The organism is Streptomyces sp. CB02261 (genome assembly GCF_001905665.1).
GTDB lineage: Bacteria > Actinomycetota > Actinomycetes > Streptomycetales > Streptomycetaceae > Streptomyces.
Window position 1 is genome coordinate 337,019 of sequence record NZ_LIVX01000004.1, and the last position, 57,671, is coordinate 394,689.

The 57,671-nt window shown below is 72.8% G+C and carries 40 protein-coding genes, 1 tRNA gene and 1 pseudogene; 21 read left to right on the forward strand and 21 right to left on the reverse strand.

Features of this window, described 5'->3' with window-relative positions; translation table 11 throughout:
• Together AMK29_RS14970 and AMK29_RS37635 are read left to right on the forward strand one after the other, a co-directional pair.
• The coding region (locus tag AMK29_RS14970; RefSeq protein ID WP_241845365.1) for a RecQ family ATP-dependent DNA helicase at nucleotides 1–1,596 on the forward strand (1,596 nt) is incomplete at its 5' end.
• A gap of 105 nt (nucleotides 1,597–1,701) precedes the next feature.
• Nucleotides 1,702–2,073 carry a ClpX C4-type zinc finger protein gene (locus AMK29_RS37635; RefSeq protein WP_073812869.1) on the forward strand — a complete coding sequence of 124 codons (372 nt, stop codon included), beginning with the start codon at nucleotides 1,702–1,704 and terminating at the stop codon, nucleotides 2,071–2,073.
• A gap of 18 nt (nucleotides 2,074–2,091) precedes the next feature.
• Here AMK29_RS37635 and fdhD read toward each other — a convergent pair whose 3' ends face one another.
• Nucleotides 2,092–2,928 carry a formate dehydrogenase accessory sulfurtransferase FdhD gene (gene fdhD / locus AMK29_RS14980; protein WP_073812872.1) on the reverse strand — a complete coding sequence of 279 codons (837 nt, stop codon included), beginning with the start codon at nucleotides 2,926–2,928 and terminating at the stop codon, nucleotides 2,092–2,094.
• 174 nt (nucleotides 2,929–3,102) lie between these two features.
• Here fdhD and AMK29_RS14985 point away from each other — a divergent pair, with 174 nt between their 5' ends.
• Nucleotides 3,103–3,768: a maltokinase N-terminal cap-like domain-containing protein gene (locus tag AMK29_RS14985; protein WP_073812875.1), complete on the forward strand. Its 666-nt coding sequence runs from the start codon at nucleotides 3,103–3,105 to the stop codon at nucleotides 3,766–3,768.
• 15 nt (nucleotides 3,769–3,783) lie between these two features.
• Here AMK29_RS14985 and AMK29_RS14990 read toward each other — a convergent pair whose 3' ends face one another.
• The 3 genes from AMK29_RS14990 to AMK29_RS15000 form a co-directional block, all read right to left on the reverse strand.
• Nucleotides 3,784–4,863, reverse strand: coding sequence for a trypsin-like serine peptidase (locus AMK29_RS14990; RefSeq protein WP_073812877.1), 1,080 nt, complete (start codon nucleotides 4,861–4,863; stop codon nucleotides 3,784–3,786).
• Nucleotides 4,864–4,869: 6 nt separating this feature from the next.
• Nucleotides 4,870–10,443 carry a trypsin-like peptidase domain-containing protein gene (locus AMK29_RS14995; protein WP_073812878.1) on the reverse strand — a complete coding sequence of 1,858 codons (5,574 nt, stop codon included), beginning with the start codon at nucleotides 10,441–10,443 and terminating at the stop codon, nucleotides 4,870–4,872.
• Between the two features lie 146 nt (nucleotides 10,444–10,589).
• Entirely contained in the window at nucleotides 10,590–11,477 is an 888-nt protein-coding gene (locus tag AMK29_RS15000) for a DNA/RNA non-specific endonuclease (RefSeq protein WP_073812879.1), read from the reverse strand.
• A 106-nt stretch (nucleotides 11,478–11,583) separates the two neighbouring features.
• Between AMK29_RS15000 and AMK29_RS15005 the strand changes: the two genes are divergently transcribed.
• Nucleotides 11,584–12,396, forward strand: coding sequence for a caspase family protein (locus AMK29_RS15005; protein ID WP_073812880.1), 813 nt, complete (start codon nucleotides 11,584–11,586; stop codon nucleotides 12,394–12,396).
• 201 nt (nucleotides 12,397–12,597) lie between these two features.
• Nucleotides 12,598–14,022 carry a rifampin monooxygenase gene (rox, locus tag AMK29_RS15010; RefSeq protein ID WP_073812884.1) on the forward strand — a complete coding sequence of 475 codons (1,425 nt, stop codon included), beginning with the start codon at nucleotides 12,598–12,600 and terminating at the stop codon, nucleotides 14,020–14,022.
• Nucleotides 14,023–14,158: 136 nt separating this feature from the next.
• On the opposite strand, the gene AMK29_RS15015 is transcribed toward rox, so the two are convergent.
• From AMK29_RS15015 to AMK29_RS15050, 7 genes are all read right to left on the reverse strand, one after another.
• Nucleotides 14,159–17,047, reverse strand: a complete 2,889-nt coding sequence (locus tag AMK29_RS15015; RefSeq protein WP_073812887.1) for an AAA family ATPase — start codon at nucleotides 17,045–17,047, stop codon at nucleotides 14,159–14,161.
• Nucleotides 17,048–17,271: 224 nt separating this feature from the next.
• Complete coding sequence (locus tag AMK29_RS15020) at nucleotides 17,272–18,972, reverse strand: S8 family serine peptidase (protein WP_073813813.1); 1,701 nt, start codon at nucleotides 18,970–18,972, stop codon at nucleotides 17,272–17,274.
• A 633-nt stretch (nucleotides 18,973–19,605) separates the two neighbouring features.
• Nucleotides 19,606–20,472 carry a GNAT family N-acetyltransferase gene (locus AMK29_RS15030; protein WP_073812890.1) on the reverse strand — a complete coding sequence of 289 codons (867 nt, stop codon included), beginning with the start codon at nucleotides 20,470–20,472 and terminating at the stop codon, nucleotides 19,606–19,608.
• A 237-nt stretch (nucleotides 20,473–20,709) separates the two neighbouring features.
• Nucleotides 20,710–21,609: an NAD(+)/NADH kinase gene (locus tag AMK29_RS15035; RefSeq protein WP_073812893.1), complete on the reverse strand. Its 900-nt coding sequence runs from the start codon at nucleotides 21,607–21,609 to the stop codon at nucleotides 20,710–20,712.
• The gene (locus AMK29_RS15040) at nucleotides 21,606–22,613 is read right to left on the reverse strand and encodes an SPFH domain-containing protein (RefSeq protein ID WP_073812895.1); all 1,008 of its coding nucleotides are present in this window, start codon (nucleotides 22,611–22,613) and stop codon (nucleotides 21,606–21,608) included. The genes AMK29_RS15035 and AMK29_RS15040 overlap by 4 nt, the downstream gene beginning before the upstream one ends.
• 122 nt (nucleotides 22,614–22,735) lie before the next feature.
• Nucleotides 22,736–23,875 carry a DMT family transporter gene (locus tag AMK29_RS15045; RefSeq protein WP_241845367.1) on the reverse strand — a complete coding sequence of 380 codons (1,140 nt, stop codon included), beginning with the start codon at nucleotides 23,873–23,875 and terminating at the stop codon, nucleotides 22,736–22,738.
• Nucleotides 23,872–24,711, reverse strand: coding sequence for a phosphatase PAP2 family protein (locus AMK29_RS15050; protein ID WP_073813815.1), 840 nt, complete (start codon nucleotides 24,709–24,711; stop codon nucleotides 23,872–23,874). The genes AMK29_RS15045 and AMK29_RS15050 overlap by 4 nt, the downstream gene beginning before the upstream one ends.
• A gap of 199 nt (nucleotides 24,712–24,910) precedes the next feature.
• On the opposite strand from AMK29_RS15050, the gene AMK29_RS15055 reads away from it, so the two are divergent.
• Nucleotides 24,911–25,513, forward strand: a complete 603-nt coding sequence (locus AMK29_RS15055) for a TetR/AcrR family transcriptional regulator (RefSeq protein ID WP_073812897.1) — start codon at nucleotides 24,911–24,913, stop codon at nucleotides 25,511–25,513.
• A gap of 73 nt (nucleotides 25,514–25,586) precedes the next feature.
• Nucleotides 25,587–25,961, forward strand: a complete 375-nt coding sequence (locus AMK29_RS15060; protein ID WP_073812900.1) for a DUF488 domain-containing protein — start codon at nucleotides 25,587–25,589, stop codon at nucleotides 25,959–25,961.
• 69 nt (nucleotides 25,962–26,030) lie between these two features.
• Here AMK29_RS15060 and AMK29_RS15065 read toward each other — a convergent pair whose 3' ends face one another.
• Entirely contained in the window at nucleotides 26,031–26,558 is a 528-nt protein-coding gene (locus AMK29_RS15065) for a DUF309 domain-containing protein (RefSeq protein ID WP_073812902.1), read from the reverse strand.
• A 222-nt stretch (nucleotides 26,559–26,780) separates the two neighbouring features.
• Here AMK29_RS15065 and AMK29_RS15070 point away from each other — a divergent pair.
• Together AMK29_RS15070 and AMK29_RS15075 are read left to right on the forward strand one after the other, a co-directional pair.
• Nucleotides 26,781–29,458: pseudogene (locus AMK29_RS15070) on the forward strand (AAA family ATPase).
• 52 nt (nucleotides 29,459–29,510) lie between these two features.
• Nucleotides 29,511–29,584 (forward strand) — tRNA-Pro (locus AMK29_RS15075).
• 258 nt (nucleotides 29,585–29,842) lie between these two features.
• Here AMK29_RS15075 and AMK29_RS15080 read toward each other — a convergent pair.
• Complete coding sequence (locus tag AMK29_RS15080) at nucleotides 29,843–32,431, reverse strand: AMP-binding protein (protein ID WP_073812905.1); 2,589 nt, start codon at nucleotides 32,429–32,431, stop codon at nucleotides 29,843–29,845.
• Between the two features lie 228 nt (nucleotides 32,432–32,659).
• Between AMK29_RS15080 and AMK29_RS15085 the strand changes: the two genes are divergently transcribed.
• Genes AMK29_RS15085 through AMK29_RS15095 form a run of 3 tightly spaced genes read left to right on the forward strand, consistent with a single transcriptional unit; the run spans nucleotide 32,660 to nucleotide 36,331 of the window.
• The gene (locus AMK29_RS15085; RefSeq protein WP_073812908.1) at nucleotides 32,660–33,679 is read left to right on the forward strand and encodes an iron ABC transporter substrate-binding protein; all 1,020 of its coding nucleotides are present in this window, start codon (nucleotides 32,660–32,662) and stop codon (nucleotides 33,677–33,679) included.
• A gap of 1 nt (nucleotide 33,680) precedes the next feature.
• Nucleotides 33,681–35,288 (forward strand): ABC transporter permease, encoded by a 1,608-nt coding sequence (locus tag AMK29_RS15090; RefSeq protein WP_073812910.1) that lies wholly within the window; start codon nucleotides 33,681–33,683, stop codon nucleotides 35,286–35,288.
• Nucleotides 35,285–36,331, forward strand: coding sequence for an ABC transporter ATP-binding protein (locus tag AMK29_RS15095; RefSeq protein ID WP_073812913.1), 1,047 nt, complete (start codon nucleotides 35,285–35,287; stop codon nucleotides 36,329–36,331). The genes AMK29_RS15090 and AMK29_RS15095 overlap by 4 nt, the downstream gene beginning before the upstream one ends.
• 220 nt (nucleotides 36,332–36,551) lie before the next feature.
• Here the strand turns inward: AMK29_RS15095 and AMK29_RS15100 are convergent, their stop codons facing one another.
• Complete coding sequence (locus AMK29_RS15100) at nucleotides 36,552–37,502, reverse strand: glycoside hydrolase family 16 protein (protein WP_073812916.1); 951 nt, start codon at nucleotides 37,500–37,502, stop codon at nucleotides 36,552–36,554.
• A 349-nt stretch (nucleotides 37,503–37,851) separates the two neighbouring features.
• Here AMK29_RS15100 and AMK29_RS15105 point away from each other — a divergent pair, with 349 nt between their 5' ends.
• From AMK29_RS15105 to pntB, 5 genes are all read left to right on the forward strand, one after another.
• A complete protein-coding gene (locus AMK29_RS15105) occupies nucleotides 37,852–38,088 on the forward strand; it encodes a hypothetical protein (RefSeq protein ID WP_143202894.1) in 237 nt (78 codons plus the stop codon).
• 237 nt (nucleotides 38,089–38,325) lie between these two features.
• The gene (locus AMK29_RS15110) at nucleotides 38,326–40,401 is read left to right on the forward strand and encodes a bifunctional polysaccharide deacetylase/glycosyltransferase family 2 protein (RefSeq protein WP_079196927.1); all 2,076 of its coding nucleotides are present in this window, start codon (nucleotides 38,326–38,328) and stop codon (nucleotides 40,399–40,401) included.
• A gap of 2 nt (nucleotides 40,402–40,403) precedes the next feature.
• Nucleotides 40,404–41,669, forward strand: coding sequence for an acyltransferase family protein (locus AMK29_RS15115; protein ID WP_079196893.1), 1,266 nt, complete (start codon nucleotides 40,404–40,406; stop codon nucleotides 41,667–41,669).
• Between the two features lie 235 nt (nucleotides 41,670–41,904).
• Nucleotides 41,905–43,428 carry a Re/Si-specific NAD(P)(+) transhydrogenase subunit alpha gene (locus AMK29_RS15120; RefSeq protein WP_073812925.1) on the forward strand — a complete coding sequence of 508 codons (1,524 nt, stop codon included), beginning with the start codon at nucleotides 41,905–41,907 and terminating at the stop codon, nucleotides 43,426–43,428.
• A 1-nt stretch (nucleotide 43,429) separates the two neighbouring features.
• Nucleotides 43,430–44,848 (forward strand): Re/Si-specific NAD(P)(+) transhydrogenase subunit beta, encoded by a 1,419-nt coding sequence (gene pntB / locus AMK29_RS15125; RefSeq protein ID WP_073812930.1) that lies wholly within the window; start codon nucleotides 43,430–43,432, stop codon nucleotides 44,846–44,848.
• A 318-nt stretch (nucleotides 44,849–45,166) separates the two neighbouring features.
• Here pntB and AMK29_RS15130 read toward each other — a convergent pair whose 3' ends face one another.
• The 3 genes from AMK29_RS15130 to AMK29_RS15140 form a co-directional block, all read right to left on the reverse strand.
• The gene (locus AMK29_RS15130; protein WP_073812932.1) at nucleotides 45,167–45,565 is read right to left on the reverse strand and encodes an SHOCT domain-containing protein; all 399 of its coding nucleotides are present in this window, start codon (nucleotides 45,563–45,565) and stop codon (nucleotides 45,167–45,169) included.
• 136 nt (nucleotides 45,566–45,701) lie between these two features.
• Nucleotides 45,702–46,271: an NUDIX hydrolase gene (locus AMK29_RS15135; protein WP_079196928.1), complete on the reverse strand. Its 570-nt coding sequence runs from the start codon at nucleotides 46,269–46,271 to the stop codon at nucleotides 45,702–45,704.
• Between the two features lie 71 nt (nucleotides 46,272–46,342).
• On the reverse strand, nucleotides 46,343–48,358 hold the full coding sequence (locus tag AMK29_RS15140; protein ID WP_241845370.1) for an ABC transporter ATP-binding protein: 2,016 nt from the start codon (nucleotides 48,356–48,358) through the stop codon (nucleotides 46,343–46,345).
• Nucleotides 48,359–48,953: 595 nt separating this feature from the next.
• Between AMK29_RS15140 and AMK29_RS15145 the strand changes: the two genes are divergently transcribed.
• The 4 genes from AMK29_RS15145 to AMK29_RS15160 all read left to right on the forward strand — a co-directional run bounded on the left by AMK29_RS15145 (nucleotide 48,954) and on the right by AMK29_RS15160 (nucleotide 52,274).
• Entirely contained in the window at nucleotides 48,954–49,472 is a 519-nt protein-coding gene (locus AMK29_RS15145; RefSeq protein WP_073812938.1) for a toxin-antitoxin system HicB family antitoxin, read from the forward strand.
• Nucleotides 49,473–49,569: 97 nt separating this feature from the next.
• Complete coding sequence (locus AMK29_RS15150; RefSeq protein ID WP_073812939.1) at nucleotides 49,570–50,418, forward strand: DUF4097 family beta strand repeat-containing protein; 849 nt, start codon at nucleotides 49,570–49,572, stop codon at nucleotides 50,416–50,418.
• A gap of 60 nt (nucleotides 50,419–50,478) precedes the next feature.
• Complete coding sequence (locus AMK29_RS15155; RefSeq protein WP_073812941.1) at nucleotides 50,479–51,486, forward strand: ATP-binding cassette domain-containing protein; 1,008 nt, start codon at nucleotides 50,479–50,481, stop codon at nucleotides 51,484–51,486.
• Entirely contained in the window at nucleotides 51,483–52,274 is a 792-nt protein-coding gene (locus AMK29_RS15160) for an ABC transporter permease (RefSeq protein WP_073812942.1), read from the forward strand. Before AMK29_RS15155 ends, AMK29_RS15160 begins: the two co-directional genes overlap by 4 nt.
• Nucleotides 52,275–52,298: 24 nt before the next feature.
• Here AMK29_RS15160 and AMK29_RS15165 read toward each other — a convergent pair whose 3' ends face one another.
• From AMK29_RS15165 to AMK29_RS15180, 4 genes are all read right to left on the reverse strand, one after another.
• On the reverse strand, nucleotides 52,299–53,510 hold the full coding sequence (locus AMK29_RS15165) for a helix-turn-helix domain-containing protein (protein WP_073812944.1): 1,212 nt from the start codon (nucleotides 53,508–53,510) through the stop codon (nucleotides 52,299–52,301).
• Between the two features lie 218 nt (nucleotides 53,511–53,728).
• Nucleotides 53,729–54,673, reverse strand: coding sequence for a hypothetical protein (locus tag AMK29_RS15170; protein WP_073812945.1), 945 nt, complete (start codon nucleotides 54,671–54,673; stop codon nucleotides 53,729–53,731).
• Nucleotides 54,674–54,771: 98 nt separating this feature from the next.
• Nucleotides 54,772–56,418, reverse strand: a complete 1,647-nt coding sequence (locus tag AMK29_RS37065; RefSeq protein ID WP_073812947.1) for a DUF6801 domain-containing protein — start codon at nucleotides 56,416–56,418, stop codon at nucleotides 54,772–54,774.
• A 119-nt stretch (nucleotides 56,419–56,537) separates the two neighbouring features.
• Complete coding sequence (locus AMK29_RS15180) at nucleotides 56,538–57,173, reverse strand: hypothetical protein (RefSeq protein ID WP_073812949.1); 636 nt, start codon at nucleotides 57,171–57,173, stop codon at nucleotides 56,538–56,540.
• Nucleotides 57,174–57,671 lie beyond the last annotated feature (498 nt).

Sequence of the window (57,671 nt, forward strand, 5' to 3'; positions counted from 1 at the left end):
ATCGACGAGGCGCACTGTGTCGCCCAGTGGGGCCACGACTTCCGCCCCGACTACCTCGCGCTCTCCATGCTGCACGAGCGCTGGCCCAAGGTGCCGCGCATCGCGCTGACCGCGACGGCCACCGAGGCCACGCACCGGGAGATCGCGACCCGGCTCGGTCTGGAGGACGCCCGGCATTTCGTCGCCGGCTTCGACCGGCCGAACATCCAGTACCGCATCGTCCCCAAGAACAGCCCGCACAAGCAGCTGCTCGACCTGATCCGGACCGAGCACGACGGGGACGCCGGGGTCGTCTACTGCCTCTCGCGCTCCTCGGTGGAGAAGACCGCCGCCCTCCTCGTCGAGCACGGCATCGACGCCGTGCCGTACCACGCCGGCATGGACGCCCGGACGCGCGCGGCGAACCAGTCCCGCTTCCTGCGGGAGGACGGGGTCGTCGTCGTGGCGACGATCGCCTTCGGCATGGGCATCGACAAGCCGGACGTGCGCTTCGTGGCCCACCTCGACCTGCCGAAGTCGGTCGAGGGCTACTACCAGGAGACCGGCCGCGCCGGGCGCGACGGCGAACCGGCCACGGCATGGCTGGCGTACGGCCTCCAGGACGTGGTCCAGCAGCGCAAGCTCATCGACGGCTCCGAGGGCGACGAGCAGCACCGGCGCGCGCTCGCCATGCACCTGGACGCCATGCTCGCGCTCTGCGAGACGGTCGACTGCCGCCGGGTGCGCCTGCTCGCGTACTTCGGACAGTCGGGCGAGCCCTGCGGCAACTGCGACACCTGCCTGACACCCGCCGAGTCCTGGGACGGCACGGTCGCGGCGCAGAAGCTGCTGTCCACCGTGTGGCGCCTCGCCAAGGAGCGGCGCCAGAAGTTCGGCGCCGGCCAGATCATCGACATCCTCCAGGGCAAGAAGACCGCCAAGGTCATCCAGTTCGACCACGACGCGCTCTCGGTGTTCGGCGTCGGCGCCGACCTGGGCACCGCGGAGTGGCGCGGGGTCGTCCGACAGCTCCTCGCGCTGGGGCTCCTGGCGGTGGAGGGCGACTACGGGACGCTCGTGCTCACCGAGGAGAGCGGCGAGGTGCTCGGCGGGCGCCGCACCGTCACGATGCGGAAGGAGAAGGCGCAGGCCGCTCCCTCCCGCAAGGAGTCCGGGGCGCGCTCCGGGAAGGGTGCCCGGGTGCCGGTCGACCTGCCGGCGGCGGCCGTGCCGGTCTTCGAGGCTCTCCGCGCCTGGCGCGCCGCGACGGCGCGCGAGCAGGGTGTACCGGCGTACGTCGTCTTCCACGACGCCACTTTGCGGGAGATCGCGACGCGACTGCCCACCACGGCCGAGGAGCTCGGCACGATCGGCGGCGTCGGCGAGGCCAAGCTCACCAAGTACGCCGAGGGGGTCCTGGCCGCCCTGGCGGAGTGCGACGCCCCGACCGCTCCCGACCCCGCCGCGACCCCGCCCGCCCCGACCGCTCCCGCTCCCGACCCCGCCCCGACCGCTCCCGCCGCCACGCCTGCCGAGTCCGCGGCGCCGCACGACGAGGAGCCGCCCTACGACATGGACGACATGGAGGAGCCGCCGCCCTGGGACGACTGGCGGTAGCCGGGCGGGGCTTGTTCACGCGCCTTGTCAGGTTGCGCCTGACATCCCTACGCTGCGTGTCAGGATCGGCCTGACAAGCAGGCCGTGAGCGGAGGAGGGTTCGTCATGCCCGCCGAGACGAGGGACCGCGACGGCCGGGCGTGCTCGTTCTGCGCCAAGCCCGAGGCGGAGGTGGCCAAGCTGGTCGCCGGCCCCGGAGTGAACATCTGCACCGAGTGCGTGGACCTGGCCGCCTCCATCGTGGCCGAATACCGCCCCGGCCCGGTCGAGCTGCGGATGCCGATGTGGGGCGAGTCGAGCGACGCCGAGATGCTGGAGCGGCTGCCCCGGGTCGCGGCCCTCGCCGATCAGGTCGAGGCCGACCTCCGCATGTGGGTCATGGAGCTGCGGCGACGCGGAGTGACCTGGGCCAGGATCGGCGAGGCGCTCGGCATCACCCGCCAGTCGGCCTGGGGACGGTTCTCCGGGGAGGAATGACGCGGGACGTCACACGCCTCAGGGGGCCTTCGGGACGTCGAGACGTCCGGCGTGGGTGTAGACGTTCATGGAGGCGCCGCGCAGGAAGCCGACGAGGGTGAGACCGGACTCCTCCGCGAGGTCGACGGCCAGGGAGGAAGGGGCCGAGACGGCGGCGAGCACCGGGACGCCGGCCATCACCGCCTTCTGGACGAGCTCGAAGGAGGCGCGGCCGCTGACCATCAGGACGGTGTCGCGGAGAGGGAGCCGACCTTCGCGCAGGGCGTGGCCGACGACCTTGTCGACGGCGTTGTGCCGGCCGACGTCCTCACGGAGGCAGAGGAGTTCGCCGGTGGGCGTGAAGAGCCCGGCGGCGTGCAGGCCCCCGGTGGAGTCGAAGACGCGTTGGGCCGCGCGCAGCGTCTCGGGGAGCGTCGCCAGCACGTCGGTACCGATACGCAGCGGGTCCTCGGAGACGGTCCAGGCGGCGGTGGTGCGCACGGCGTCGAGACTGGCCTTGCCGCACAGGCCGCAGGAGGAGGTCGTGTAGAAGTTGCGTTCCAGCGAGGCATCGGGTGCGGCCACGCCCGGAGCGAGACCGACGTCGACGACGTTGTAGGTGTTGCCTCCGTCGGCCGTGGCCCCCGCGCAGTAGCGGATGCCCGTCACGTCCGCGGCGGTGTGGACGACGCCCTCGCTCACGAGGAATCCGACGGCGAGGTCGAAGTCGTCGCCGGGAGTCCTCATCGTCACCGTCAGGGGGCGTCCGCCGACGCGGATCTCCATCGGCTCCTCGGCGGCCAGGGTGTCCGGGCGGTGCGAGGCCACGCCGTCCCGGATGCGCAGTACGCGCCGCCGCGCGGTCACTCGTCCCATGATTCGCTCCTCCGACACTGTTCAGCCGTACCCCTCGACTCTGCCACGGGCACGGTCCCCGCCGGAGCGCCGGGCTGGGCAAGAGGGCGTCCCCGGCCACGGCCGGCCGGGTGCGCCGATGCGTTCTGTTACGTTGCGGAGGCCCGGACCACGGAGGAGAGAGAGACCCGCACGATGGCCGTCATCCACGCAACCACCCTGCAGCCCAACAAGATCGAACTGCTCACGGAGTGGCTCCCCGCCCAGGAGTGGTACTCCGGCGCGGATGCCAGACCGGTGCAGGCCGGCGGCTTCCGGCTCGACGACCCGGCCGGCGAGGTCGGCATCGAGCTCATGGTGGTGACCGACGGCGAGGGCGACGCGGCCGTCACCTACTTCACCCCCATGACGTACCGGTCCGGACCCGTGGCGGGCGCCGAGCCCGCCCTCATCGGCACCATGGAGCACGGCGTCCTCGGCAGGCGCTGGGTCCACGACGCCACCCACGACCCGGTGTTCGTCGCCCAGCTGTACGCGCTCCTCACCGGCCGGGCCCAGGCCCAGGCCCAGTCCGAGAGCGGCGCCCCCGACCCCACCGTGGCCGTCACACCCGCCCCGGCGGAGGGACCGGCCGACGCCGAACTCGTACGGGTCACCGGAGGCGCGGACCACACCGACGTGGTCGTGCGGGTCCCCGGCGCCTCCGCACCGCTGACCCTCCGGGTGCACCGCGTCCTCCGTGCCGACGCGGCCCCCGCTACGGAGAGCACGGGCCGGGTCACCGCCCAGTGGCAGCTCCCCGACGGCACCACCGCCAGGGGCGAGGTCGCCGCCGTCCTCACCGGACCCGCGCGGACGTGACCGTACGGGCGGCCCTCAGACCCAGTTGACGTCCGCAGCCGCGAGCAGGGGATCGTCCACCAGCTCCCACAGCGGGACGGCGAAGTTCCCCGTCCGGTAGCGGCCGCCGAAGTGGAGGCCGAGGACGCGGTGGTCACCGAGGTCGAAGACCGGGGAGCCGCTGTTGCCGCCGAGCGTCGAGCAGTCGTGCTTCATCACCAGGCCGCCCGGGGTGAAGTCGGTCGCCACGCCCGGCTGCAGCCGCTTCACGTTGTAGACGTCCATGAAGATCCGGCGCATCGACTCCGGTTCGTTGCGCCGGCCGTCCCAGGCCGGGTAGCCGATCACGTACACCGGGCGGCCCGGGACGCTCGCCGGGGCGTCCGCCGCGACCGCGAGCGGGGTCGGCAGGCCGCCGTCCGAGGAGGGCTCGACCCGCAGCAGGGCCATGTCGACGTCCTCGTGGATGCCGATGATCTCCGTGATCTCGTACGGGGCGGAGGCCCCCGGCGGCACGCCGTCGACCGGCAGCTCCTCCGCCGGGTCGACCCGCGCCGACATGCCGAACTCGAAGGCCCAGGGGCCGCCGCCGTCCTGGAGGCGGCTGAACTCCACCGCCACGTGCCGGTTCGTCATCACCGTACGGGGACCGACGAGGAAGCCCGTGCCGACCCAGTCGAGGCGCGGATGCCCGGTCACCTCGACCCGTCCGACCCGGGTCAAGGACTCACGGATGAAGGCACGTTGACCGTCCAGGACCGCCCACTCGTCATGCTGCGGGGCGAAGTCCTGGCGCTGCACCAGGATCGCGGGACGGCCTTCCAGGAGGACGATCGCCTCCACCCCGAACAGCTCGTCCCCGCCGAGCTCGTCCTCCCGGTGCGCCGCCAGCTTCTCCAGACCACTGACCCCTGCCTCCAGGACGCGGGCCCGTTCCTCACGGGCGAAGCGGGAGAACTCGGCCGCCGGAGCCGCGTCGGCGGGAAGTTCGAACGTGGACTCGGCGATCTCCGCCTCCAGGTTCCCGCGCACCCGCGCGGCGACCTCCCGCAGATCGCCGAAGATCTCCTCGGTGGCGGTCGCGACCGGCGACACCCTCCCTGATCCGTTCGGCATGGTCCCTCACCTCGGCCTTCCGTTCGTCGCGTCCGCGGGGCCCGGCCGCCCCGACTGGGCCGCCATGATCTCCTCGTACAACTGCGGCCGGAACTCCCGGAGATGGGCGAGGATGCTGCTCATCTGGGTCCCGACGTTCACGAACCGTGTCCTCGCCCCCTGGAACTCGACGTCGTCGACCTTCCGGGTCCCCCGGTGCAGCCCCACCACCGTCCAGTCGTCGAGGCAGACCGGGGAGCCCGAGGAACCGCCACGGGTGTCGGTGAAGTAGAGGATGTCGTGCTCGTCCGCCCGGTAGACCAGGTTGTTGCGCAGCGCGACCCGCTTCGGCATACCGCCCGGGTGCTGGATGATGTTGACCGGGACGCGCTGCCGCTCCCGGACGAGCAGCGGCCGGGTGGCGACCCGGAGCATCGGGCGCTGCTCCTGGTCGGGGGAGAGCCGCACGATGGCGTAGTCGAGCGTCGCGTCCCACGCGGCGAGCTCACCGGCCGTCGCCTCCGGTGCCGCCGCCGCGTTCTCGACGAAGTCGAAGCGCGAGCGGGACATGAGCGCCTGGAGCCGCAGGTCCTCGTCGCTCACGAGCGGCTGCACACCCGGCTCGTGCGAACGGGCCATCACCACATGGTGGTTGGTGATCAGCAGGCCGGGGGCGATCATCCAGCCCGTACCGCCGTGCGGATACGAGGGCAGGAGCGGGGCGCCCGCCTCGTACGGAGGGATGCGCAGCAGCGCGACGCAGGCGCCGGCCCGGATGCCGCCGTGCAGGAACTCGTAGGGCACGGTGTCGTCCTGGAGGACGATCTCCTCCTTCATCTCCCCGGGCATCATGTCCGCCGGCAGCTCCGCCTCGCCGGTGATCGCCCGCGCGACGGTGTCGAGGGCGCCCTGCAGGACGGCGCGCGGGCCGGGTTCATGGGTGTTCTCGATCGCGTTGTGCAGCCAGATCTCCAGCGGGACGAGGCCGTCGATCAGGCGCTCGACCTGGTTCATCGCGTTCAGGTCGGCGTGGACCTGCTCCCGGGGGTCGTCCAGCGGCTCCAGCGTGGCCGCGAAGTAGCGCGGGACGCCCTTGAGCAGGGCGGTGCGTAGGGCCCTGTCCGCCAGTCCCGCCTCCATGACGGCGTTGCGGAGGCGGACCAGTTCCCGCTGCGGCAGGAACGGCTCGGCGCGGAGCGCGGCCCCGGCGGCGTTCGGGGGCGGCCGCGTCCACAGGCCGGCGCCGCCGTGGCCGGGCCGGGAGGCTCCCCGGGGGTCCGGCTCCCCGCCGTCCGGCGCGAGGCCGCGGGCGGACGCGTCGTGCGCGGCGACGGCCCGCCGTGCCGCACCGCGCGGCAGCGGACCCGAGTCCATGGCCGCGGCGACCCCCAGCAGCAGATCGCCGCTGCCGTCCCGCAGCGTCAGCACCTGCCGGGCGACGCTGTCCAGGGTGCCGCGCCGCCGTGCCTCCCGCAGGTCCCGCTCGATCCGGGCGAGGTCCGGCCGGGCGGCCCCCGCCTCCGGCGGCGTCCGGTACGCCCGGTCGACGGCGGACGGATAGCCGTCGACGGCCGCCGACGGGTAGCCGTTCGCGGACGGGTACCCGTCCCCGTTCGCCGACGGGTAGGACCCGCCGTCCGACGGGTACTCCTCGCCCGCCGCCGACTCCAGGATGCGGGTGAGCGGCTCGCGGAGTGCGGGCTCGGCGGTGAGGGTGGTGTCGATCCAGCGGGCCAGCTCGGTCACCACCGTCTCCTCGTCCGCCGGCAGGCCCACCAGCCTCAGCGTGTTCTCCAGGAGCTGGGGATCCGAGCGGCAGGCCGCGGCCGCGGCCGTACGGGCCAGGGAGGGCTGCCTCGCCAGGTCGGCGTCGGGCATCCCGCGCAGGGTCCGGGCGAGCCGGTCCCGCGCCGGAGCGGCGTCGACGTCCGCCAGCGTCGCGAGCCGGGAGCGGGCGACCAGCACGCCCAGGGACTCGTACCGCAGCCCGAGGCCCGCCGCGATCTCCTCCGCCTCCTGCAGGCTCCGGTCCGCGGCCGTGAGGTCACCCGTGTCCTGCGCCAGCCGGGCGGACAGCTGGAGCAGTTCGAGCTGGGTCTCCGCGCAGCCCGCCTCCGCCGCCCCGTCCACCGCCCGCTCGGCCGTCGCGAGCGCCTCCGCCGTCCGCCCCGAGCGGGCGAGGGTCTCTCCGAGCAGGGCGTGCAGCCTGCTGCACGGCGTCCACGGGCGCCGCTCCGCGAGCCGCTGCGCCGCGGCCTCCACGTACCCCTGGGTGAGGAGGTCCTCGACCTCGCGCGCGGCGATCCGCTCCCAGTCCTCCTGGTCGGCCTCGACCATGATCTGGTCGGGTACGTGGCCGCCGATCCTGCCGAGGAGGAACGCGGCCGAGCGCGGGGCCATCTCCCGGTGGGTCTCGCCGCCGAGGTAGACGGAGACCCCCGGTTCCCAGCGCTCCTCGACCGTGCGGGGGCTCTCGCCGAGCCGGAGCCGGTGGTAGATCTCCTCCGCGCGGTTCCGGGCCCCCTCGCGGACGGCGTAGTACGCGACGGCGCCGCGGTCCACGGCCCGCATCAGATCGGTCCGGGCGCTGTCCGAGAGGCGCAGCATGATGGTCCGCAGATCGCTCCGGTGCCTGATGGCGTCGGGGCCCGCCGACTCCATCAGGTCGACCCGGGAGGTGAGCATCCCGTACAGCCGGCGGGCCTCACCGGTGGTCGTGATCCGGAGTCCCGCCGGACCGGCGAGCACCTCCTGGACCAGGTCGGGGGTGATGAAGCGGAGCGCGAGGCCCGCCTGGACGAGGGCCCGCACGTCGTCCTCCGCGATGTGATTGAGGATGCGGTCGTACAGCGTGCCCTGGATCAGCATCTGGTCGACCTGCCGGTCGAAGTACCGCCGCCGGGAGGGGAGTCCGCGCAGGAGTCCGCCGAGCGCGGGGGAGCCGGTGCCGAGGGCGACCGCCGTCCGGGCCGCCAGTTTGAGGCTCAGCGGATGACCGCCGATCCGGTCCACGAGGTCCTCGGCGAGCGTCTCGTCGACGACCCCGGACGACATGAGGAGGTCCACGGAGGCCTGGTGGTCCAGCTCGGTCAGCTCCATGGAGCGCGGCGTGAGGACACGGGCCGGGTGGTCGATCGGCGCGCGCCCCGAGACGATGAACCGCAGGCGCGAGTAGGCCGCGCGCAGTGCCGTCCAGATCGCCCACATCCGGCCGACGACGGGGGAGCCGCGGTACATGGCCTCCTCGTAGGAGTCGACCACGATGACGAAGGGCGGGGCGGTGCCGTCGGCCCCCGGGCGGACCGCGTCGGCGACGAGGGAGGCGAGCCGGTGGGCGAGTTCCTGTTCGCGGGCGCTGGCGCGGGCGTGGAAGTCGGAGGAGTAGTCGCGGGCGAGTGTGGCCCGGGTGCCGGCGAGGCCGCGGAGTTCGTCGAGTTCGTTGCGTTCGCCGCGCTGGCCGGCGGCCGTCCGCTCGCACTCGTCCGCGAGCTCCTCGAAGGCCTGGCGGCGGTGGGGGTGGTGGACGCCGATCTGCCGGGCCGTCTCCGCGATCACGGTGGCGGGTTCGTGGACGGAGAGCGTGGGGCGCGCGAAGTCGATGTAGGCGAAGGGGAAGCCGGTGGGGGACGCGTCGATCGCGTCGACGAGGAACTTGGCGAGCAGGGTGCTCTTGCCCATGCCGCCGAGGCCGTGGAGGAGCACCGGGGGCTCCGCGGGCTCCTCCGGCAGGGCGAGGTAGGCGTGGAGGGAGTCGAGTTCGGCGGTGCGGCCGTGGAAGGTCCCCCGGATCAGCCGGCGCAGCGGCTGGAGCAGCCGGGCCACCTCCAGCCGGTGCTGGACCTCGTCGACGGAGGGCAGCCCCGTCACGCCCGGCACACGGCTCAGCCAGAGCACGGCCTGGAGCGTGTCGGAGAGCGCCTCGACGTCGTCGTCACCACGGTACGGAGCGGCGGCGTGAGCCGGACCGGGACCGGGACCTGGGCCCGGACCTGGAGCCCGACCCGGACCCGGACCCGGTCCCTGATCCGGACCCGTGCGCGCGGGGGTGGGCGGTGGCGGCCCGGGGTGCGCGGGGGCGGGCGGCGCCCCGGTGCCGGCCAGCAGGGCGAGCGCGGTCCGTTCCGGCCCCGGGCCCTCGGGGCGCAGCCCGATGTTGGCGCGCAGGAGCTCGGACGCCGCCGCGGGGCCCGCGAGCCCCGCGAGGGCCGCGTCACGGATCTCGGGCTTGAGCGTCCAGACGGTGGCCCCGGAGGAGGGCAGGGCCGTGCAGTCGTCGACGAGCTCCAGGACCGCCCGCCCGGTGGACCGCTCCTCACCGGGCAGGCGGAGCAGCGCGGGGTCGAACTCCTGGAGCAGGCAGGCGGCCTCACGGTAGGAGCGGCGCGGGTCGGGCAGGGCGGTGGCGGGAGCGGGGAGGGTCGCGCGCAGGGCGTCACGCAGCAGCCGGCCCGCCTCACCGGGCGGAGGCGAAGGAGGGAGCGTCCGATGGACCCGTACGACGTCCTCGACGGCCGTGCACAGCCGCCGCATGTAACTGTCCCCGCTCGTGGGCGAGTCGACGATGCGCAGCACCTCGGTCACGGCCGTCTCGGTCAGGTCGTGCACGGCTTCTTCCTGCCCGGGGGCGGCCGCGTCGGTGAAGAACTCCCGGAAGAAGTGCCGGACGTCCTCCTCCTCCGCGAGCCGGGTCGTGTCCCGGCACTCGTTCTTGCGGATCTCGTACGGGAGCTGGCGCATCGTCGTGGCGTAGCCGAGGAGCACCAACCGGGGCACGGCCTGGGTCCGGACCGGGGTGTGCTCGTAGATCGCCCGCGCCAGGACACCGATGGCGTCCCACACGTCCCCGTGCGGGTCGAGCCGGTCACAGTCGTCGAGGACCAGCCAGAAGCGGTCCTCGGCGGCGGTCGCACGGGCGACGATGCGGTGGGCGGCGTCCTCGAAGGAGGGCAGTGGATCGTTCAACCGTGTGGGATTCAACGGGAATCCGTCGGCCTCCGGACCCGCGAGGAAGGCCGAGAGCCGCTCCATCAGCCGCGCCGCCGTCGATGTGCGGGTCAGGGTCACCCGTACCGGACGGAAGCCGTGGTGCTGCCCCAGGTGGCGGATCAGCTCGTACGTGTAGGAACGGCCGCTGTCCGGGGGGCCGTCGACGATCAGCACCGTCTGCTCCGGGTCGGCCAGGAAGCCCCGGAGCTTCTCCCGCAGCTCGGACCGGTCGAGGAAGACCGCGGTGCCGTGCTTCAGGAGCAGACTGTCCAACGGGTCCCGGGGGGAGCGCCCCAGCCGTTCGTCGTCGCGCAGCCGGGTGAGCAGGTTCCGGGCCTCCGCGCCCTGTTCGAAACCGTGCGGCTCGTCGATGCCGGCCAGCGCGTCGAGACCGGCCAGGACGGAGAGCAGCCGCCGCTGATGGGCGATGTCCCGGCGGGCGGCGGCGACCAGGAGCAGGGCGTTCCGGTCGGCGTCCGGGGTGAGGGGAAGATCCTCGACGAAGTCGGCCGGGAGGCCCGCGCGCAGCAACCGGCCGCGTGGTTCCGGGGTGTCGAGGAGGTGGACCCGCACCCAGCTGACGACGAGCCCCCACTCGGTCTCGGTGAGCGGCATACCGCACCTGTCCGGTGCTCTTCGCGCGCCGGTCGCTCCGGCGCCGGGAACGTGACGGATCGGCCGTGGCGACCGACCCCTCCCATCGTTTCACCGGCCGGAAGGGGTCGCAATCGCGGCCGGGGAGGCGGGAGGGGCCCGCGCGGTCAGGCGTGCAGGACCATGTCCTCGTACGACTCGAGGCGCCGCCAGCGCTCCTCGGGTGCCCGCGCCGGGGGCATCACGTCCACGTCCGGCAGCGGCCCGAACTCCAGCTCGGTGATCTCCGCGACGTCGGAGACAGGCACCTGGTACGTGCGGAACGGGCCGAGCGGCGGCGGCGCGCCGGCCGTCGCGCCCACGAGCGCCCGCTCCGCGTCCCGGCTCAGGTCGGGGCTCTGGTCGAGGACGTACGCGGCGGCGGCCAGCGCCCCGTCCTGGACGAACGCCGCCACCTTCCAGAAGCGCAGCGGCACCTGGATGCCCCGGTACGGCGGGTCGGAGTCCTGGAGCACCGGGCCCGTGAGGACCGTCAGTTTCCGGTCGAACGAGGCGGCGTGGTCGAGGAGGTGGTTCTCCAGGCCCTGCCAGAGCTGTTTGCCCTGGTTGAAGACGTCCGCCTGGGGTGCGGCGTTGGTGTAGTGGAAGGTGTCCGCGTTGGCGCGGAGCGCCGTGGCCATGGGTCCCCAGACCGGGTCGAGCCGCCGCACCAGGTGGCCGCGGTCGAGGCTGTTGTTCCGGTAGACCGCGTTGCCCGCCTGCTGCTCCTCGGGCAGTCGGGGGTCGAAGAGCCAGACGTCGTCGCGGGCCACGTCCTCCTGGAGCTCGCGTCCCTCGATGCACACCGCCGTCGCCGCTGCCAGGCGGCGGTCGGGCCGGAAGACCACGGTGAAGTGGGTGTACGGCAGGATCACCGTCTCGACCGCCTCCCGGGCCGGGACCGGCAACGGGACGACCGGGCCGAGGAAACCCTCGTCGTAGCCGGTGCGGTCGGTGAGCGGATCACGGAGGGCGCCGTCCTCGCCCGGAGAGGGCGGGAGATCGGATGCGTTCATACGATGTAAGTACCGCGTGGAGAGGGTCGCGCTCGGCGCCGGACCACACGCCACTCGATCAGACGCCTCGGCGGTCTCCCCTCCGCTTCCCGCCAGGAGGCACCCCATGGCCACCGGACTCGCCCTGCACATCGGACTCAACCGCGTCGACCCCGACCGCTACGAAGGCTGGGACGGCGCCCTGGTCGCCTGCGAGAACGACGCCCGCGACATGGCGCGGATCGCCCGCGCCGCCGGATTCGAGAGCACCGTCCTGCTCACCCCCGACTGCACCGTCGCCGGTGTCACGGCCGCGCTCGACCAGGCCGCCGCACGGCTCGGCCCCGGCGACATCCTGCTCTTCAGCTACTCGGGCCACGGTGGACAGGTGGCGGACGACAGCGGCTCCGACGCCGAGCCGGACGCGCTCGACGAGACGCTGGTGCTCTACGACCGTCAGTTCCTCGACGACGAGGTGCAGCGGGCCTTCCGCGCCTTCGCCGACGGCGTACGGATCGTCGCCCTCCTCGACTGCTGCCACAGCGGCAGCGGCATCGAGGTCCCCGGCGGCGGCGCGGCGGCCGAGGGCACACCCCGCTACCTGCCCGAACCCCGGCAGCGGCAGCTCTCCGACCGGGACCGCTCCTTCTACGAGGAGCTCCGGCGCTCGCTGGCGAAGGAGGCGTCGGCCGACGGCGCGGCCCCCGACGCGGTCCTCGTGTCGGCCTGTCAGGACAACCAGGTCGCCTCCGACGGCGACGTCAACGGAGCCTTCACCGCGGCCCTGCTCCGGGTGTGGGACGACGGCGCCTTCACGGGCGGCTACCGGGACTTCCACCGGGCGATCCAGCGCCGGCTGCCGCCGACCCAGAGCCCGAACCTCTATCTGACCGGCACACCGGCGCCCGACTTCCTGAGCCAGCGCCCGTTCACGATCTGAGGGCACGAGGACGGACGACGAGAGCAGAGCACGGAGAAGGGCGAGGAGATCAGGGCAAAAAGAAAGACAAGGAGGGTCGACCGCTCCTTGCCACTCTCAACTTATAGCGCACCGGGGGCCTTGCCGCAAGGCCCCCGTCATCCTGCAGAATCTCCGCTCGTGGCCAGTGACTCTGGCGATTTCGTGGAACGGGGCTTGTCGATGATGGACGTGATCGTGGTCGGCGGCGGACCGACCGGTCTGATGCTGGCGGCGGAACTGCGGCTGCACGACGTGAACGTGGTCGTGCTGGAGAAGCGGGACGAGCCGTCCACCGAGTCTCGTGGACAGGGCCTCCACGCACGCAGCGTGGAGCTGATGGACCAGCGCGGCATGCTCGACCGCTTCCTCGCGGTCAGCGAGAAGTTCCAGGTCGGCGGACTCTTCGGCGGCATCATGAAGCCGTGGCCGGAGAGCCTGGACACGGCGCACCCGTACGGCCTCGCCACTCCGCAGCCGGTGACCGAGCGGCTGCTCGACGAGCGCGCCCGGGAGCTCGGCACCGAGATCCGGCGCGGCAGCGAGGTCGTCGGACTGAGCCAGGACGAGGACGGCGTGACCGTCGAGCTGGCGGACGGCACGGGGCTGCGCGCACGCTACGTCGTCGGGTGCGACGGGGGACGCAGTGCCGTCCGCAAGCTGATCGGCGTCGACTTCCCCGGCGAGCCCGCCACGGTCGAGACGCTCCTCGGCGACATGGAGGTGACCGCGGACCCGGCCACGATCGCCGCCGCCGTGGCGGAGGTGAACAAGACCCAGCTGCGGTTCGGTGTCACCCCCGGTGAGAACGGGGTGTGCCGCATCGTCGTACCCGCCGACGGGGTGGCGGAGGACCGTGCCGCGCCGACCCTCGACGAGTTCAGGCAGCAGCTGCGGGCCTTCGCCGGCACGGACTTCGGCGTGCACTCGCCGCGCTGGCTCTCCCGGTTCGGCGACGCCACCCGGCAGGCCGAGCGCTACCGCGTCGGCCGGGTGTTCCTCGCCGGTGACGCGGCGCACATCCACCCGCCGACCGGCGGGCAGGGCCTGAACCTCGGCATCCAGGACGCGTTCAACCTCGGCTGGAAGCTGGCCGCCGCGGTGGACGGCCGGGCGCCGGAAGGGCTGCTCGACACCTACCAGGCCGAACGGCACCCGGCGGGCGCCCGCGTGGTGGAGAACACCCGCGCGCAGATGATGATGCTCGGCACCGACGCGGGTGCGACGGCGCTCCGGAAGCTGTTCTCCAGGCTGATGGACTTCGAGGAGGTCAACCGCTACGTCACGGGGATGATCGCCGCCGTCGACGTGCGCTACGACCTGGGCGAGGGCCACGAACTGCTCGGCCTGCGCATGCGGGACGTGCGGTTGAAGGAGGGACGTCTCTACGAGCTCATGCACGGCGGCCGGGGACTGCTCCTCGACCGGACCGGCCGGCTCTCGGTGGAGGGCTGGGCGGACCGGGTCGACCACGTCGTCGACGCCGCCGAGGAACTCGACGTCCCGGCGGTGCTGCTGCGGCCCGACGGCCACGTCGCCTGGGTCGGAGAGGACCAGCGGGAGCTGCTCGATCGGCTGACCGAGTGGTTCGGCGCGGCCGAGGACTGAGCGACGGGCAGGCGTTCCGTACGGGACCGGGGCGAAGCCTCATCCATGGATCCCGTACGGGACGGGTCGTGCCGCTGCAGGTCCCGTACGTGCCGCCGGGGCCGGCCTCTTCGGCACCCCGGCCCGTACGGAGCCCTCACCGTCGGAGCGCCGTCGCCAGCTGCGCCCGGGAGCGGACGTCGAGCTTCTGGTAGATCCGGGTGAGGCGCGCCTCGACCGTCTTCACGCTGAGGTACAGCTTCGCCGCCGCCTCCTGGTTGCTGGCACCCTGGCCCACGAGGCGGGCGAGGCGCAGCTCCGCCTCCGTCAGCGTCGAGAGCGCCGCCGGTGCCTCGTCGGCGCCGGAGCCGCCCCCGGTGGTCTCGGCCGCCGAGCCCGCGGGGGTCTCGCTCGCCAGGGCCAGCCACGGGGCCGCCCCCGCCCGTTCGAACACCGAGGCCGCCGCGTGCAGCGCGCTCTGCGCCGCCGACCGGCGGCGTCTGCGGCGCTCCACCCGGGCGAGCGCGATGAGCGCCCGACCCCGCTCCAGCGGCAGGCCGGCCCGCCCGAAGGCCTCGGCCGTGCGGGTGAGCAGCTCCGCCGCCTCGTCCGTCCTGCCCTCAGCCGCGAGCCACAGGGCGTACGCCCGGTCGCAGCCGAGCAGGACCGTGGAGCGCCCGAGCCGGTCGGCCACCGGCCGTACCTCGTCGAGGACCGCGAGGGCCTCGTCACCGGCGTCGTGGGCGAGCAGCGCCTCGGCGAGCTCCTCGTGCCAGCGCAGCATCGACGGGTCCACGGTCGACTGGGCCCGCTCGTCGGCCTGGACGCGCCGCAGGGTCTCCTGGGCCGCGGCGACGTCCCCGTTGATCAGCTGGACGCGGCCGAGCGCGTACCGGCTGCGGGAGAGGAAGACCCGGTCGCCCTCCTCCTCCGAGGCCTGGATGCTGCGCCGGGCGTAGCTCGCCGCCCGGGCGAAGCTGCCGCCGGCCGTCTCGGCCAGCGCGAGGGTGTACCAGGCGGGTCCCGGGGAGAGACCCGCTTCGAGCGTCAGCGCAAGGGCCTGACCTGCGTGCGCGAGGGCCGCCGGACAGGCGCCCCTGCGGGACTCGATCGCGGCGAGCGTGGAGAACAGCTCGATGGCGTCCTCCACCGAGCCGCGCCGCTGCACCAGGGGGAGGAGGGCGTTCAGTTCGTCGCGGGCGTCCGTGAGCCGGTCGTCGAAGAGAGCATGACGGATCGTCAGGATCTGTGCGGCGTTGCGGATCCCGAGCGGGCGCTCGGCCAACTCCAGGGCGCGGGCCTGCGCGAGCACCGCCTCCGCGTCCGGTGACCCCAGGGCCCGCTCCATCCGCGCCTGCACCGTCAGGGCCTGCGCCGCCGTACGCGGGTCGCCCATGGAGGCGGCGAGCGCGGCCGATTCGACGGCGGCCGTACGGGAGCGCTGCGGATCGCCGTCCGCCAGGACGTACTTGACGGCGAGCCGCAGCTGCACGGCGGCCCGCAGGGCGGTGTCCCCCTCGGAGTCCTCCATGGCGTGGACGTACATCTCGTCGAGCCCGGTCAGCCCCTGGCCCGCCGTGTCGAGCACGGCGAGCCGCGCCCTGACCCGGTCGGAGGGTTCGGCGTCCCGGGCCAGCAGATCGGTGGCGGCCCGCATCGCGAGGTCGGCGCGGGCGGCGCGGGCGGCCTCCTCCGCGGCGTCGACGAGCCGCGCGATCCGCCGGGTGCCGTGCCGGCCGGGGGTCGCCTCGGCGGCGAGCAGGGCGAGTTCGGCGGCGAGGGCGCTGTTGCCGCGCCGCCGGGCCAGATCGGCGGCGGCCGCGACCTCGGCGGCGAGGTCCTCGTCCGGGCTGTCGGTGGCGAGCGCCCGGTGGCGTACCGCCTCGACGGGGTCGTCCACCACCTCGGCGAGCGCCGCGTGCCCGGCGCTGCGCTCGGCCCAACAGGCGTCGTGCACCAGGGTGGAGGGCAGCAGACCGGCGGTGAAGGTCACCGAGCCGTCCTCGGCGAGCGACACGAGGCCGGCCCGCTCGGCCGCCGCGAGGTCCGCCTCGGCGTTGGCCCGCCCGGCCCGCCGTACCAGCGTCGACGAGGGGCGCAGCGCCAGGGCGGCGAGCAGCAGTGTCTCGCGTACGGCGAGGGGAGCGGCGCCCAGGAGCTGACGGGCGAGGTCGCGGGCCCGGCCGGAGAGCGTCAGGGCCTCCGCGTGGTGCACGGGCGTCCGCGCGTCGGCCAGCGAGCGGCCCACGGCGAGGGCGAGCCGGGGGTTGCCGCCGCTGGCGCGGTGGATGCGGCCGGCCATCCGGGAGGGGAGCCGGTGGTGGATGAGGAGTTCGGCGATCTCGTCGGCGTGCAGCGGGGGGACGAGCAGCACGTCCGCCTCGGACGGCACCCAGAGGTGGGTGGCGTGCGGATCCTCGGGCCGGTGCGGCTCCTTGGCCTCGCCGTAGGGTTCCGGGGTCTCGACGGCGACGACGCGCAGCGCGGGCGGCGCCAGGTGGAGGGCGAACCGCAGCAGGTCCGCGCTGTCCGCGTCGACGTGCTGCACGCCGTCGACGACGAGGAGGACGGGGCCGCGGCTGGTCAGTGTGCGCAGGATCTGGGCGATGCCGAGCCGGAGCGCGATCGGGTCCCAGCCGCCCGCGTCGAGCGGCGCCTCGCGGCAGAGCATGGCGACGGCGGTGCGCTGGGGGCCAGGCAGTTCGTCGAAGACGCCGCAGGCGGCCTCGGGCCGGTTGATGCCGAGGTCCGGCCAGGCCACCGTGGTCGCCACCGAGGCCACGAGCGCGGCGGCCGAAGCGCCGGGTATCTCGCGGTCGGACGGCAGGGTCGCCAGCCACAGCACGGTCTCGCCGCGCGCCTCGGCGCGACTCGCCTCGGCGAGCGCGAGCTCCGTCTTGCCGACACCGGCGGGTCCGGTGAGCAGCGCACGGCCCCGGGTGTGCAGGGCGCGCTCCAGCCGGTTGAGGAGTTCCTCCCGGCCCACCGGCGTCAGGGGTGCCCCCGCGCCCGCAGGGCGCAGGGCGACGTACGGAGCTGTCGTCACTGTCCACCACCTCCGCCGCTCGGGCCCCGGCCCAAGAGCCCCGTGGGCAGAGAATACGGAGCCATCGGGCGGAGTCCAGGCCTTGTGTCCGGCATACGGACAGTGCGCTCGGCGGAGCGATGCGGCGAAACGCCAGGACGCGCCCGTGGTGTAGACCACGAGCGCGTCGCTGACCAGCAATGATGCTGTTGTGGGGGGTGGTTCAGTGGTGGAGCGGTGGTGCGTTAGAAGGTGAGGCTCCACGAGTTGATGTAGCCGGTGTCACCCGAGGCCACATCGCGGACCTGGAGCTTCCAGGTGCCGTTGGCGACCTCGCTCGACGCGTCGACCGTGTACGTGGTCACGACGTTGTCGGCGCTGTCCGAGGAAGAGGACGCCTTGAGGTTGCGCACCGTGCCGTCGGGGGCGATCAGGTCGATGACCAGGTCCCCGCGCCAGGTGTGCTGGATGTCCACGCCGACCTTGAGGGCGGCGGGGGCGTTGCCGGTGCGGCCGGTGACGGCGATCGAGGACGACACGGTGGTGTTGTCGGAGATCGTGACGTCGGTCCCGTTGGTGAAGACGTTCCCGGTCGGCGGCGTGGTGGTGCCGGTGACCGCGTTCACGGTCTTGGTGGCGTCCGCGATACCGGTGCCGCAGCCGCCGGTGCAGGTGCCGGGCAGCGGGCGGGCGTTGGTCTTGATCGCGGACTCGATCTCGGCCGGGGTGAGGGTGCTCTTGGCCGACTTGAGCAGCGCGGCGAGGCCGGCGATGTGCGGCGCCGCCATCGAGGTGCCCTGGTAGGGCTCGTAGTTCTCGGTCGACTGGGTCGTCGCGCCCGCGTTCAGCGTGGAGTAGATGCCGTTCTGCGGGGTGGTGACGGTGCCGGGCGTGTCGGTGCCGCGGCGGGTCTCGCCGCCGGGCGCCGCCACGTCCACGATGGTGCCGAAGTTCGAGTAGAACGACCGGTTGCCCTCACGGCTGGTCGACGCCACGGTGATGACGTTCGAGCAGTTCGCGGGCGTGAAGCCGGAGGTGTTGGCGTTGCTGTTGCCCGCGGCGACGACGACGGTGGTACCGCGCGAGACGGCGCCGTTGATCGCGGTCTGGTAGACGCTCGGGCAGGTGGAGCTCGCGCCGCCCAGGCTCAGGTTGATGACCTTGGCCGGGTTGGCGTTGGCCGGGACGCCCGGCACGCTGCCGCCGGAGGCCCAGGTGATGGCGTCGGCGATGTCGGCGGACGAGCCGCCGCACTTGCCGAGCACCCGCACGGGCTGGATCTTCGCGTCGTACGCGATGCCCGCGATGCCCTTGGTGTTGTTCGTGACGGCGCCGATGGTGCCGGCCACGTGGGTGCCGTGCCAGGAGGAGTCGGAGGCCTTCGAGCCGACGCCGCACTCGTTGTCGGTGGCGTTCCAGTCGCCCTCGTCCTTCGGGTTCGCGTCGCGGCCGTTGCCGTCGCGGGCGTCCGAGGAGGTCGAGATGAAGTCGTAACCGGCGACGACGTTGGCCGCCAGGTCCGTGTGGGCCGCGTAGCCGGTGTCGATGACGGCGACGGTCACACCGGAGCCGGTCGCCTTGTCCCAGGCCGCGGGAACGTTCATGCCGCCGGTGGGCTCGAAGAGGTCCCACTGCTTGGCGTAGTCGGTGTCGTTCGGCGTGACCGCCATCGCGTAGGCACGGATGTCAGGCTCGACGGAGGCGACGGACGGGTCGGCGCGGAACGCGTCCATGACCTCCGCCAGGTCCTGCTTGGTGGCGCTGTCGCCCAGGTCGACCAGGGCGCCACCGCCCGCGAGGCGACGCTCGAAGGCGAGCTTCTCGCCCGTCTTGGCGGCCTTCTCGGCCGTGTCGCTCTTCGCGGCGGTGTTGGAGCCGGCCTCGGCGGCCTGGCTCTTGTAGGTGACGATGACCTTCTCGACGGGGGCGCTGGGGAGCGCCTGCATCGTCTGCGAAGCCGGCGCGGGCTTCGGGGTGACAGCGCCCGGGGCGGCGGCGAACGCCCCGGAGGTGGTGGCAGCGGCGCCGAGGATGGCGGCGCTCGCGACCACGGATATGACTCTCCGCCTGGAACCGTTCAAGGTGTGGCCCTTTCAAGTACGACGTAACTGCGGAGCAGTGGCGGCGGCGCGGGACACACGGGGCGAAGTGGGGTCGCTGTCCGTCGGTCCCTGGGCTGGGGAGCCCGTGCGCCGCCACCGGCGCGACGGCCCGGGTCAAGGCCGCCCCCGGCGGACACCACCCTCCTCATGCACCTGTCAGGGTGCGTTCGGGGGATGATATCTGCCGGTGCGGAGGACAGTAGGGAACGGGCAGGTGAACCCGATACGGGGAAAACCCTTGTCACCCCTCACCGGGCGGCGGGGGGTCGGTGAGGGGAGGGTCCACGGGGACCGCCTCGGGGCCGCCCGTCTCCTCTGACGTCCCTGTTCTCCGCCACGGAGCCCCGCTCGGCGACCCTCGCGGAGCGAGGGTCCGGGCCCGTCGGCAGCACCGGACCAGGGGAGCCGAGTTCGAGCGTCGGGAGGCCGTGGGCGCGCTCCCGCGTCACCGGGCGGAGGTGCCGGAGGCGGTGTGCCTCAGCCGAGTTCGAGTGTCGTGACACCGTAGACGCGCTCGCGGGCCACCGGTCGCACCGGGCCCGTGTACATCCTCGCCGTCTCGAACGTCGGCTCCAGACCCCGCTCCTCGGCGAGCCGCGCCGCCGCCGGGTTCGACTCCGGCATGTCGACCGCGATCCGGGTCGAACCGAAGGCCCGCGCCTCGGCGGCCAGCCCGTCGAGCAGGGCGGCCGCGTCGGCCGGGGTGTCCGCGAACAGCGGCCCCACGCGCGCCTCGTCCTGCGCGGGACGGACCACCCCGTACCCGGTCACCCGTCCGTCGACGACCCGGACCAGGGCGCGATGACCGGGCGTGGTCAGCCAGGCCGCGAGGAACCGCGGCCGGTCGGCGTGGTGGCAGGTGCTGTCGTACGCGGCGATGGCGGGCGGATCGACCCGCCAGGAGGCCACCACGCCGGGCACCGGGCCGTCGGGCGCCGGGACCTCGCCCACGTAACGTGCCGTGCGGTACGCCGTGGAGAAACCGGAGCGCCGGTAGTTGTCCTGCTGCGCGGGCACCCCGTCGAGTCCGACCGACCGGTCGCCCGCGTGGGCCAGCGCGGCCCGCCAGGTGGCCAGGCCGTGACCGAGACCGCGGAGCTCGGGACGTACGAGATAGAAGCCGAGGAACGCGTACGCGTCGTCATAGGCGACGACGGAAATGGCGGATACCGGCTCCCCGTCGACCCGCCCGAGGAAGAAGCCGCCCGGGTCCTGCGCGAAGAACGCCCGCGCGTCCGAGAGGCCGGGATTCCACCCCTCCGCGGCGGCCCAGGCACGCACGAGCTCCCAGTCCCGCGCCGAGGCGGGCGCGACGGACAGCGAGCCGGAGGGGACGGAGACCATGGACATTCCTTCGACGGCCGGGCGCGGGCAGGTGGCAGTCCGGCCCCACGGACCGCACGAACCCCACGGTCGGAGCGGTCCGAAGGCGCCGCACGGCCGAGGAAGCGGACCGCACAGGCACCACGCACCACAAGGAAAACCGGACAAAGCGCGCCGAGCATAGCGTCACGCGGCAACCGGCCGGCTGACGGCCGATCGATTCCGGCCGCCGAGCCGGGCGGACAATCCCGGCATACCTCAGTGCACGAGTCGCAGCCGCGGCCCCGCCACCGAGAGGCGGACGGTCTGACCCCACGTCAGGTCGAGCGCGTCCGATTCGACGCCGTCGCCGAACGCGACGAGGCGGTCCGACTCGACGGTGAGACGCAGGCCCTGACCCGGGTCGAGAAGCCCCTCCACCCGGCTCGTTCCGGTCGTCGGCGACGGCCAGGCCTCACGGACGAACCAGGCGAGCCGGGCGTCCGCCGGAGCGGGCAGCGCGAGCGTGCTGGAGCGCTGCTCCCACAGGGACCGCAGCCACCCCGTGGCCCCCGTGCCGGTGCCGACCAGCACCCCGGAGGAGGCCTGGGGCTCGGGCGCGACACCGGTCGCGTCCGGGTCGAGCGTGTAGCGCGCCGTCTGGTGGCCGCGGGGGCCGACGTAGATCTCGTTCAGGGCCAGCAGCCGCTGGGCGTCGTCGGTGATGGCCTCGACCATCGTCAGCTCGTCGACCGTCGCTCCGCCGCCCACCGCGTACGGCAGCAGCCGTCGTGCCCGGTCCGCGCGGTGGCGGACCAGGACGCCGGCGTTGCGCCCGGGGTCGGTGTCGATCCCGATGACCGGCTGCCCGTCCAGGTACTTGGCCGCGTTGGCGACCAGGCCGTCCTGTCCGACCACGACGACCACGTCCTCGGGACCGAACAGGAACCGGTCCAGGTCGGCCCGTTCCACCCGGGTCTGCCGCCACGTCAGCGGCACCGCGCCCGCCACCTCGGCCAGCGCCCGGTGGTTGCGCTCGTGCCGCTCACGCACGGCGTCGACCGAACGGCCGCGCGCGGAGAGGAAGAACGCGGCCTGGCCGTGCGTACCGTGCCGGGCCAGCAGTTCCTCGTACTCCGTGGTCCGGTGCACGAGCACCGCGCGCGGCGCGAGGCTCACGACCGTGCCCCGCCCTCGCCCAGCTTGGCGAGCAGCCCCGTGAGGACGTCAGGCGAGAGCGTCAGGTGCTCGATCCGGGGCAGGTTCTCGGCCGCGCGGGTCACGGCGAGCGCGTGCAGCGTGGCGGCGTCCACCTCCGTGTGCGCCCGCAGCCACTCGGACTGCGCTCCGGCGCGCGCCTGCCCGACCTCGCGGGCCGCCTCGGCCTCGGCGCGGGCGAGGCGGACCTTCCGTACGGCCTCGGCCTCGGCGCGCACCGCGTCGGCGGCGGCGTTCTCCTCGGCCTCGCGGCGCGCGTTGGTGCCGCGCTGCTCGACCAGCCGCTCCTCCTGCCGGGCCAGCTCGATCTTGCTGGCGAGCTCGTTCTCCGCGATGGCGCGCTCGCGTTCGACGGCGACGGCGCGGCGCTCGTACGTGGCCCGGTCGGCCTCCTGCTGGATCTGCTCCCGCGCCGGGGTGCGCAGGGCGCGTTCCACCTCGGGTTCGGGGCGGATGGCCACCACCCGGACGGCGACGACCTCGATGCCGGTGGAGGGCAGGCGGGGCTCGGCCGCCAGCCCGGCCGCGACCCGGTCCCGGACCGCCGCCACTCCGTCGACGAGCGCCTCGGCGAGCGAGGTACGGGCGAGGACGTCGAGCGCGTGCTGCTGGGCGGTCTCGGTGAGGAGCGTGGCGATCTGCTCCAGCGGTGCGCCGCGCCACGCGCCGGTGTCGGGGTCGATGGAGAAGTCGAGCCGGGTGGCCGCGGCGGCGGGGTCGCCGATCCGGTACGTGACGGTGGACTGGACGCTGACGTCCTGGAAGTCGGCGGTACGGGCGTGGAAGGCCATCGCCAGTTCGCGGTCGTTGACCGGCACTTCGGAGAGGGCGGCGGTGCGCGGCCGGAACCAGAAGCTGAGCCCCTCGCCGTCGTGCACGAGCCGGCCGCGGCGCTGGTGGCGGATGTGCGCGGTGGGCGCGGAGCGCAGGTGGCGCCAGCCGGCGCGGCGGGTGATGTCTGCCATGAGAGAAGCCCCCTTGTCGTCAAGCTGACGATAGGGGGTCTGGCTGATTGTCGTCAAGATGACGAATTTGGGGCGGTGGCCGTAGGGGAGTGTCCGACCCCCCCTGGCGCGGGTGGCCGCCCTCAGCCCGCGACGGGCGCGGGCAGCGGCTCGGCCTGGGACGGGGGGAGGTCGGGGGTCGTCTGACGGCTGAGGATGCGATCGACGGCGCCGGGGCCGGTGGCGGCCGGGGTGGTGAGGGCTGGGCCGGTGGTGGTCGGGGTGGTGAGGGTCGGACCGCTGACGGCCGGAGCGGACCGGGCGGTGGGGCCTGTCGGGGTGGGCTCGGCGGTGGGGCCTGTCGGGGTGGGCTCGGCGGTGGGGGCTGCCGGGGTCGGCTCGGCCGTGGGGCCGTCCTTCGTCAGCAGGACCACGCCCCGGGCCGCGACCAGGGAGGCGGCGGCCGCGACGAGCCAGCCCCACGCGCCCGCCCGGAACGTCTCGCCGAGCAGGGCCACCCCGATCACGGCGGCGGCCGCCGGGTTGGAGAGGTTGACGACGGCGAGCGGCGCGGCGAGCCCGCCCCGGTAGGCGGCCTGCGAGAGCAGGAGGCCTCCCGTCGCGAAGCCCGAGATGAGCAGCGCGAGCAGCGCGGTCTGCCACCAGGCCGGTGCGCCGCCCGGCAGTTCGCGCGCGAGCGCGGCCGTCAGGGTCTGGGTGAGCGCGGAGGCGACACCGGAGGCGATGCCCGAGGCCGTGGCGTGCCCGAGCCCGTTCCGGCCCCGGCCGCCCGCCCCGCCCTCGTGCCCGTGTGGGCGGCCGGAGGCGAGCGTGGCGACGAGGAGCGCCGTCGTCGCGGCGACCACCAGGGACTCGCGCAGGCTGAGCGCCTCGCCGGGCGCCGCCGGCCCGGTCACGGCGACGAGACCGACGAGGCCGCCCAGGGTCCACAGCGCCCCGCGCCATTCGGTACGGGTCACCCGGCGCCGCGCGTGGTACGCGCCCAGCGGCAGCGCGGCCACGAGCGTCAGCGCTCCGAGCGGCTGGACCAGCGTCAACGGCCCGTAGTGCAGGGCGGCGACGTGGGCCAGGGCTCCGGCGGCGTTGAGTCCCACCGCGGACCACCACTGTCCGTGGGTGAGCAGCGCGCGCAGCGCCCCGCCCCCGTCCCGCACGGGCGAGGAGGCGGCGAGCCGGGACTGGGCGACGGCGGCGAGCGCGTATCCGGCGGCGGAGACGAGCGAGAGGAGCACCGCGATGACGGTGCCGACGGCGGCGTTCATCGAAGGGCTCCGGCCGGGAGGGGGGTCGTCCCGGCCGCGCGGGGCGCGGGTGGGGACGCCGTCCGGTGGCCGGGCGCGCGTACGGCGAGCAGCGCGAGGCCGAGGAGCACGGCGGCGGCGAGCGCGTCGAACCAGTAGTGGTTGGCGGTGCCGACGATGACGAGCAGGGTGACCAGTGGATGGAGCAGCCACAGGACCCGCAGGCGGGACCGCGTGGCGGCGATGAGGCCGATCGCGACCATGAGCGCCCAGCCGAAGTGCAGTGACGGCATCGCCGCGAACTGGTTCGCCATCGAGTCCGTCTCCGGCGTCGCGCCGTACACCGAGGGTCCGTAGATCCGGGCGGTGTCGACGAGTCCGCTGGCCGCGAGCATCCGGGGCGGGGCGAGCGGCATCAGCAGGTGCAGGGCGAGCGCGGCGGCGGTGAGAAGCGCGAGCACGCGGCGCGACCACACGTAGTGGGCGGGGCGGCGCGCGTAGAGCCAGACGAGGAAGGCGAGGGTGGCCGGGAAGTGGACGGCGGCGTAGTACGTGTTCGCCGTCCGGATCAGCGGTTCGCCGTGCAGGAGCAGCTGCTGGATCGCTCCCTCGCCCGGGAGGTGGACCGCGCGCTCGGCGTCCCAGACACGGTCGGCGTTCCGGAAGGCGCGGGTCTCGTGGCCGTTGGCGAGGAGCCGGCCGAGCTTGTACACGAGGAAGAGCGCCGTCACGAGGGCGAGCTCGCGCAGGAGGGGCGGTCTGGCGGACTCGCCCGAGCGCTCGCCGCCGGCCTCGGCCTCGGGCGTGTCCCCGGTGCCCTGTCCGCCGTGCCCCGCGGTGCCGTGGGTAGGCGTCAGCCCCGGCCCCGCAGGACGTGGTCCTCGTATCCCGCCTGTCCCGGCAGCCATCGCGCGGCCCTCTAATCCGTCCAATCGGCAACAAACGGAGTGAGCCTAGATCCGATTTCATCGAGACGCAAGCGTCTCGATACGTTTGCGTCTCGATTGTGCACCCCCTACTCTCGTATGTGCAGAGTCAGGTGTCCGGGAGGGATCGATGTCCACAGAGGCCGCGACCGCCGCAGCCCGCCGCAGCAAGATCACGCCGGAGCGCGAGACGGAGCTGTACGACGCCGTGCTCCGCCTCCTCCGCGAGGGCGGCTACGACTCGGTCACCATGGAGGGCGTCGCGGCCCGCACCAAGTGCGGCAAGGCCACGCTCTACCGTCAGTGGGGCACCAAGCCGCAGCTCGTCACGGCCGCGCTCGCGCGGCGGCGCTGCACCGTGTTCGCCGGCATCGACACCGGCAGCCTGGCGGGGGACCTGCGTGAGGCGGCCCGTATCGCCGCGTCCCACCACGAACGCGACGCCGAACTCATGGAGGCCGTCGCCCAGGCCTTCATCCAGCACCCCGACCTGCGCGCCGCGCTCCGCGAGACCGTCATCGCCCCGGAGGTCGCCGCCATCGACGCGGTGGTGGCGCGCGCGGTCGAGCGGGGCGAGGTCGACGCGGACAACCCCGCGATCGGGTTCGTCGCGCCCTGCTTCCTGGGCATGCTCCGCATCGAGCGCCTCTTCGAGGACCGCTTCAGCGACGCGTCGACCATGCGCGGCTTCGTGGACGCCGTGCTCCTCCCGTCCTTGCGCGCGGAGAGCTGAGACCGGGGGAGGCCGGCCGCCCGGTCGGCCCCGCCGCCAGGACACCACCCGGGCCGTCCGGCACGCTGGGAGCATGTCCGCTCGCAGCCATGACGTCCGCGTCCGCCGGGTCTACGAGGAGCCGGCGCCCGACGACGGCGTCCGGGTGCTCGTCGACCGGCTCTGGCCGCGCGGACTCGCCAAGACCGACGCCCGCATCGACGAGTGGCCCAAGGCCCTCACCCCGTCGACCGAACTCCGCCGCTGGTACCACGGACCGGAGGGCGACTACGAGGAGTTCCGCCGCCGGTACGAGGACGAACTCGCCGCCCCCGAGGCCGCCGCCGCCCTCGACCGACTGCGTGACCTCGCGAACGGGCAGACCGTCACCCTCCTCACGGCGGCCAAGGACCCGGCCACGAGCCACACCTCGGTACTGCGGCGCGCCCTCCACCCGGCGGGGGCGTGACGCCCTGGGGGTGTTCCCCTGGGGAGCGTCCCCCTCAGGGGCGAGTCACCCGGCGCCGGCCCCGCCGGGTCACCCGCCCCCGCACAACCGGGGCGCCTGGGCCGCCGCGTCGGCCACCGGGGTGCCCGCTTCCGCTCGGTCGGCCAGGTTCCGGGCCCAGGCGACGAGCCCGCCGGCGTCGATGCCGTACGCCTCGGCGCCCGACGCGCCTCCCGGCGCGCCTCTGGGCGCGCCGCCCACGAGGCGGTCCGCGCCGCGGCGCAGCAGCCGCGCCCCGCCCGCCGTGTTGCCGCGCGCGGCGTGCGTCAGACCCACGGCGAGCTGCGCGAGGCCCTGCCACAGCTCCCGCTCCGCCTCCGGGCCGGACTTCCAGGCGTCCTCGAACACCTCGTGCGCGTGGAAGGGCATGCCCGCGTCCAGCAGCCGCTGCGCCTCCCGCAGGGTCTCGGCGGGCCCGCGCACGACACCCTCCGGCTGCCGGGGCACGCCCTCCTCCCCGTACGGCAGCGGCCGGCCGAGGCCGTCCCGGGGGCGGGCGCTGCGGGCCCGCCCCTCGTCGTCACGATCCCTACCACGGTCACTCGCTGTCCGCTTCACCCGTCCATTGTCGCCCTTCGGACGATCAGGACCGCTAGGCTCATCGATCCAGTGGGTCACTGGTCCGCGTGGGGTCACGCGGGTCACGTCAAGGCAGTTGCTCGTGTGGGGAGTGAGTCACCGGTGCCGTCGGAATCCGAACAGTCGCCGCCCGTCAGGCCCTTCGAGACCCCCGCAGGTCCCGGTCGTGCGGCGGGCTCCGTCGCCGCGCAGCACGACGGGCTGCTCGAACGCGGTCCCGAGCTCGCCGCCGCCGTCCACGCCGTCGACGAACTCGTCGCCGCGGCCACGGCGGGCGGCCCCGTGCACGGCGGCATCCTCGTCTACCGGGGCGAGCCGGGAATCGGCAAGACCGCGCTGCTCGCCGAGATACGCCGCACCGCCCAGGACCGGTGCACCGTCCTGACCGCCCGCGGCGGTGAGACCCTCACCTCGGTCCCCTTCCACCTCACCCGCCAGCTCCTCCAGCCCGCCCTGGACGGCTTCGGCGCCGAGGAGGTCCGCCAGCTCTTCGGCGGCCACTTCGACCTCCTCGCGCCCGCGCTGGGCCTCGCGCCGCCGCCCCCGCCGTCGGCGGCGCCCGCCGACCCGCAGGGCGTAAGGGACGGACTCGCCAGGCTCCTGGACCGCCTCGCGGAGCGGCTGCGGGACCGGCCGCTGGTGCTGCTCGTGGACGACGCGCAGTGGGCCGACGCCGAGTCCCTCGACTGGCTCGACACCTTCACGAGGATCCGGCGGGACGGCCGGCTGCCCGCCCTCGTCGTCCTCGCCCACCGCCCGCTGCCGACGGAGCCGGGCGGCTCCGGCGTGCCCGCGACCCTGGCGGCGATCGGTGACCGCGCCGTCCTGACCCTGGGCCTGCACGCCCTCACCCTGGCCGCCACCGCCGCACTGGCCCGTGACGTCCTCGGCGGGCACGCGGACGAGCCGTTCTGCCACGAGCTGTGGACCGTGACCTCCGGCAACCCGTACGAGACGGTCGAGCTGCTCGCCAAGGTCCGCGACCGGATGCTCGAACCCACCGCCGGGTCGGCCGCGCTCCTGCGCGACCTCGGCGCCGCCGCGCGTGGTGGCGGCCTCGTCTCCCGCCTGGAAGAGCTCGGCTCCGGTCCCACCCGCCTCGCCTGGGCCATCGCCGTCCTCGACTCGGACAGCACGCCGAAGCTCCTCGCCGAGCTGACGGGCATGCCCCCGAGCGAGGTGGCCGAGCACACCGACCGGCTCCGCCACGCCCGCATCGTGCAGACCAGGTCGGCGGTCACGGCCTCCGCCACGGACCGGCTGGAGTTCTCGCACCCGCTCATCGCGACCGCCGTCTACGGGTCTGTACCGCCCGCCTTCCGGACCGCCCTGCACGGGCGCGCCGCCTGGGCGCTCACCGCGGCGGGCCTCGGCCCCGCCGCCGTCTCGCGGCACCTCCTCGAAGTGCACCCGGACGACGACGAGGACGTCGTCAGCCAGCTGCGGGCCGCCGCCGTCGAGCACCTCGCCGTCGGCGCCCCCGAGGCCGCCCGCCGCTGCCTCGGCCGCGCCCTCGCGGAGCCGCCCCGCGCCGAGACGTACGCCAGGGTCCTCTACGAGCTCGGCTGCGCCTCGCTGCTCACCGCGCCCGGCGCCACCGTCCGCCACCTGCGTTCCGCGCTCGAACTGCCCGGCCTCGACGACGCCCTGCGCATCGACGCGACCCACCGGCTCGCCCAGGCCCTCGCCCACGACAACCAGCTCCAGGAGGCCGCGAGGACCGCGGGGGCCGCGGCCACCCGGACCCCGCCCGGCACCGGCCGCCGACGCCTCCAGGCCGCGCACTTCATGTTCGAGGGCTTCCAGGCCGCCGAGGAGGACGGCCCGGGCCGCTCCCGTCGCCTCGCCGAACTCACCGAGCACTTCACCTGCGCCGACAACTCCGAGCGGGCCCTCGTCGCCGTACGGGCCTTCGACGGGATGATGCGGGGCGAACCCGCGGACGAGATCGTACGGCTGTGCGACCGCACCCTCGTCGACGGCGTACCCGCCCGGGGACTCGGCTGACCGACACCACCTGGGGCTTCGAGATCCCGGCGCTCACGGGCATCGCGTACGCCTTCTCCGACCGTCCGGACCGGGCCGAGGCCCTCTTCGGCGAGGCGGTCAGGGCCTTCGAGATCTCCGGCTGGAGCGGCGCCCACCTCGCCTTCGCCCACACCCTCCTCGGCCTGGTCCACCGGCGGCGCGGCAACCTGCCCCGGGCGCAGCACCACCTGGAGGAGGGGCTCCGGCTCGCGGACCGGGTCGGCACCGGCCTCCCCGTGCACTGGGACACGGCCTGCCTGCTCATCGACACCCTCGTCGCCCGTGGCCGTATCGCGGAGGCCCGCGAGGTCGCCGACCACTACGCCTTCGGGCCGCCCTGGCCGGGCGCGATCGTCCTGCCCGACGGCCCGAGCGTCCTCGGCCGGCTACTGCTCGCCGAGGGCCGGCGCGAGGAGGCGGTGTCCACCCTCGAAGCGGCGGCGGAGTCCCTGGCGGGCCGGGGCAGGCACCACGGCATCTGGGCGCCCTGGCCCTTCGACCTGGCCCGCGCCCTCGCCACCACGGACCCGGACCGGGCCGCCCGCATCGCCACCGAGGCCCACGCCCACGCGGAACGCCTCGGCACCCCCACCGTCCTGGGCGAAGCCCTCCGCAGCCTCGCCCTCTTCGCCGACCCCCAGGAGTCCCGCCGCCTCCTGACCGAGGCCGTCGGCCACCTGGCCGCGTCGCCCTCCCGCTACGAGGAGGCCCGGGCCCGCCTGGACCTCGCCCACGCCACAGGCTCGGCCACCGCCCTCGCCGAGGCGACGTCCCTGGCCGCCACCTGCGGCGCGGACCCCGCCGCCACGGACCCGGTGACAGCCCGTGCGTCATCCCACCCTCCGGAGTGAGGTAATGTTTTCCCTGCACGCCGACGCGGGGGAACCCGGCGGAGACGCGCATCGGGACGTGGCGCAGCTTGGTAGCGCACTTGACTGGGGGTCAAGGGGTCGCAGGTTCAAATCCTGTCGTCCCGACTCGAAAGAGTCGCAGATCAAGGGGCCGTTTCAGAGCAATCTGAAACGGCCCCTTGATCGTTTTTGGCTGGCATGCTGAGGTGTGCCGAGAGCGCGGCGTCGGTGGCGGTGATCTTGTGCACGTCGGGGTGCAGGTTCGCTGGGTGGTGGTGAGCGAGCCATGGCCGACGATCGTGCGCAGGACGTGCACCTGGACCCCGGCGTCGGCGCTGGGTGTCACCCCTCGCGCGCCGGTTCGCCGCTCCGGGCGCGGAAGGATCAGGAGTGCTGCCGGTGGGAGCCGAGCCATTCCGTGCGCAGTGCGGCCAGGCGCGGGAGCGTCGGCAGCCGTCGGGTCAGATGGTCCGCACCCTTGGCGTAGGCGATGCCGAAGAGGAGAGCCGTGATCAGCGACAGGGGTTCGGAGACGTCGTCCAGGATCGGATAGATCTGCCAGTGCGTCAGGTAGATGGAGAGCGAGCTGGCCGCGAGGAGCCCTGCCACCTGGTTGATCCGGGGGTGGCTGGGAAGAGCGGGGAACCACACCAGCAGGACGAAGCCGATGAGGACGAATGCCTCGCGCCAGGGCTCGCCGGGGAAGAAGCCGGGCACTGTGGCGAGCGCGGCGAGGGTGACGAGCAGCCGATGGGGCGTCGTGCGGGCCTTCGCGGCCGCCCAGCCGAGGGCGAAGAGCCAGAAGACGGTGACGGCGTCGGTGATCCGGGAGCGCTCGGGGAGGCCGACCAGCTCGTAGCGGGTCAGCAGGCCGAGTGCCACGAGCGCGAGTGGGAGACCGTAGGGGAAGCGCCGTTCGGCCCGGTCGACGGCGGGCAGGGCCAGCAGGCCGAGGGTGGCGAACAGGATGTAGACGAGTGCTTCCACGAACCACAGGTGGAGACCGGGGCCCATGTCCTGGGGGAAGAGGGCGTTGTGCAGCAGGAGGAGATTGCTGAGGTCGTAGCCGGCGCCGATCAGGATCGCGAAGGCGGTCCAGGCCACGCACGGAAGTGCGATGCGCGCGATGCTTCGCCCCGTCCGGCGGACGCGTTCGCGCCGTTCGGCGGAGCTGAGCAGGAAGCGGGCGAAGTTGAAACCGGCCACCGCCAGCAGCAGGTGCGCACCGCCTCGGAGCTCGAAGAGCCGTATGTGCGAGCCGACGACGCACACGATCGCCACCGCGCGCAGAGCGACGCTGGTCTCCAGGGACCTGCCCCGGCCCCGGGTCTTCCGTTCGGGGGCCCGCAGTTCACCGATCGGCGTCGTGTGCCAGCTCGTGGGCAGATGACCGAGGCGCTCTTCGAGGTGGAGTGACATCTCGACGTAGGACAGGGAGTCGCCGCCGAGCCCCACGAAGGTGCTGTCGGGTGTCACATCCGTACGGTCCAGGATCCGGGCGTACAGGGCGCACAGGTCGTCGGCGCCCGCGCCACCGGGCGGAACTCCGGCATCGTCCCGTCGGCCCATGGCGCGGACGGCCTGGTAGTCGGGCTTGCCCGTGGGAAGGCGCGGGAGTTCGGGCAGCAGGTGGACGCGTATCGCACGCCCCGGCAGGCCGAACTCGTCCACGACGCGTCTGCGGATCCGCCGCTCGTCCCATCCCGGCTCGCGTACGACGGCGAGAGCGAGCCCCTCGTCGTCCCCCGCGCACAGCGCGCTGAGACCGTGGCGCTTTTCGAGTGTCGTCTCGACCTGCTGGGGGTCGATCCGCAGGCCGAGGATCTTCAGGAACCGGCTGCGGCGACCGACGATCTCGTAGAGGCCGTTGTCGGTGCGCCGTGCGAGGTCGCCGGTGCGGAGGGTGTCGACGGTGCGGCCGAGGGCGAGGTCGGCGGGGGTGTCGGCGTAGCCCAGCATGACGTTCGGGCCGGAGTAGACGAGCTCGCCGACGTCCTTCCCGGCCCCGGAGGTCTCGTCGACGGCTTCGAGGGAGAAGGAACCGCCGGGAACGGGAACGCCGATCGCACCCGGATGAGCGGTCGCGAGCTCCGGCGGCAGGTAGGCCATGCGGGCGGTCGCCTCGGTCTGGCCGTACATGACGAAGAGGTCCCAGCCGCGACGCTGTCCCAACTCGGCGTAGTGGGAGACCCGTTCGGGGGCGAGGCGGCCGCCGGCCTGGGTGACGTACCGCAGGTGGGGCAGGTCCATCTCGGCGAAGCCGACGCGGTCGAGAAGGTCGAAGGTGTACGGGACTCCGGCGAGGGCGCTGCCGCGGGCGGTGCGGAAGAGGTCCCAGAAGCAGGCGTCGGCGACCGAGAGTCCGGTGAGGACGAGGCCCGCGCCGCGCAGCAGGTGGCTGTGAATGACGGACAGGCCGTAGCAGTAGTGCATCGGCAGGGTCGTCGCCGCCCGGTCGGCATCGAGGATTCCCAGGTACGTGGCGATCGACTCGGCGTTCGCCTGGAGGTTGTCGTACGAGAGCCGGACGAGCTTGGGGGAGCCGGTCGACCCCGAGGTGCTCAACAGCAGGGCGAGGTCGGGGTGGAAGGAGTGTGCGGAGCCGGTTCGCCGCTCTTCGATCCGCCACTCGGCGGAACCGGAGTCCGGGTGGGCGACGACATCGGGGTCGTAGGCGGCGGTCAGCGCCGCCACGGCCTCCGGGTGGTCGCCGGGGACGAGCAGGACCGGGTGCCCCGCCGAGAGCGCGGCCAGGTGGACGACGAGCGCGCCGACGGTGTTGGCGCCGGGGAGGAGCACGAGGCGGCGCCCGGGACCGAGCCGCCGGGCGGTGTCCGCCACCCGTCCGGCCAGCTCGCCGTAGGAGACCTCGCCCTCGGCGGTGACCAGAGCGGTGCGGTCGCCGTGCAGCGCGAGGCCGTGGGCGAGAGGGAGGGTGTGGCCGCCGACGGGCGGGGCAGGGAGGAGCGTCACGGGCGCATCGTAGGTAAGGCTCTCCTAATGGAGAAGAGGGGGTGCCGGTGCCGGAGGCTCATTTGCGACCGGTCCGTTATCAAAACCTGACTTGACCATTAGGTTAGCTTTACCTTATTAATGCCGTATTCACAGGTTCTCCCGGTAGCTCTTCGTCGCTCGTCGCACGACCCGTCGCCTCAGACGACGGTGGCCGCGACCGGCACGGCAGGAAGGCATCACCTCACCATGCGCCGCCCCTTGGCCCGCACGCTCACCGCGCTCACCGCGGCAGCCCTCCTCGTTCCCGCGCTCGCGAGCTGCGGCAGCGACGAACCGGCCGGACTGGTCATCTACTCCGGCCGCAACGAGAACCTCGTGAAGCCGCTCATCGAGAAGCTGGAGAAGCACCTCGGCACCGATGTCGAGGTCCGCTACGGCGACAGCGCCGAGCTCTCCGCGCAGCTCCTGGAGGAGGGCGACAAGACCGAGGCCGGCCTCTTCCTCTCCCAGGACGCCGGAGCCCTCGGCGCGCTCTCCAAGGAGAACCGCCTGGCCCCCCTGCCCAAGTCCACGCTGGACAAGGTCGCCACGGCCTACCGCGGTTCGGCCGGCGACTGGACCGGCGTCAGTGGCCGCGTCCGCGTCATCGCGTACAACCCCGACAAGGTGCCCACGCCGCCGGACAGCGTCCACGATCTGGTCAAGCCGGAGTGGAAGGGCAAGATCGGCTTCGCTCCGACGAACGCCTCCTTCCAGGCGTTCGTCACCGGCATGCGCATCCTGGAGGGCGACGAGGCGACCCGTACCTGGCTCAAGGGCATCAAGGCCAACGAGCCCAAGGCGTACGAGCGGAACAACAACGTCCTGGAGGCCGTCGACAAGGGCGAGGTCTCGCTCGGCCTGCTCAACCACTACTACTGGTTCGAACAGGTCGCCGAGAAGGGGGAGGACAAGGTCAAGGCCAAGGTCCACTTCCTGCCCGAGGGCGACCCCGGCGGCCTGGTCAACGTGGCCGGCGTGGGCATCCTCAAGGGCGCCGACGCCAAGCAGGCCGCCTACGCGCAGAAGGCCGTCGACTTCCTGCTCTCCCCCGAGTCCCAGAGCTACTTCGCCGAGGAGACCAAGGAGTACCCCCTCGCCGCCGGCGTGAAGTCCGCGGCGGGCGTCCCGCCGCTGGAGACCCTCCAGCCGCCGAAGATCGACCTCGGCAAGCTCGACTCGCTGAAGGAAACCCTGGCCATGCTCCAGGAAGCCGGACTGGTCTGACGTGACCTCACCGGATTCCCCCGTCCGGACGCGTCACGACACCCGCCCGGCGAGCGCCCATGCGCCCGCCGGGCGGAAGCGTGCCGACGGCCGCACCGGTCGCGCCGCCAGGCCCTCGTGGGTCCTGGTCGTGCCCGCCGGCCTCGCGGCGGCCCTCGCCGTCCTGCCCCTCGGCTACCTCGCCGTCCGCGCCCTCGAACACGGCCCCGCCTTCGCGTGGGACGTCATCGCGGGCGACCGGACCGGCCAACTGCTCCTGCGCAGCCTCGGCCTGACCGCCACCGTCGTCGCGGCCTGCCTGCTCCTGGGTATCTCCCTGGCCTGGCTGACCACGCGCACGGCCCTGCCCGGCGCCCGCGCCTGGTCGGTCCTCGTCACCCTGCCCCTGGCCGTGCCCAGCTACGTCACCGCCTTCGCCTGGCTCTCCGCGGCCCCCTCGCTCGCCGGATTCACGGGCTCGGCCCTCGCGCTGACTCTCGCGAGCTTCCCCTACGTGTACCTGCCGGTCGCCGCCGCCCTGCGCGGAACCGACCCCGGGCACGAGGAGGTCGCCCGCTCCCTCGGGCGCGGGCCCCTGCGCACCTTCCTGACCGTCACCCTGCCCCAGCTGCGGCCGGCCGCGGCGGGCGGCGGACTGCTCGTCGCGCTGTACGTGCTCTCCGACTTCGGCGCCGTGTCCCTCATGCGGTACGACACCTTCACCCGGGGCATCTACACGTCCTACCGTGCCAGTTTCGACCGCACGCCGGCGGCCGCGCTGAGCGCCGTGCTCGTCCTCATGACCGTCGCGCTCGTCGCCGCCGAGACCCGCACCCGAGGCCGGGCCGGATACTCCCGCACCGGGACGGGAACCGCCCGGCGGGCCCTCCCCGCCGCGCTCGGGCGACTGCGGCTGCCCGCCCTCGCCTGGTGCGGAGCCGTCGTCGCGACGGCCGTCGGCTTCCCGCTCGCCACCCTGGGTTACTGGCTCGCCGTCGGCTCCTCCGCGACATGGGACCCGGCCACCCTCACCAGTACCGCGCTCACCACCCTCGGCGTCGCCGCCGGGGGCGCCGCGCTCACCACTCTGCTGGCCCTGCCCGTCGGCGTCATCGCGGCCCGCCACCGGGGACGGCTCGCCCACCTCCTCGAACAGGCCGCGTACGCGGGACACGCCGTCCCCGGCATCACCGTCGCGCTCGCCCTGGTCTTCTTCGCGGTCCGCTACGTCCGGCCGGTCTACCAGGAGACACCTCTGCTGATCTGCGCCTACGCGGTGCTCTTCCTGCCCGTCGCCGTGGCCGCCACCCGTGCCGCCGTACTCCAGGCACCACCCGTACTGGACGACGTGGCCCGCTCCCTGGGCCGTACGCCCTTCGGCGTGCTGCGCGACGTCACCGTGCCACTTGCCGCACCCGGTGTCGCCGCGGGTGCGGCCCTCACCTTCGTCGTCTGCATGAAGGAACTCCCCGCCACCCTGCTGCTGCGCCCCACCGGCATGGACACCCTGGCCACTCGGCTCTGGACGGAGACCGGTACGGGATCCTTCGCCGCCGCGGCCCCGTACGCAGCCGTCCTCATCCTCCTGGCCGCCGTCCCCTCCTACCTTCTCGGAAGGCACCGCCCATGAACGACCTCCAGGTCAGTGGCGTGGTCAAGTCGTACGGCCCCGGCGCCAGGGTCCTCGACGGCCTCGACCTCACCGTCCAGGGCGGGCACCTCGCCGCCGTCCTCGGCCCCTCCGGCTGCGGCAAGACCACCCTGCTGCGCGTGATCGCCGGTTTTCTGCGTGCCGACGCCGGCACCGTCACGGTCGCCGGGCGTCCTCTCGCGGGCCCCGGCGTCCACCTCCCGCCCGAGCGCCGCCGCATCGGCATCGTCCCCCAGGAAGGCGCCCTCTTCCCGCACCTGAGCGTGGCCCGCAACGTCGCCTTCGGCCTGACCGGCACCGAGCGCGGAGCCCGCGCGAAGCGTGTCGAGGAGATGCTGGACCTCGTCGGGCTCGGCGGCTACGGCGACCGGATGCCGCACGAACTCTCCGGCGGCCAGCAACAGCGCGTCGCCCTGGCCCGCGCCCTCGCCCCCGAGCCCCATCTCGTCCTCCTCGACGAGCCGTTCAGCGCCCTCGACAGCGGACTGCGCGGGGCCGTACGGGCGGAGGTCCGCGCCGTACTCCGGGCCAGCGGCGCGACCGCCGTCCTCGTCACCCACGACCAGCAGGAGGCTCTCTCCACGGCCGACGTCGTCGCCGTCGTCCGTGACGGCCGCGTCGCGCAGTGCGCCACCCCCGAGGAGCTCTACCGGCGCCCCACCGAGCCCTGGGTGGCCTCCTTCGTCGGCGACGCCGTCTTCATCACCGGCACGGCCGACGAGCGCATCGCCACCACCCGTCTGGGCCGCATTCCCCTCGCCGCCGCCCCCAAGGGCCTGCGCGAGGGCCTCGTCCTCCTCCGCCCGGAACAGTTCCACCTCACCGACCCGGACGATTCGACCGCCCAAGGCACCGTCACCGACGTCCGTTTCTACGGCCACGACTCCATGGTCACCGTCGCCGTGGACGGCCTGGACCAGCCGATCGACATCCGCACCCCTGGTCCGCTCCAGGCGCACCCCGGCGGCAGGATCGGCATCCGGGTCACCGGCGAGGCCACCCTGCACGACCCTCCCGCCTGAGTCGCCAGGTCTCGGCACCGCTTGCCGGCGATGAGGTGGCCTTTACGGCGTGTTCATCCCTGGGACCTTCCGGGCCGTGTCCGTGCGTCGCATCGGCCGGCACCTCACGGTCCCTGTGGGGACCGGCGCACGTGAACGGCCGGAGCGCACCTCGACCCGGTCGAGGTGCGCTCCGGGGGGGGCCTGGCCCCCCTGATGCCGTGCGGTGCGGCGGGTGGGGTCAGGCCTTCGGGACGGTGTTGACGTAGTCGGCGCCCGTGCTGTGGAAGCCGGCCACCGTCTTCTGGACGTCCGCCGGGGAGACGGCCTCGTCGGCCTTGTAGTAGACCCAGTCGACCTTCATGTCCCAGGTGCGCGGGCCGCCGGTGAAGGGGAGGTCGATGAACCAGTTGCTGAAGTGGATGTCCATCTGCTCGCGCGGGACGTACTTGCCGGAGCTGGTGAACACCGGCTTGCCGTCCAGGGAGTAGGTGACCTTTCCGTCCATGGCGGTGATCATCACGGTGTGCCAGCCCCCGAGGCGCCGCTCGAGGGTCTTGTGGACGCGGTCCGGCGGGTCGGCCTTGTACCAGCTGACGGTGTCGAGCTGGGGACCCGTCGAACCCCAGCCGCCGTTCGGCAGGTACTCGAAGTCGAGTTCGCTGTAGTTCTCCGAGGAGTCCGAGGAGGAGATCGGGAAGAAGGTCTGGACGACGTGGTCGCCGTCGCGTCCGCGCGTGGGCTTGTCGCTGAAGTGGACCCGGGCGGCGAAGGTTCCCGTGAAGAAGTTCCGGCTCGTGGTCTGCACCTCGACCTGCGTGGTGCCCTGTTCGGTGCCGTCGGTGGAGGAGCGCAGTCGTAGGACCTTGCCCCCCTCGGCCGCCGGGTCGGACAGGAAGGAGGCGCCGTCGGCGCTCCAGGTGTCCTTGATCCCCGGGCCGCCCCCGCCGGTACGGAACTCCCAGCCGTGCTCGGCGAAGGAGGGGTCGTCGGCGCCGGTGTAGTCGAAGTCGTCGAAGAGGGTTCCCGGCGGCCCGGTGGGAGTCGGCGAGGCGTCCCGCGCGGGCCCGGCGGCGTCGGTGCTCCCGCCGGCCTCGGGGTCGGCGGAACACGCGGCGAGTGCGCACAGGAGGACGGGCACCGTGAGCGCCGTCCACGCGCGGCGACGAGAGGTGCGGCGGGGCTGGCTCACGCAGGCTCCTTGGAGCGTAGGGGCGGCGTGTGGGCACGCCCGTACACGGGGGTCACACGCTGATCACATGAATGGAGGCGTCATCCTAGCGAAGGGTTCCGGCCAGCCCGCAGCGTGTGCCCGACCGACCGCTCAGGAGCCGGGCAAACGCGGCCCGACATACCGATCCGGTTACGACACTCGAACGGATCATGTCAAAAGCGGATATCGCACACCAACTGACAGGAGCCATCCGCTAAGTTCCGCTCTACGCTTAAGTCGTCTACCTCCCTGCACAAAAAGGCCACACCAGATGCGCCAAGTCTCCACATCCTTCGGGCGTGGACCGGCATACCCGGCACAGGCCGTCGTGGCCGAATCCAGTCTCCAGGAGGCTGTTCCGGCACCGGTGTTCGTCGACCAGTCGGGACTGCGCAGCCGTCTGTTCCGGCGCTTCGGCTGGCCGGTCTCCGTGGTCGGCGCGATCCTGGCGGCCGCCATGGGCAGCAGCCTGATCGGCATGCAGTCGGACGCCCCGGCGATGGAGATCCCGCCGAAGCCTTCGTACGCGCCCACCAGGGGACCCCTGGCTCCGTCGTTGCTCTAACAGGCGCGGTCGGCCGCACCCCACCCCAGACGTGCGGCCGCCACGCCGAACATCGCGACATCCCACGGCCCACCGCCACCATCGCGCCGCCCGGAGCAACGCCTGCGGGCCGGCCGGCCGAGCGTGCCTGATCGTCCGCACCACCCATCTCCAGGAGCGCCCTTGTCCCGCCACCAGCGTCGTCGGCAGTCCCTGCTGAGACCGCGCCGACTGGCCGCGCCGCCGCTGCGCTTCTTCATGCCGCTGTCCCTGCTGGCCTGCCTGCTCGCGCTCCTCGTCCTGCGCGGCCTCGCCACCAACGAGGCCTTCCACGACACCCGGATCGCGACCTCGGTCGACAAGACGATGGTGCCGGAGAACCTGCTCAAGGGCGGCCCGATCATCGACGCGCGCGGTGCCAGGAACGAGCGCCCGGTGAGCTACCGGGTCCCCGACCACACCGTGGTCCTGAGCTTCGACGACGGCCCCTCCCCGGAGTGGACCCCGAAGATCCTGGACGTGCTCGCGGCCCACGACGTCCACGCGGTCTTCTTCGTGACCGGCGCGATGACCACGCGTCACCCGGAGCTGATCCGGCAGATCGTCGCGGGCGGCCACGAGATCGGTGTGCACACCTTCACCCACCCCGACCTGGTGTACCAGTCCGAGACCCGGATCAGCTGGGAGCTGGCGCAGACGCAGCTGGCGCTGGCCGGCGTCGCCGGCGTCCACAGCGCGCTGTTCCGCCCGCCGTACTCCTCGGAGGCCTCGGCGCTCGACAACTGGAACTACCCGGTGATCAAGTATGTGGGTTCCCACGGCTACCTCACCGCGTTCATCGACCGCGACACCCACGACTGGAAGCGTCCCGGCGTCGACGCGATCGTCAAGGCGGCGATGCCGCGCAGGCCCGGCGCGGGCGAGCTGGTCCTGCTGCACGACGCGGGTGGCGACCGTACCGAGACCCTCGCCGCGCTCGAGCAGATCATCGTGAAGCTGAAGGGCGAGGGGTACCGCTTCGCCACCGTCTCCGAGGCGCTCGGCGCCACCGACGCCACCGTGCCGGTGCACGGCTACCAGCTGTGGGCGGGCAAGTGCTTCATCTGGGCCAGCCAGGCCGCCGTGTTCACCCTGCCGGTGCTGGTCGCGCTGCTGGCTGTCGTCGGCTTCCTCAACTTCGGCCGGTTCGCCCTGATGCTGGTCCTCGCGCCGCTCCACGCCCGGCGCTCCCGGCGGCGGGACGCGTGGGGGCCACCCGTCACCGAGCCGGTCACCGTACTCGTCCCGGCCTACAACGAGCGCGAGTGCATCGCCAACACCCTCAACTCGCTGGCCGTCAGTGACTATCCGATCGAGGTCATCGTCATCGACGACGGCTCCACGGACGGCACGGCGGACATCGTCGAGGCGATGGCCCTGCCGTTCGTCCGGCTGATCCGCCAGGCCAACGGTGGCAAGTCCACCGCGCTCAACACCGGAATCGCGGCGGCGTCGCACGACATCGTCGTGATGATGGACGGCGACACCGTCTTCGAGCCGTCCACCGTGCGCGAGCTGGTCCAGCCGTTCGGCGACCGGTCGATCGGCGCGGTCGCGGGCAACGCCAAGGTCGGCAACCGGGACAGCCTGATCGGCGCCTGGCAGCACATCGAGTACGTCCTCGGCCACAACCTGGACCGCCGGATGTACGACATGCTCAACGTCATCCCGACCATCCCCGGCGCGGTCGGCGCCTTCCGCAAGGAAGCCCTGTGGCGGGTCGGCGGGATGAGCGACGACACCCTCGCCGAGGACACCGACATCACCATGGCGGTGCTCTGCGACGGCTGGCGGATCGTCTACGCCGAGCGCGCCCGCGCCTGGACCGAGGCCCCCGCGAGCCTCCAGCAGCTCTGGTCCCAGCGGTACCGCTGGAGCTACGGCAGCATGCAGGCGATGTGGAAGCACCGGCGCGCCGTGATCGCCCGCGGTCCGGCCGGGCGCTTCGGCCGGCTCGGGCTGCCGCTCGTGGTGCTGTTCGGCGTGGTCGCCCCGCTGCTCGCGCCGCTGGTCGACATGTTCCTGCTGTACGGCGTGCTGTTCGCGGACGCCCCGATCACCCTCGCCAGCTGGGGCGGCTTCATCCTGCTCCAGGCCGTGCTGTCCTGGTACGCCTTCCGGCTCGACGGCGAGAAGCCCCTGCATCTCATCAGCCTGCCGATCCAGCAGCTGGTCTATCGGCAGCTGATGTACATCGTCCTGTTGCAGTCCACGATCACGGCGCTGACCGGTGGCCGGCTGCGCTGGCAGAAGCTCCGGCGCACCGGCGAGGTCGCCGCGCCCGTGGAGGCCTGATCATGACCACATCCTTCGAGTCCGGGGGCAACCAGGACACGCTCCGGCTGCGCGTCCCCGCCGCTCTGCGACGGGAACCGGTGCAGGAGCCGAAGCCGGACCCCACGGCACCGTCCCGGGCCAAGGGCGGCCGGGACCTCTATTTCGACCTGCTGCGCGCCCTGGCGCTGGTGCGCGTGGTGATCTACCACAACTTCGGCTGGTTCTGGCTGCCCGTCGTCTTCCCGTCCATGGGCGTGATGTTCGCGCTGGCCGGGTCGCTGATGGCCCGTTCGCTCAGCCGGCCCGCCCTCGGCGTCATCCGGGGCCGCCTGCGCCGGCTGCTGCCGCCCATGTGGCTGTTCGGCGCGATCCTGCTCACCGCCCAGATCGTCGACGGCGGAGGGCCCGACGCCGAGGAGCACCCCGACTGGTGGTGGGGCAAGCTGCTGTTCTGGATCGTGCCGCTGAGCACCCCGCCGTACAGCGAGTCGCTGAACGGTTTCGACCAGCTGGTGGGGCCGGGCTGGGCGATGCAGGTCGTCGTCCCGCTCTGGTACCTCCGCGCGTACCTCTGGTTCGTCCTGCTGTCACCGCTGATGCTGTGGGCGCTGCGCCGGATGCCGGTGGTGACGCTGTCCGCGCCGATCGCGGTGACGATCGTGTTGCACACGTACCTCATCGACCAGGAGTTCCTCTACGGCCGGGTCTGGGAGAACCTCAGCGACTTCGCCATGTTCGGCTCCTGCTGGATCCTCGGCATGGCTCATCAGGAGGGCCTGCTCAAGAAGATCCCGCAGTACGTCGTGCCGTCCGTCGCGCCGCTGATCATGGTGGCCGGCTGGTGGTACCTGCAGACCCGACCGGTCGATCCGACCGTGCCGACCGACATCGAGAGCTGGCCGATCGCCCAGGCCCTCTGGTCCTTCGGCTTCGTCGCCCTCCTGCTCCACGTCAGTCCCTCCTGGGAACACTGGCCCCGACCGATGGAACGCTGGAACGGCCTGGTCAGCCTGCTCAACACACGCGCTGTCAGCGTCTATCTCTGGCACCAGGTCGCGTTGGTGGCCGCCATCCCGCTGATCGACCCCCTCTGGTCCGTCGGCTTCTTCTACGAGCACTTCCGGTGGCTGCTGACCAGCCAGTGGTTCCCGCTGATCGTGGCGGTCCCCCTGATCGGACTGCTGGTGCTGGTCTTCGGCTGGGTCGAGGACGTGGCCGCGAAGCGCTCCCCGCGGCTCTTCCCGTACCCGCGCCGCGTCCGGGGCAGGCGCCGGGCCGGAGCCTGACGCGGGCGGGCGGTGGCACCCGCCCCGGGGACGGGGCGGGCCGGCGCCGAACCTCGAAGTACCTCACGGGACGCGCGTCCTGTCGAGTGTTGCGTGTACCTCACTTGTGGGTGCTGTTCAAGGAGAGCCTCCTACGGCCAAGCTGAGCGGCGTGCTCCGGATCACCGCGGGTGCACTTTTCTGATCGTGTTGCGAACACGCCGTTGACGGCCACACCAGCGAACGGAGAACACTCGTGATTGTCGGAGTCCTCAAGGAAGCGCGGCCAGGTGAGAGTCGCGTCGCGGCCACGCCGGCCACGGTCCAACAGATCCGCACACTGGGGTACGACGTGGTCGTCGACTCGGGCGCGGGGGTCGCGGCCGGCTTCACCGACAGCGCCTACGAGTCCGCCGGCGCGACCGTCGGCGACGCGGCCGCCGCGGACGTGGTGCTGGCGGTCAACGCCCCGGCCCCGGCGCAGCTGGACGGCGTACGACCGGAGGCGACGGTGATCGCCCTGTTCGCGCCCGCCTTCGACCCGGCGATGGTCGAGGACCTGGGACGGCGTCCCTTCACGGCGCTGTCGATGGACGCCGTGCCGCGCATCAGCCGGGCCCAGTCGATGGACGTGCTGTCGTCGATGGCGAACATCGCCGGCTACCGGGCCGTCATCGAGGCCGCGCACGAGTTCGGGCGCTTCTTCACCGGCCAGGTGACCGCGGCGGGCAAGGTGCCGCCGGCGAAGGTGCTCGTCGCGGGGGCCGGCGTCGCCGGTCTCGCGGCGATCGGCGCGTCCGGCTCGCTCGGCGCGATCGTACGGGCGACCGACCCGCGGCCCGAGGTGGCCGACCAGGTCCGCTCGCTGGGCGGCGAGTACCTGTCGATCGAGTCCCCCGAGGTGGAGGTCTCGAAGACCGGTTACGCCAAGGAGATGGGCGACGACTACAAGGCCCGAGAGGTCGAGCTCTACGCCGCGCAGTGCCGCGAGGTCGACATCGTCATCACCACCGCGCTGATCCCGGGCCGTCCCGCGCCGACGCTGATCACCGCGGAGATGGTGGCGAGCATGAAGCCGGGGTCGGTGATCGTCGACATGGCGGCCGCCAACGGCGGCAACGTCGAGGGCACCGTGAAGGGCGAGAAGGTCGTCACGGAGAACGGCGTGACGATCATCGGCTACACCGATCTGGCGGGCCGGCTGCCGGCCCAGGCCTCGCAGCTGTACGGCACGAACCTGGTGAACCTGCTGAAGCTGATGACGCCGGGCAAGGACGGGTCGCTGGTCCTGGACTGGGACGACCCCGTGCAGCGCTCGATCACCGTCGTACGCGCCGGCGAGTCGGCGTGGCCGCCCCCGCCGGTCCAGGTCTCCGCCGCCCCGGCCCCCGCGGTGGTCGCGCCCGCGCAGGCGACACCGAAGAAGGCGCCGGCGACGGCGAAGCAGAGGTTCGGCGGCGTCGCCCTCGGCGCGCTGGCGCTGTTCCTCGCCGCCGCGTTCGCCCCCGCGGCACTGCTGCCCCACGTGACCGTCTTCGTGCTCGCCATCGTGATCGGCTACTACGTGATCGGACACGTGCACCACGCGCTGCACACGCCGCTGATGTCGGTGACGAACGCGATCTCCGGGATCATCGTGGTCGGCGCGCTGCTGCAGATCGGCCACACCAGCATGACCGTCACGGTGCTCTCGTCCGTCGCGATCCTCCTGGCCAGTATCAACATCTTCGGCGGCTTCGCGGTGACGCGTCGCATGCTCGCCATGTTCAATCGGAGCTGACATGTCTGCGACCATCGCCGCACAGGCGGCCTACCTCGTTGCCGCGCTGCTGTTCATCCTCGCGCTGGCAGGACTCTCCAAGCACGAAACGGCCCGGCTCGGCAACGCGTTCGGCATGCTCGGCATGGGCGTCGCGCTCGTCGCGACGGTCGTGCTCGCGTGGGACGGTGACGTCAGCGGCGCCGGCATCGGCCTGATGGCCGTCGCCATGCTGATCGGCGCGCTGATCGGCCTGCAGCGGGCCCGCGGCGTCGAGATGACCGGGATGCCCGAACTGATCGCGCTGCTCCACTCCTTCGTCGGTCTGGCCGCCGTGCTGGTCAGCTGGAACGGCTTCCTCAACGTCGAGCACGACCCGGACGGCCACGAGGCCCAGGTCCTGGACGCGCTCGGCACCCTGGGCATCCACCACGCCGAGGTGTTCATCGGCCTGTTCATCGGCGCGGTGACCTTCACCGGCTCCGTCGTGGCCTACCTGAAGCTCGCCGCGAAGATGGACTCCAAGCCGCTGGTGCTGCCGGGCAAGAACGCCCTGAACCTCGGCTCGCTGGTCCTCTTCCTCGCCCTGACCGTCTGGTTCGTGATCACGCCCGAGCTGTGGCTGCTGATCACCGTGACGGTCCTGGCGCTCGCCCTCGGCTGGCACCTGGTGGCGTCGATCGGCGGCGGAGACATGCCGGTCGTCGTCTCGATGCTCAACAGCTACTCCGGCTGGGCGGCGGCGGCCTCCGGCTTCCTGCTCGGAAACGACCTGCTGATCATCACCGGCGCGCTCGTCGGCTCCTCCGGTGCCTACCTGTCCTACATCATGTGCAAGGCGATGAACCGCTCGTTCCTCTCCGTGATCGCCGGCGGCTTCGGCATCGAGGCGCCGACGGGCTCGGACGTCGACTACGGCGAGCACCAGGAGACCACCGCCCAGGGCGCCGCCGAACTCCTCGGCTCGGCCCGCTCGGTGATCATCACTCCGGGATACGGCATGGCCGTCGCGCAGGCTCAGTACCCGGTCGCGGAGCTCACTTCGAGGCTGCGCGCGAGGGGCGTCGACGTACGGTTCGGCATCCACCCCGTCGCCGGCCGCCTGCCCGGCCACATGAACGTCCTGCTGGCCGAGGCCAAGGTGCCGTACGACATCGTGCTGGAGATGGACGAGATCAACGACGACTTCGCCAAGACCGACGTCGTCCTCGTGATCGGCGCCAACGACACGGTCAACCCGGCCGGGGCGGACGACCCCAGCAGCCCGCTCGCCGGCATGCCGGTGCTCACCGTCTGGAACGCCGGCAAGGTCATCGTGTTCAAGCGCTCTATGGCCTCCGGATACGCCGGCGTGCAGAACCCGCTGTTCTTCCGTGAGAACACCGCGATGCTCTTCGGCGACGCGAAGGCCCGGGTCGAGGACATCGTCGGCGCCCTCTGACAGACGGACCGGTTGAGCGAGGGGCCGTTCCGGAGCGATCCGGAACGGCCCCTCGTTCATGCCCGGCGACCGACAGCGGGGGAGGCCTCCCGCGCCGCCGGGGGAAGGGAGGCGTGCCAGAAATCGGCGTAACGGCCGCCGTGGCCCGGCAGGGTGTCGTGGCTCCCCTCCTCGTCGGGGTGAGGACTGGGGGCGAACACAGCTCCGCCCCGGGCAGACGCGGGGAAAGGGGGCGGCTCCGGCGGCGTCACAGCCGCGGCGCAACGCGGACCGCCCCGTCCTGCGCGGCCGCAGGACGGGGCGGGGCGAACTTCCGTGTCAGGCCAGGATCTTGGCCTTCGCCTTCTCGTACTCCACGTCCGTGATGGCGCCCTTGTCCTTCAGTTCGGCGAGGCGGGCCAGATCGTCGACGTGGCTGCCCTTGCCGTCGCCCGAACCCGCCGTCTTGCGGATGTACGACTGGAGCGCGGCCTCGTTCTCCTGGGCCTGCTTCATGTCCCGCCGGCCCATGCCCTTGCCGCGGGCGATCACGTACACCAGCACGCCGAGGTACGGCAGCACGATACAGAAGATCAGCCACCCCGCCTTGGCCCAGCCGTTCAGGTCGTCGTCCCGGAAGATGTCCATGACGACCTTGAACAACAGGAACAGCCACATGATCCAGAGGAAGAACCAGAGCATGGTCCAGAAGAGGTTGAGGAGAGGGTAGTCGTCCATGCCGTCACTCCGTTCCCGCACCGGCCGCTGTCGGACCGGGCGTATGCGGTGAGTCTCACCGACGGCCGCGCCCCCCGCACCTCGAAGCCGCCCGACGTGCGCCGAGCGGCGAGGCGTGATCCGATGGGTGGGCGGTCTACCGCTCCGAGGGCCTTCCCCGGTCGGGGACGACGCGGAGCCGGTCGAGCGCCGGATCGTAGGCGATCGGATCATCCGGTTCGCAGTGGTGGAGGGCGATCCTGCCGCCACTCCGGTACGCGTCGAGCCCGGCCCGGCAGAAGGCGACCATCGGCCCCGGCAGCGCGTCGAGCGGGAACCAGTCCATGGCGTCGCACTTCTCGGGCTCCAGGACCCGGGGCGCCCCGCTCCAGCGCCTGACCTCGAAGAAGAACCCCACCCGCGCGCTTCCGCCCGGGGCGCGGTGATGCACGGTGACCGCGGCGCGTACGTCCTCCGGGGCGACGGCGAGACCGGTCTCCTCCGCCGTCTCCCGGACGAGGGCGCTGACCACGTCCTCGTGCGCACCGTCCACATGACCGGACGGCAGGTGCCAGCAGCCGGAGGCGTAGACGGCACCCGCTCGGCGGGAGAGCAGCACCTGCGGGCCCCGGTCGCCGTCGCGGACGGCGATCAGGTGCACGTCCAGCGGCACGGTGTGCCGGCCGCCGGGGCGCCGCCCCTGGACGGGGGGAATGGAAGACGGCATGTCGGTACCTCCGGGGGTGACGGCGGGCGACGGCGGGGCGGGCGGACGGGTGGTGCTCGGAGGGCCGGGGATCATGACAGGACCTCCCCTTCGTCGACGCGGCCCGCGTCCGGCGCTCTCTCCGCCGGGGCCGTCTGGCCGGGGACGGCCGCGTGCCGGAACTGGCGCGCCTGGAGCTCGTACGCCCTGCGGAACGCGCCGGTGCCCGTGGCGGGGTCCATGAGCGCGGCGAAGGTGCCGTGCTCGACGACCCGGCCCTGGTCGAGGACGTAGATCAGGTCGGCGTGGCGGACGCTGTGGAGCCGGTGGGTGATGAGGACCGTGGTCTGCCCGCTGCCGGCCAGCTCGTGGATCTGGTCGAAGACGCGCTGCTCGGCGGCCGGGTCGAGCGCGCTGGTGGGCTCGTCGACGATCAGCACGGCGCCGTCGCGGTACCGCGCGCGGGCGAGGCCGATCTTCTGCCACTGGCCGCCGGAGATCTCCTGTCCGCCCTTGTAGCCGCGGGCGAGCAGGGTGTCCAGGCCTCCGGGAAGCCCGCCGACGACCTCGTCGGCGCCCGCGTACGCGGCGGAGGCCTCGATGACGGCGTCGTCCATCGCGGCGCCGCTGCGTCCGATGCCGATGTTGACCCGGGCGGTGAACGGCCAGCGGTAGAAGTCCTGCGCCACCATCGCGACGCGGTCGAAGAGCTGGGCCCGGTCGGCCTCGGCCGTGTCCACGCCGCCCCACAGGACCCGGCCGGAGGCGGGCAGCCAGCCTCCGCAGAGCAGCCGGACGAGCGTCGACTTGCCCGAGCCGTTTTTCCCGACGAGGGCGACGGTCCTGCCCCGGGGGATGACGAGGTCGACCTCCCGCAGGGACGGCTCGTCCGCGCCGGGATAGGTGAAGGTGACGTTCTCGAACCGGATCTCGTCGACGACCTCCGGGAGGTCGACGCCGCCGGACGGGATGGCGCGGCGCACGGCCTCCTGGCACAGGGTCTCCAGATCGGCCACGAACATGGCCTCCTCCTGGACGTCGGTGACGCGCAGGACGAGGTCCGTGATGCTCGCCGATCCCGCGCGGATCGCCAGCACGGCCGTGCCCGCCACCGCGAGCGCCATCTGCCCGTTCCACAGCAGCAGTCCGAGGACGCCGTAGGTGACGACGGTCGCGATGCCGCGCGTCGACTCGGCGTACAGGCCGGTGCGCGCGCCGATCCAGGCGAGCCGGGTCTGCTCCCGCTCGCTCGTCTCGGCCATCTTCCGGAAGTGGGTGAGGAGGAACGGGGCCACGTCGTGGACGCGGACCTCGGTCGCGGCTCGCTGGTCGATGAGGAGCTGGCTGATGAGCTTGGCCGCCCTGACGTGCTGTACGAAGCGGTGCCAACTGACGTACCGGTGGCGGGCCATGGTCAGCGAGCCCCACGCGCTGGGCAAGGCCATGCAGACCAGGAGCGGCAGGAGCACCGGGTGCAGCACCGTCAGCACGCCCGCCGCCGCGACCAGGGAGATCACCGAGGTCACCACGGACGTGCAGTAGCCGACCATCCGGCGGGCCGAGTCCGCGCCCCACTGGGCGGAGTCCATCAGGCGGTGGAAGGCGTCGTCCTCGATCGCCTCCAGTTCCACCCGCGCGACCAGGCCGAGGTAGCGCTCGGTGGCCACGCGCTGGACCTTCGGCTCCAGGATCCCGGTCGCGGCCGCCGACGCCGACTTGCAGCCGGACCCGACGACGGCGAGGACCGCGACGAGCGTGAGGGCCGGCAGGGCGGCGCGGAGGCGGCCGGTGATGTCGCCCGGTGCCAGCAGTTCGACGAGCAGACTGTTCACCGCGACGAGGGAGACGGCCTGGGCGACTCCGCGAACGGCCTCCGTGAACGCGACGGCGACGAGCGCCTGCCGGTCGGCCTCGCGCGCCAGTCGGACGGCGAGCGCCACGTGCCGTGGCAGGGAGACGGCCATGGCGCGCAGACTCAGCTTCAGCCAGGCGCCGTTGTGGGCGCCCCAGCCGTGGTCGTACGTGAGCTCGCCGCCGAACAGCAGTTGTTCGGAGTCCGAGGGTCCGCCCGCCGCGGCTGTCAGCGGGTCGCTTGCGGTGGTCGTCATGCCCCCCACCTCGTATCCGGACATGCCGCGCGGAACGGACCGGCGGTGCGTCGGGCGCGCGGGCCGTGCCCGGCCGGGAGGCGGCCGGGCACGGGCCGGACGGTGGGAGGAAGAGGGGCCTGGGGGACGGGCAGGGGGTACACGGGGGCCTCCGAAGCTGATCGGTCTGGTCGGTCGCACGGTGTAACGAGACCTCGATCGGGTTCGAACACACGTGTTTCGGACGTGGCGGAGAGCCCGTGGTTGAGCGAAAGCGTGTGCGTGCCGGGTGCACCGACCCGTATGGGTGCGGCGTCGAGGTGCTGCGGGCGGGTGACCGAAACGCCGACACTCCTTCGAGGGTGTGGGGGGTGTCCGGGAGTGGGGTCGTCGGCGGCTCCAGGCAGGGGGCGCTGAACTGGCACCGATGGCACCACCTGGCGCCACGGGGTGCCATGGCGTCGCCGGGGGAGGGGGGTGCGGGGTCGCGGCACCCTCGTCGCTCAGGATTGTTCCCCTCTGTTTCCGCAGGTCAGAAGGGTTACCCTCGCGATTCATCCGTGTGCGGCACCGTCAGGGCTTGCATATGGCGCCATTGCGGTGCCATGATGGCGTCATGGATCTCACCCCGTATGTCGACACCCTCCGCCGCGAACTCGCGGTGGCCGCCGAGGCCGGCGGCGACGAAGCGCGCGCGCTGGCCGAGCGGCTCACCGCACCGCTGGAGTCGGCGGCCCGGCTGACCATGCTCAACGTGCTGTCCGCCGCGACGGACGAGATCACCCGTGAACTCGCCCCCGGTTCGGTCGACGTACGGCTGCGCGGGCTCGACCCCGACTTCCTCGTGACGCTGCCGCCCGCCGACACCGGCGGCCACGCGGAACCGACCGTGCCCGCCGAGTCGCTTCCGGCCCCGGCTCCCGCCGAGGGCGACGAGGGCGGCACCGCCCGCGTCAACCTGCGTCTGCCGGCCCACCTCAAGGCCCGCGCCGAGGAGGCCGCCGCCCGCGAGGGCCTGTCGGTCAACGCGTGGCTCGTGCGCGCCGTGTCGGCTGCGGTCGAGGGCGGCACCCGGCCGCGTACGACCGAGCGAACCCAGACCATCGGCCAGAGCATCACGGGCTGGGTGCGCTGACCGCGCCCCCTGTCGCACCACCTCGCCCGCACCACTTCACCTCACACCACGTCCCACCAGCGGGGACGTCCTGAAGACCCAAGAGGACGGGACAGCCATGCCTTCTTTCGACACTCCCGAAGCGATCTCCGTCACCGCCCACGTGGAAGGCGGCGCCATCCGGTTCTCCGCCGGTGACCGCGTCGACACCCTCGTCGAGGTGCGGCCCCGCGACTCCAAGAAGGACGCGGACGTGCGGGCGGCCGAGCGGACCGAGGTCACGTACGCCGGCGGCGTGCTGACCGTCAGGACGCCCAAGTCCAGCCTGCTCGGCCTCGGTCGCACCGGCATCGTGGACGTGGCGGTCGAACTGCCCACCGGCTCGCGGGTCGACATGACCGGTTCCTGGGCCCAGGTGCTCGGCGAGGGCCGGCTCGGTGAGGTCAGCGTGCAGACCTCGTCCGGCGACGTCCGCCTCGACACGACCGGGCCGCTCTCCCTCAAGGCATCGCACGGGTCCATCGTCGTCGACCGCGTCGAGGGCGCGGCCGAGATCACCACCAGCTCCGGCAGGCTCCGCGTCGGCCTCCTCGACGGGACCGCCGTCCTGAAGAACTCGCACGGCACCACGACCGTCGGCGTCGCGACCGGCGACCTCAGGGTGAGCGGCGCCAACGGTGACATCGAGATCGGCCGCGCCGAGGGCTCGGTCACCGCCACCACCGCCCACGGCGCCCTCCGCGTGGCCGAAGTAGCGCGCGACAGCGTCCAGTTGGAGACCTCCTACGGCTCCATCGAGATCGGCGTCCGCGAGGGCACCGCCGCCTGGCTGGACGTCAGCTCCGACCGGGGGCAGGTGCGCAACACGCTCGCCGCCTCCGAGACCCCCCAGGAGACCGAGGAGACCGTCAAGGTCCGCGCCCGCACCCGCTGGGGCAACATCGACGTCCGCCGCGCCCACTCCTGAGCATCGACGCCCCGCCCGCCTCCTCCTCCCGCCCGCTCCAGCCTTCGAACGGAGGGCTCCATGCCTTCTTCTGTCATGTCCATGTCTAGCCAGGGTGACGGTCAGCCGGCCCCGGCCGCCATCTCCGCCGTCGGGCTGCGCAAGTCCTACGGTGACAAGACCGTGCTCGACGGCGTCGACCTGGCCGTCCGCGAGGGAACGGTCTTCGCCCTGCTGGGTCCGAACGGGGCCGGCAAGACCACCGTCGTGAAGATCCTCTCCACCCTCGTCACCGCCGACGGCGGCCAGGCCCGGGTCGCCGGCCACGACCTGGCCGCCGACCCGCAGGCCGTCCGCGCCGCGATCGGCGTCACCGGCCAGTTCTCCGCCGTCGACGGCCTCATCACCGGCGAGGAGAACATGCTCCTCATGGCCGACCTCCACCACCTGCCCAAAACCGAAGGCCGCCGCGTCGCCACCGAACTCCTCGCCCGCTTCGACCTCACCGACGCCGCCAAGAAGCCCGCCTCCACCTACTCCGGCGGCATGAAACGACGCCTCGACATCGCCATGACCCTCGTCGGCGACCCCCGCGTCATCTTCCTCGACGAACCCACCACCGGCCTCGACCCCCGCTCCCGCCACACCATGTGGCAGATCATCCGCGAACTCGTCACCGACGGCGTCACCGTCTTCCTCACCACCCAGTACCTCGAAGAAGCCGACCAGCTCGCCGATCGCATCGCCGTCCTCCACAACGGCACCATCGCCGCCGAAGGCACCGCCGAAGAACTCAAACGACTCATCCCCGGCGGCCACGTCCGCCTCCGCTTCGCCGACCCCGCCACCTACCGCACCGCCGCCACCACCCTCCACGACGCCGTCCGCGACGACACCGCCCTCACCCTCCAACTCCCCAGCGACGGCAGCCAGCGCGACCTGCGCACCATCCTCGACCGCCTCGACACCGCCCACATCGAGGCCGACGAACTCACCGTCCACACCCCCGACCTCGACGACGTCTTCTTCGCCCTCACCGGCGCCACCGTCCCCACCCAGCAGGACCCCACCAAGGAGACCGTCCGATGAGCACCCTCACCCTCGCCGTCCGCGACACCACCACCATGCTCCGGCGCAACCTCCTCCACGCCCGCCGCTACCCGTCCATGACCCTCAACCTGCTCCTCACCCCGATCATGCTGCTGCTCCTCTTCGTCTACATCTTCGGAGACGTCATGAGCGCGGGCATCGGAGGCGGTGGCGCCGACCGCTCCGACTACATCGCCTACATCGTCCCCGGCCTGCTGATGATGACCATCGGCAGCACCGTGATCGGAGCCGCGATCTCCGTCTCGATGGACATGACCGAGGGCCTCGTCGCCCGCTTCCGCACCATGGCGATCCACCGTGGCTCCCTGCTCATCGGGCACGTCATGGGCAGCGTGCTGCAGGTGCTCGCCAGCCTGGTCCTCGTCGGCGCGGTGGCGGTGGCGATCGGCTTCCGGTCCACCGACGCCACCGTCCTGGAGTGGCTGGCGGCCCTCGGGCTCCTCGCGCTGTTCGCCCTGGCGCTCACCTGGATCGCGGTCGGCATGGGCATGGCCAGCCCGAACCCGGAGGCGGCCAGTAACATGGCCATGCCGCTGATCCTGCTGCCGCTCATCTCCAGTGCCTTCATCCCGGCCTCGACGATGCCGGGCTGGTTCCAGCCGATCGCCGAGTACCAGCCCTTCACCCCCGCCATCGAGACCCTCCGGGGCCTCCTCCTCGGCACCGAGATCGGCCACAACGGCTGGCTCGCCCTCGCCTGGTGCCTCGCCCTCACCGCCCTCGGCTACTTCTGGTCCAAGGCCCTCTACAACCGCGACCCCGAGTGAGGTGACCCGGCGGGGGACCGCTGCTCAGTCCGTGCGCTTCGTCTCGTGGAGATGGAGCGCACGGAGTGCTGCTTCGAGGGCGAAGCGGCGATCGGGGTCGAGGAGCCGGTCGCCGAAGTGGTTGTCCAGGTTCCGCAGGCGGTAGCGGACCGTCTGGGCGTGGACGCCCAGCATCTCGCCGACCTGCTCGGCGGGCGCGCGCGTGGAGACGTGGACGCGCAGGGTCTCGATCAGCCGCTCGCGCCGGGTGCCGGACAGGCCGTCGAGCGGGGCCAGTTCACGCTGGGCGAGATGGGTGGTGAGGGCCGGATCGGCCAGTAACCATAACGTTGTCAGGTGGTCCTCGCAGTGCACGAGCGGGGCGTCCGCCACGACGCCGTCGTCGATGAGTTCGAGGACGCGCCGGGCCCACCGGATCGAGTGGCCGGCCTGCCCCGGAGGCACCGTCAGACCGACGACGGCGGACGTGCCGGCCAGCGCGGAACGGAGCATCGCGAGGCGCTCGGCGGTGAGGGGGCCGGGGATGAGCAGATGCGGCTGGGGAAGGCTGAGGTCGGCGAGGACGTCCCGGTCGAGGCCCGCCTGGACGAGTTCGGCGACCGGCGGGCGGAGGGCGACCAGGGTGCACTCGGCGGGGAGCTGCCAGGAGGCCTCCTGGCACAGCTCGGCGATGGTCGCGCGGGGCAGCGGCGGCCCGGCGACGACGAGATGCAGCAGCTGTCTGCGCAGCGCCGCCACGTCGGACATCCCGCGGGCCTGGACCATGACGTACCCCTCGCGGGAGAGGGACTCCAGCTCCTCGACGTAGGCGAAGAGGGCGTCCGCGAAGGCCAGGATGAGGGTGGGGGAGAGGTTGTACGTGCGCCCGATGCTCTTGGCCCGGCGCAGTGCGATACGCGCCCCGAGGCGGTAGGCGCCCTGGAGGGTGTCGAGGTCACGGCCCTCGTAGGCCTCCACCCGGCCGAACTTGCGCAGGAGTTCGTCCCGGAGGGCGGAGTTCGCCCCGGGCGCGGCGACCCGCTCCACGAACGCCGCCAGGGCCTGCTCCACACCCTGGCGGATCGCGTCCGAGTGGGGCCCGTTGAAGAGGTGGGCGTACACCGGGTAGGCCCGCTGGACCTCCACGCCGATCTCCTTGATGAGGCCCGGGATCTCCGGCCTCATCAGTTCGGCGAACTCCCTGGGGAGCGGGTCGAGCGGTTCACCGGTGGCCGGTGAGTGTGCGATTGCGGGCATGGACCGATCCCTTGCTCTGCTGCGCGACCGGTGGGGGAGTGACGGTCGACGGCGCCCGCCCCGGTGGGGCGGGCGCCGCGGGGGCCGTCAGGCGCGTACCGACGTGGACTGCTGAAGCTAGGACACCAGCTGTGTGCTGTACACAACTTGCGCAAGAGTTGGCGCCCCATGAGGGGGTACACCGCCGACTAGGCCTGGAATCGCCCCCTGCGTGGCCGTTACCTGACGGCGGAGTGCCAGTTCCGGGCCAGCACCTTCCCGGCGTCGGGGGCGACGACACCGGGCGCGTAGAGACCGGTCAGGTACGTCTGCGTGTTGTTGAGGGTGAGGCTGTTCTTCCCGGCGGCGGACGGCAGGCCCGTCTTGAGGTTGACCGCGCCGTCGATCAGGCCGAACAGCCCCAGGCCGCAGCCGCTGGCGCCGGGGACGGCGAAGGTGGTGTCGACCTGGGTGGAGCCGAGGAGGTTGAGGCGGCTCATGTCGCCTTCCTCGTTCGGGGAGCCGTCGCCGTTGTAGCGCTCGACGGCGAAGGAGGGGGACGTCTGGTTGCTCGGACGCAGCACGATCGGCTTGGACTTGGTGCCGATGTAGCAGTTGTTCCCGAGGAACGGGTTCTGCAGGTGGATGCGGACCGGGATGTTGACGATCGGCTTGTCGGTGAGGACACCGGCGATCTGGTCGAAGTCCGAGGGGGTGCCGACCGACTCGACGGTGGCGGTGATCTTGTTGAGCTTGGCGTCGGTCAGCTGCCTGCAGATGTCGGTGATGAACGGGATGTCGCTCGGACACATCAGGCCGAGCAGGCCCCCGGGGACGGTGGCGGAGTCGGCGATGATCGAGCCGGCGGGGGGTGCGACGACCGTGCTGGTGCCGTCGGGGTTCTGGACGACACCGATCTGGAGGTCGGTCTTCCCGGTGACCACGGTGGTGTTGCCGAGCTTGATGGAGCCGCTCGCGGAGAAGGAGGAGACGCACTGCGGTGACGTGTCGAGGCCGTCCGCGGCGAGCATCGCAGGGGCGTCGACGGGGCAGCGGCCGAACGGGCCCCAGGCGCCGTTCATCTGCGGGGTGGCCGCGGTCGCCGTGCCGACGGAGACGAAGGCGCCGAGCGCGGTCAGGGCGGAGAGCGTGGCGAGTCGGGCGCGGGAGGAGACGAGGGGCATGGCGAGGCCTTCCGTTGAGGGGAGCAGAGAGCGGGGCGGGGAAGGGGTGGGGCGGTTGCGGGGGTTCGGCGTACGGGCTCGGGGGGCGGGTGCGTCGCTCAGCGTTCGGGCTTGGGGATGACGTACGGCTGTCGGTCCTCGGTGCACTGGCCTTCGGTGGGCACCTCGACACCCACGGCGCAGGTCTGACCCTGGATCTGCTTGAGGTGGTTGCCGGGGCCGGAGATGGACGCGGTGAGGAGCCGGTCGAGGTTCTCGCCGCCCGCGCCGCAGCCCTTGAAGGCGGGGATGGTCACCTCGCCGGTGAGCGGGCCGCCACTGGTGAGGACGTAGCCGGTGGCGTCGGTGCCGTTGAGGAGCTGGCCCTTGCCCAGCAGCACCAGGTGGTCGCCGGGGTACGTGGCGGGGTCGGGTTCCGGTGAGCTGAGCGGCTTCTCCGTACGGCAGGAGGGGCCGACGTCCAGGCGGGTCCCGTCGACCCGGACGTCGAGGACGCGCAGGACGAGGGGGGCGCGGATCCAGGTCTGCGCGATGTTGTCGGGGAAGACCAGGAGGATGTCCGACTCGACGGTCATGGGCCCCGCCTGCTCCAGGACCATGGTCGCCGTGGCCGGCATGAAGTCGAAGGTCAGGAAGGTGGCCTTGAAGGGCGGCGACTGCTTGCGTCCCTGGTGCGAGAGGACGGCGTCCGACTTCTGGAGCAGGTGGATGCTGCCGTCCGGCCGGAAGTCGATCTCCGGTATGCCCTGCTCGATCAGGACACAGGACACCGGGACGAGCGAAGCGCCGTTCAGCTTCCGCACGTTGGCGTAGCCGGTGATGTACGCGGTCAGCGAGGTGGGGGTCGGCTTGTCGTTGCGGCAGGGCGGTGCGGGCCGCGGGCCCGCCGGTGTGCCGGGCGTCGGCTCCGCGACCACCTTCGGTCCGCTGTCCGCCGTGCCTCCGGCCGCCGGGTCCTGCGCGGTGTCGCCGCCGCCGGCGGTCTCGCTCTCCGCCGGGGACGGCGGTCGCGGCGCGGTGGACGGGGGGAGGGGGGAGGTGGGGAGCGGGGACGAGGGGGAGGCCGAGGAGGGGGTGGCCGACGGCGGGACGGGTGAGCTCGGTCCTCCGGTGGGCGCGCCGGCGCCGACCGGGACCGTGGCGAGCACCCCGCCGCCCTCCGTGTCCTGACCGGGTACGCAGGTCACGGAGAGGGCGGCGGGGGTGGTGGGCGCTCCGTCGGCCGTGCTCAGGGCGAGGTCGACGCCGAAGCCCTCGGCGGTGAGGGTCAGTTCGCCGGTGCTGTCCGTCGTCAGGGTGGGGACGTCGCCGGTCGTGGTGAGGACGAGGGGCCCTTCGGCGGGTACGGCGAGGGGCTGCGCCGTTCCGCGCCATGTGAGGTCCGTACGCTGCCCGTTCTGGCCCGCGGCGACCGTGAGCAGGGTCTCCGCCCGGACGGTGGCGGCCTTCAGCGCGAGGAGGTCGGCGGTGGCCGCGGCCGGGAGTTCCACCGTGGTGCCGACCCCGGTGGGCAGGACCTCCTCGCCGACGGCGACCCGGTCGGGGACGGTGGCCTTGATCCGTACCGTCGCGGGCTGCTGTCCCGAGGGGAGCGTGCAGAGATAGGGGAGTTCGGCGTCGACCTCGTGGGAGCCCAGGGCCACCGCGGCGGCGGGGAGGAGGGGGGCGAGTGCCACGAGGGCGGCGATGGCCGCGCCGCGCGCGTGGGCGCGGGTGGGTCGCAGGGCGGCTCGCTGGCCTCTCATCTGGTGCTCCGCTCGGGTCGTGCGCGTGCGTGCGCGGGGGTGGAGGCGGTCAGGGGCACGGACAGGCCCGCGTCCGCCCGGCCGGGGTCACCGGCCGGACGGACGCGGGTTCCTGCGTCCTACGGGTTGGAGCCGACGATCGTCGGGATGGTGACGGTGCCGGCCTTCTTGACGAGGTAGGTGCCCTTGAAGGTCGGCTTGGCGCCGACCGGGACGGCGGAGCCGCAGTTGGTCGAGGAGACGACCGTGAGCTCGCCGGCGACGCTGTTGACGGCGAGTGCGCCCGTCGAGTTGGTGTACGTGCCGGAGGCCTTGCCCGTCACGCGGAAGACGCAGGCGCCGACCGTCACCTTGGCGTCGACGTTTCCGACGTAGCCCTTGGTGACGCCGGTGGCGGCGGTGTAGTCCTGCGCCACGACGGTCCAGGGGGTGGTCGCGACGGTGGTCACGTTGCCCAGGACGCTGGTGCAGGGGGCGCCGGTGGCGCCGAAGGCGATGGCGCTGATGGAGGCGACGGTCGCCGGGTTGCCGGTGGCGCTGGCCATGGTGCCCGAGGCGTTCGACTTCGTACACGTCATGGCGATGCCGTTGACGCTCAGGACGACGTTCCCGCTGTTGGTCGCGGTGAAGCTGGAGGGCGTCGGGTTGACGGTCCAGACCGTCGAGGGCACCGCCGAGGCGGGTGCCGCCGCGAGGGCGAACGCGGCCGTGGCGGCTCCGGCGACGACGGCGAGGTTTCTGATCTGCTTCTTCATGGCTCTGGGACTCTCCTTGGGGATTGACCGGCAGAGGGTGGCCGCGGTGGGGGTCGAGCGGCCGGCGGCCCGACATTTCCCGGCCGCGAAACCTGACGTTACTTGCGGGAAACTTAGCTGAACAATGGCGCAGCCCATGATTCTTTGAAGAGGTCGTATTGCCTGTCAGGCGGGTGAGCGATGGCGTCGATCTCCTTGGTTCCGGGGTGCGCAATGTCGACAATTATGATCGATCACGCAGGGCCGGCGAGAGGGCCGGTATTGGGTCCTCTCGTGTGGCCGAAAGGGTGTTCCTCGCTCTCTCCGGTGACAAGCGGAGTAGCGGAACTGTCTCCCGCCTGACAAATACCCGGCGGATCCGCCCCGGGTGGCGAAAACTCGGAATCCGGTATTGCCGTGGAAGGTTACTCGGCCGTAGCGTTCCCGGGGCGGCACCGAGCCGCAGGTCGGAACGGCTCTGCGGCCAGATCTGTCTTGGCGGAGACAAAAGCCGATCCC

Coding starts and splice junctions, on each gene's coding strand:
- rox (WP_073812884.1), top strand. CDS start 12,598: ATGATGGACGTGATCGTGGTCGGCGGCGGACCGACCGGTCTGATGCTG.
- AMK29_RS15170 (WP_073812945.1), bottom strand. CDS start 54,673: ATGCCCCTCGTCTCCTCCCGCGCCCGACTCGCCACGCTCTCCGCCCTG.
- AMK29_RS15135 (WP_079196928.1), bottom strand. CDS start 46,271: ATGCCGTCTTCCATTCCCCCCGTCCAGGGGCGGCGCCCCGGCGGCCGG.
- AMK29_RS15085 (WP_073812908.1), top strand. CDS start 32,660: ATGCGCCGCCCCTTGGCCCGCACGCTCACCGCGCTCACCGCGGCAGCC.
- AMK29_RS15000 (WP_073812879.1), bottom strand. CDS start 11,477: ATGAACGCATCCGATCTCCCGCCCTCTCCGGGCGAGGACGGCGCCCTC.
- AMK29_RS37635 (WP_073812869.1), top strand. CDS start 1,702: ATGCCCGCCGAGACGAGGGACCGCGACGGCCGGGCGTGCTCGTTCTGC.
- AMK29_RS14990 (WP_073812877.1), bottom strand. CDS start 4,863: ATGCCGAACGGATCAGGGAGGGTGTCGCCGGTCGCGACCGCCACCGAG.
- AMK29_RS15030 (WP_073812890.1), bottom strand. CDS start 20,472: ATGGTCTCCGTCCCCTCCGGCTCGCTGTCCGTCGCGCCCGCCTCGGCG.
- AMK29_RS15060 (WP_073812900.1), top strand. CDS start 25,587: ATGTCCGCTCGCAGCCATGACGTCCGCGTCCGCCGGGTCTACGAGGAG.
- AMK29_RS15160 (WP_073812942.1), top strand. CDS start 51,483: ATGAGCACCCTCACCCTCGCCGTCCGCGACACCACCACCATGCTCCGG.
- AMK29_RS15055 (WP_073812897.1), top strand. CDS start 24,911: ATGTCCACAGAGGCCGCGACCGCCGCAGCCCGCCGCAGCAAGATCACG.
- AMK29_RS14995 (WP_073812878.1), bottom strand. CDS start 10,443: ATGCCGCTCACCGAGACCGAGTGGGGGCTCGTCGTCAGCTGGGTGCGG.
- AMK29_RS15005 (WP_073812880.1), top strand. CDS start 11,584: ATGGCCACCGGACTCGCCCTGCACATCGGACTCAACCGCGTCGACCCC.
- AMK29_RS15130 (WP_073812932.1), bottom strand. CDS start 45,565: ATGGACGACTACCCTCTCCTCAACCTCTTCTGGACCATGCTCTGGTTC.
- AMK29_RS15145 (WP_073812938.1), top strand. CDS start 48,954: ATGGATCTCACCCCGTATGTCGACACCCTCCGCCGCGAACTCGCGGTG.
- AMK29_RS14985 (WP_073812875.1), top strand. CDS start 3,103: ATGGCCGTCATCCACGCAACCACCCTGCAGCCCAACAAGATCGAACTG.
- AMK29_RS15165 (WP_073812944.1), bottom strand. CDS start 53,510: ATGCCCGCAATCGCACACTCACCGGCCACCGGTGAACCGCTCGACCCG.
- AMK29_RS15115 (WP_079196893.1), top strand. CDS start 40,404: ATGACCACATCCTTCGAGTCCGGGGGCAACCAGGACACGCTCCGGCTG.
- AMK29_RS15150 (WP_073812939.1), top strand. CDS start 49,570: ATGCCTTCTTTCGACACTCCCGAAGCGATCTCCGTCACCGCCCACGTG.
- AMK29_RS15180 (WP_073812949.1), bottom strand. CDS start 57,173: ATGAAGAAGCAGATCAGAAACCTCGCCGTCGTCGCCGGAGCCGCCACG.
- AMK29_RS15020 (WP_073813813.1), bottom strand. CDS start 18,972: ATGCAGGCGCTCCCCAGCGCCCCCGTCGAGAAGGTCATCGTCACCTAC.
- fdhD (WP_073812872.1), bottom strand. CDS start 2,928: ATGGGACGAGTGACCGCGCGGCGGCGCGTACTGCGCATCCGGGACGGC.
- pntB (WP_073812930.1), top strand. CDS start 43,430: ATGTCTGCGACCATCGCCGCACAGGCGGCCTACCTCGTTGCCGCGCTG.
- AMK29_RS15140 (WP_241845370.1), bottom strand. CDS start 48,358: ATGACGACCACCGCAAGCGACCCGCTGACAGCCGCGGCGGGCGGACCC.
- AMK29_RS37065 (WP_073812947.1), bottom strand. CDS start 56,418: ATGAGAGGCCAGCGAGCCGCCCTGCGACCCACCCGCGCCCACGCGCGC.
- AMK29_RS15045 (WP_241845367.1), bottom strand. CDS start 23,875: ATGAACGCCGCCGTCGGCACCGTCATCGCGGTGCTCCTCTCGCTCGTC.
- AMK29_RS15155 (WP_073812941.1), top strand. CDS start 50,479: ATGCCTTCTTCTGTCATGTCCATGTCTAGCCAGGGTGACGGTCAGCCG.
- AMK29_RS15095 (WP_073812913.1), top strand. CDS start 35,285: ATGAACGACCTCCAGGTCAGTGGCGTGGTCAAGTCGTACGGCCCCGGC.
- AMK29_RS15110 (WP_079196927.1), top strand. CDS start 38,326: ATGCCGCTGTCCCTGCTGGCCTGCCTGCTCGCGCTCCTCGTCCTGCGC.
- AMK29_RS15040 (WP_073812895.1), bottom strand. CDS start 22,613: ATGGCAGACATCACCCGCCGCGCCGGCTGGCGCCACCTGCGCTCCGCG.